Annotated in this window: 47 protein-coding genes and 1 pseudogene (1 of these 48 running past the window's edge); 36 read left to right on the top strand and 12 right to left on the bottom strand. The window is 69.1% G+C overall.

Features of this window, described 5'->3' with window-relative positions; translation table 11 throughout:
• Positions 1 to 353, bottom strand: partial view of an ABC transporter substrate-binding protein gene (locus G448_RS0105465; protein WP_026407183.1) — the 5' portion only. The gene continues 835 nt to the left of window position 1, outside the view; 353 of the gene's 1188 nt are visible here — the first part of the coding sequence; the start codon lies at positions 351 to 353; the stop codon falls past the left edge of the window.
• Positions 354 to 1226: 873 nt separating this feature from the next.
• Here G448_RS0105465 and G448_RS18695 point away from each other — a divergent pair.
• The 3 genes from G448_RS18695 (at position 1227) to aspS (ending at position 5826) form a co-directional block, all read left to right on the top strand.
• Entirely contained in the window at positions 1227 to 2966 is a 1740-nt protein-coding gene (locus tag G448_RS18695; RefSeq protein WP_245572196.1) for a hypothetical protein, read from the top strand.
• A gap of 24 nt (positions 2967 to 2990) precedes the next feature.
• On the top strand, positions 2991 to 3878 hold the full coding sequence (locus tag G448_RS0105455) for a hypothetical protein (protein WP_245572195.1): 888 nt from the start codon (positions 2991 to 2993) through the stop codon (positions 3876 to 3878).
• A 169-nt stretch (positions 3879 to 4047) separates the two neighbouring features.
• The gene (aspS, locus tag G448_RS0105450; RefSeq protein WP_026407180.1) at positions 4048 to 5826 is read left to right on the top strand and encodes an aspartate--tRNA ligase; all 1779 of its coding nucleotides are present in this window, start codon (positions 4048 to 4050) and stop codon (positions 5824 to 5826) included.
• Positions 5827 to 6118: 292 nt separating this feature from the next.
• On the opposite strand, the gene G448_RS17365 is transcribed toward aspS, so the two are convergent.
• Positions 6119 to 6442: a hypothetical protein gene (locus G448_RS17365; protein ID WP_034494499.1), complete on the bottom strand. Its 324-nt coding sequence runs from the start codon at positions 6440 to 6442 to the stop codon at positions 6119 to 6121.
• Positions 6443 to 6756: 314 nt separating this feature from the next.
• Between G448_RS17365 and G448_RS0105440 the strand changes: the two genes are divergently transcribed.
• On the top strand, positions 6757 to 7374 hold the full coding sequence (locus tag G448_RS0105440) for an L-threonylcarbamoyladenylate synthase (RefSeq protein ID WP_026407179.1): 618 nt from the start codon (positions 6757 to 6759) through the stop codon (positions 7372 to 7374).
• Positions 7375 to 7536: 162 nt separating this feature from the next.
• Here the strand turns inward: G448_RS0105440 and G448_RS0105435 are convergent, their stop codons facing one another.
• The gene (locus tag G448_RS0105435; RefSeq protein WP_026407178.1) at positions 7537 to 9849 is read right to left on the bottom strand and encodes an MMPL family transporter; all 2313 of its coding nucleotides are present in this window, start codon (positions 9847 to 9849) and stop codon (positions 7537 to 7539) included.
• A gap of 122 nt (positions 9850 to 9971) precedes the next feature.
• Between G448_RS0105435 and G448_RS0105430 the strand changes: the two genes are divergently transcribed.
• The 31 genes from G448_RS0105430 (at position 9972) to G448_RS0105280 (ending at position 47821) form a co-directional block, all read left to right on the top strand.
• Positions 9972 to 11390 (top strand): replication-associated recombination protein A, encoded by a 1419-nt coding sequence (locus tag G448_RS0105430; RefSeq protein ID WP_026407177.1) that lies wholly within the window; start codon positions 9972 to 9974, stop codon positions 11388 to 11390.
• Positions 11387 to 12229 carry a sulfite exporter TauE/SafE family protein gene (locus G448_RS0105425; RefSeq protein WP_026407176.1) on the top strand — a complete coding sequence of 281 codons (843 nt, stop codon included), beginning with the start codon at positions 11387 to 11389 and terminating at the stop codon, positions 12227 to 12229. Before G448_RS0105430 ends, G448_RS0105425 begins: the two co-directional genes overlap by 4 nt.
• A gap of 310 nt (positions 12230 to 12539) precedes the next feature.
• Positions 12540 to 13163: a 30S ribosomal protein S4 gene (gene rpsD, locus G448_RS0105420; RefSeq protein ID WP_026407175.1), complete on the top strand. Its 624-nt coding sequence runs from the start codon at positions 12540 to 12542 to the stop codon at positions 13161 to 13163.
• A gap of 171 nt (positions 13164 to 13334) precedes the next feature.
• Positions 13335 to 16034, top strand: coding sequence for an alanine--tRNA ligase (gene alaS / locus G448_RS0105415; protein ID WP_026407174.1), 2700 nt, complete (start codon positions 13335 to 13337; stop codon positions 16032 to 16034).
• 9 nt (positions 16035 to 16043) lie between these two features.
• Positions 16044 to 16517: a Holliday junction resolvase RuvX gene (ruvX, locus tag G448_RS0105410; RefSeq protein ID WP_026407173.1), complete on the top strand. Its 474-nt coding sequence runs from the start codon at positions 16044 to 16046 to the stop codon at positions 16515 to 16517.
• A complete protein-coding gene (gene mltG, locus G448_RS0105405; protein ID WP_034494496.1) occupies positions 16517 to 17758 on the top strand; it encodes an endolytic transglycosylase MltG in 1242 nt (413 codons plus the stop codon). Before ruvX ends, mltG begins: the two co-directional genes overlap by 1 nt.
• 5 nt (positions 17759 to 17763) lie before the next feature.
• A complete protein-coding gene (locus G448_RS0105400) occupies positions 17764 to 18711 on the top strand; it encodes a shikimate dehydrogenase (RefSeq protein ID WP_026407171.1) in 948 nt (315 codons plus the stop codon).
• A 99-nt stretch (positions 18712 to 18810) separates the two neighbouring features.
• Positions 18811 to 20046 carry a chorismate synthase gene (aroC, locus tag G448_RS0105395; RefSeq protein WP_026407170.1) on the top strand — a complete coding sequence of 412 codons (1236 nt, stop codon included), beginning with the start codon at positions 18811 to 18813 and terminating at the stop codon, positions 20044 to 20046.
• Positions 20043 to 21932 carry a 3-dehydroquinate synthase gene (gene aroB, locus G448_RS0105390; protein WP_026407169.1) on the top strand — a complete coding sequence of 630 codons (1890 nt, stop codon included), beginning with the start codon at positions 20043 to 20045 and terminating at the stop codon, positions 21930 to 21932. Before aroC ends, aroB begins: the two co-directional genes overlap by 4 nt.
• 7 nt (positions 21933 to 21939) lie before the next feature.
• Positions 21940 to 22524, top strand: a complete 585-nt coding sequence (locus G448_RS0105385; protein WP_026407168.1) for a shikimate kinase — start codon at positions 21940 to 21942, stop codon at positions 22522 to 22524.
• 256 nt (positions 22525 to 22780) lie between these two features.
• Positions 22781 to 23776: an ornithine carbamoyltransferase gene (gene argF, locus G448_RS0105380; RefSeq protein ID WP_026407167.1), complete on the top strand. Its 996-nt coding sequence runs from the start codon at positions 22781 to 22783 to the stop codon at positions 23774 to 23776.
• 11 nt (positions 23777 to 23787) lie between these two features.
• Positions 23788 to 24735, top strand: a complete 948-nt coding sequence (gene arcC, locus G448_RS0105375; RefSeq protein ID WP_026407166.1) for a carbamate kinase — start codon at positions 23788 to 23790, stop codon at positions 24733 to 24735.
• A 96-nt stretch (positions 24736 to 24831) separates the two neighbouring features.
• A complete protein-coding gene (locus tag G448_RS0105370) occupies positions 24832 to 26532 on the top strand; it encodes a YfcC family protein (protein ID WP_211227964.1) in 1701 nt (566 codons plus the stop codon).
• Positions 26533 to 26691: 159 nt separating this feature from the next.
• Entirely contained in the window at positions 26692 to 27627 is a 936-nt protein-coding gene (locus tag G448_RS0105365) for a helix-turn-helix transcriptional regulator (RefSeq protein WP_026407164.1), read from the top strand.
• A 55-nt stretch (positions 27628 to 27682) separates the two neighbouring features.
• Complete coding sequence (locus G448_RS0105360; RefSeq protein ID WP_026407163.1) at positions 27683 to 28360, top strand: FMN-binding negative transcriptional regulator; 678 nt, start codon at positions 27683 to 27685, stop codon at positions 28358 to 28360.
• Between the two features lie 167 nt (positions 28361 to 28527).
• Complete coding sequence (gene efp / locus G448_RS0105355) at positions 28528 to 29091, top strand: elongation factor P (RefSeq protein ID WP_026407162.1); 564 nt, start codon at positions 28528 to 28530, stop codon at positions 29089 to 29091.
• A gap of 18 nt (positions 29092 to 29109) precedes the next feature.
• Positions 29110 to 29751, top strand: coding sequence for a transcription antitermination factor NusB (gene nusB, locus G448_RS0105350; RefSeq protein WP_245572194.1), 642 nt, complete (start codon positions 29110 to 29112; stop codon positions 29749 to 29751).
• Between the two features lie 69 nt (positions 29752 to 29820).
• Positions 29821 to 30684, top strand: coding sequence for an SDR family oxidoreductase (locus G448_RS0105345; protein ID WP_026407160.1), 864 nt, complete (start codon positions 29821 to 29823; stop codon positions 30682 to 30684).
• 305 nt (positions 30685 to 30989) lie between these two features.
• Positions 30990 to 31790, top strand: a complete 801-nt coding sequence (locus G448_RS0105340; protein WP_156910926.1) for a hypothetical protein — start codon at positions 30990 to 30992, stop codon at positions 31788 to 31790.
• A gap of 159 nt (positions 31791 to 31949) precedes the next feature.
• On the top strand, positions 31950 to 32561 hold the full coding sequence (gene pyrR, locus G448_RS0105335) for a bifunctional pyr operon transcriptional regulator/uracil phosphoribosyltransferase PyrR (RefSeq protein WP_026407158.1): 612 nt from the start codon (positions 31950 to 31952) through the stop codon (positions 32559 to 32561).
• Positions 32558 to 33565 (top strand): aspartate carbamoyltransferase catalytic subunit, encoded by a 1008-nt coding sequence (locus tag G448_RS0105330; RefSeq protein WP_026407157.1) that lies wholly within the window; start codon positions 32558 to 32560, stop codon positions 33563 to 33565. Before pyrR ends, G448_RS0105330 begins: the two co-directional genes overlap by 4 nt.
• The gene (locus G448_RS0105325) at positions 33562 to 34872 is read left to right on the top strand and encodes a dihydroorotase (RefSeq protein ID WP_026407156.1); all 1311 of its coding nucleotides are present in this window, start codon (positions 33562 to 33564) and stop codon (positions 34870 to 34872) included. The genes G448_RS0105330 and G448_RS0105325 overlap by 4 nt, the downstream gene beginning before the upstream one ends.
• A gap of 1 nt (position 34873) precedes the next feature.
• On the top strand, positions 34874 to 36136 hold the full coding sequence (carA, locus tag G448_RS0105320) for a glutamine-hydrolyzing carbamoyl-phosphate synthase small subunit (RefSeq protein ID WP_026407155.1): 1263 nt from the start codon (positions 34874 to 34876) through the stop codon (positions 36134 to 36136).
• Position 36137: 1 nt separating this feature from the next.
• Positions 36138 to 39473, top strand: coding sequence for a carbamoyl-phosphate synthase large subunit (gene carB, locus G448_RS0105315; protein ID WP_026407154.1), 3336 nt, complete (start codon positions 36138 to 36140; stop codon positions 39471 to 39473).
• Complete coding sequence (gene pyrF / locus G448_RS0105310) at positions 39470 to 40387, top strand: orotidine-5'-phosphate decarboxylase (protein WP_051268648.1); 918 nt, start codon at positions 39470 to 39472, stop codon at positions 40385 to 40387. The genes carB and pyrF overlap by 4 nt, the downstream gene beginning before the upstream one ends.
• 42 nt (positions 40388 to 40429) lie before the next feature.
• Positions 40430 to 41020: a guanylate kinase gene (gene gmk / locus G448_RS0105305; RefSeq protein ID WP_026407152.1), complete on the top strand. Its 591-nt coding sequence runs from the start codon at positions 40430 to 40432 to the stop codon at positions 41018 to 41020.
• Between the two features lie 65 nt (positions 41021 to 41085).
• The gene (gene rpoZ / locus G448_RS0105300; RefSeq protein ID WP_026407151.1) at positions 41086 to 41496 is read left to right on the top strand and encodes a DNA-directed RNA polymerase subunit omega; all 411 of its coding nucleotides are present in this window, start codon (positions 41086 to 41088) and stop codon (positions 41494 to 41496) included.
• A 100-nt stretch (positions 41497 to 41596) separates the two neighbouring features.
• Positions 41597 to 43000, top strand: coding sequence for a bifunctional phosphopantothenoylcysteine decarboxylase/phosphopantothenate--cysteine ligase CoaBC (coaBC, locus tag G448_RS15190; RefSeq protein ID WP_084436351.1), 1404 nt, complete (start codon positions 41597 to 41599; stop codon positions 42998 to 43000).
• A gap of 162 nt (positions 43001 to 43162) precedes the next feature.
• Positions 43163 to 44422, top strand: a complete 1260-nt coding sequence (locus tag G448_RS0105290; protein WP_026407150.1) for an SAM-dependent methyltransferase — start codon at positions 43163 to 43165, stop codon at positions 44420 to 44422.
• A gap of 62 nt (positions 44423 to 44484) precedes the next feature.
• Positions 44485 to 45690: a methionine adenosyltransferase gene (gene metK / locus G448_RS0105285; RefSeq protein ID WP_026407149.1), complete on the top strand. Its 1206-nt coding sequence runs from the start codon at positions 44485 to 44487 to the stop codon at positions 45688 to 45690.
• Positions 45691 to 45802: 112 nt separating this feature from the next.
• Positions 45803 to 47821, top strand: a complete 2019-nt coding sequence (locus tag G448_RS0105280; RefSeq protein WP_026407148.1) for a primosomal protein N' family DNA-binding protein — start codon at positions 45803 to 45805, stop codon at positions 47819 to 47821.
• 69 nt (positions 47822 to 47890) lie between these two features.
• Here the strand turns inward: G448_RS0105280 and G448_RS15185 are convergent, their stop codons facing one another.
• Together G448_RS15185 and G448_RS0105270 are read right to left on the bottom strand one after the other, a co-directional pair.
• Positions 47891 to 48535, bottom strand: coding sequence for a TetR/AcrR family transcriptional regulator (locus tag G448_RS15185; protein WP_390882938.1), 645 nt, complete (start codon positions 48533 to 48535; stop codon positions 47891 to 47893).
• 154 nt (positions 48536 to 48689) lie between these two features.
• Entirely contained in the window at positions 48690 to 50054 is a 1365-nt protein-coding gene (locus tag G448_RS0105270) for an MFS transporter (RefSeq protein ID WP_026407147.1), read from the bottom strand.
• Between G448_RS0105270 and G448_RS18020 the strand changes: the two genes are divergently transcribed.
• Positions 50034 to 50246, top strand: coding sequence for a hypothetical protein (locus G448_RS18020; RefSeq protein WP_156910925.1), 213 nt, complete (start codon positions 50034 to 50036; stop codon positions 50244 to 50246). The two genes, G448_RS0105270 and G448_RS18020, sit on opposite strands and share 21 nt — an antisense overlap.
• Here the strand turns inward: G448_RS18020 and G448_RS15180 are convergent.
• The 7 genes and pseudogenes from G448_RS15180 to G448_RS15170 form a co-directional block, all read right to left on the bottom strand.
• Positions 50243 to 51871: a BCCT family transporter gene (locus G448_RS15180; RefSeq protein WP_084436347.1), complete on the bottom strand. Its 1629-nt coding sequence runs from the start codon at positions 51869 to 51871 to the stop codon at positions 50243 to 50245. The two genes, G448_RS18020 and G448_RS15180, sit on opposite strands and share 4 nt — an antisense overlap.
• A complete protein-coding gene (locus tag G448_RS0105260) occupies positions 51861 to 52619 on the bottom strand; it encodes a creatininase (RefSeq protein WP_026407146.1) in 759 nt (252 codons plus the stop codon). Before G448_RS0105260 ends, G448_RS15180 begins: the two co-directional genes overlap by 11 nt.
• 40 nt (positions 52620 to 52659) lie before the next feature.
• Positions 52660 to 53697, bottom strand: coding sequence for a DMT family transporter (locus G448_RS15175; RefSeq protein WP_084436345.1), 1038 nt, complete (start codon positions 53695 to 53697; stop codon positions 52660 to 52662).
• A 148-nt stretch (positions 53698 to 53845) separates the two neighbouring features.
• Positions 53846 to 54859 (bottom strand): DMT family transporter, encoded by a 1014-nt coding sequence (locus G448_RS0105250; RefSeq protein ID WP_026407145.1) that lies wholly within the window; start codon positions 54857 to 54859, stop codon positions 53846 to 53848.
• Between the two features lie 194 nt (positions 54860 to 55053).
• Positions 55054 to 56181 carry a serine/threonine protein kinase gene (locus tag G448_RS0105245; RefSeq protein WP_026407144.1) on the bottom strand — a complete coding sequence of 376 codons (1128 nt, stop codon included), beginning with the start codon at positions 56179 to 56181 and terminating at the stop codon, positions 55054 to 55056.
• 248 nt (positions 56182 to 56429) lie between these two features.
• Positions 56430 to 57383, bottom strand: a complete 954-nt coding sequence (arcC, locus tag G448_RS0105240; RefSeq protein ID WP_026407143.1) for a carbamate kinase — start codon at positions 57381 to 57383, stop codon at positions 56430 to 56432.
• Positions 57380 to 57671, bottom strand: a pseudogene (locus G448_RS15170) (hypothetical protein); the annotation flags it as partial. The gene arcC (G448_RS0105240) and the pseudogene G448_RS15170, both read right to left, overlap by 4 nt.

Below are 57671 nucleotides of genomic sequence, written 5' to 3'. Positions count from 1 at the left end.
TAGGCGGCGTACAGCGGGGCCGCGCAGATGTCGCCGCCGATGACCAGCGGAAGCTCCTCCGCGGTGTCGCCGATGCCATGATCGGTTCGGCGGACGGTCAGCCACGCGCCTCCGGCGACGATCGCGGCTGCGGCGATACCGCCGCCGATGAGCAGGCGACGACGCGATGTGCGAGCGGTGGGCGGAGGGGAGTCGTCCTCGGCTGCGAGGATCTCGGCGGCGTTCTCGACGGTCACGTCGATGTCGTCGGGGGGCGCGGCGTTCTCGGCGGTCTCGGGGACCCCGGGAGCTCCGGGGGAGGGGGTGCCGGGCGAGCCGGCGGATGGCGTGTCGGAAGAGGCGGAGGAGGGCATGGGTTCTCCTGGACGGGGCGGTGGATGCAGGGATGTCGTCCGGCGAAGAGCGAGGAGAGGCTGCCAGGCGCGTGGGCGGGAACGATCGAGACGGACCGGTTTCACGGGCTATGAGCTCGCACTGGTCATGATTCGCGACTCGGACCGGGCGGGGAGCTGAGCCCGTCCATGAGAGGCGCGCACCGGCAGAGGAAGAAGCGATTCGGTGCTCCTCGTTCCTCCGGGAGGCGCTGACTCCCATGGGCCCGGCGATCGCCCGCACCGTGCGGACGAGAGGTCAGAGCGCCTGACAGTGGCAACACATGCGAGGACCGCGCATGACGGCAGTCGTCCGAGCGCCGCGAGTGGAGCGAGTCGTCGAGACGGAGCGTGCCATGGCCCGGACGATACGCCCTCGGGCGCGCGTCGCACGAGTCGCCGGGACGTGGTGCGGGTCATGGCGCGGGCATCGTGCGGGCATCGTGCGGACCGCGGCACTGGCCGTGGCCCCGGGCCATGACGCGGCGACGCGGACGGGGCCGACAGTCCTCTCGACGCCCCGGCGCGGCTCTCGCTACACAGTTGTTACCAAGATGAGACCTTTGCGGCGACGGGCTCGGCAGCTGTCCGACCGGATCGTCAGGGAAAGGTATATCGTTGAAATGACGGGCGAAGGTTCGTGTGCGCAGTTGCAGCGGCGGGAGCGGCGCGGTCGGTCGGCTTCGGTCTCGGCCGGCTTTAATGCCGCCTGCGGTGACGATACGATTTCTTTTGCCGGTTACTGGTCGGTCACGGCACCCGTGCTCGGCGGGATCGGTCTCCCACCGCCGCAGCGGCCCCTGAGCTCTCGCGACACGACCCGTACCCATCGAGCCCATCGACGAGAGTCACTGCATGACACGCTCAGAGTGCTACGCCGCGTTGCGCCGCGGGGTCAGGTCCCCCGTGCGCGCCGCGCTCGTGCTTCCCGTGGTGGCGGGAGCAGTACTGACGACGAGCGCAGGTGCGGGAGGAGGTGCCGCGGTGGCCGAGCCCGGCGCGCGTGCCGGGGGCGTCCGCACGACCCTCGCGGTTGCCGGCAACGGGATCCTTCGCAGCGATGGTGCGAGCAGCACTGCGATCGGGCCCGGGGCCGGAGGGGATCCCTCCGCGGCTCCGGAACCCACGGCGGGCGCGTGCGAGGAGGACGGCGCGCGCGTGGTCATCGGGGACGGTGATGACGCCGAGCCCGTCTTCGACCCGGGGGCCTCACCTCGCATCGCGGGCAGTGCCTGGTGCGTTGACGGCCGGCTCGCTCAGGGGGAGCGGACTCTTCGCCTTCGCCTGGTCGCGGTGGGCGGCTACGCGTTCCGCGAGGAGGCCCTGCTCCCCGTCACGTTCAGCGATGGCGTCTTCGACGCCTCCATCCGGATCGATGATCTCCTGTCGGGACGCGAACCCGGCGCCTATTACGTGTCCGCCACCGTCGACTCGCGGTTCTACGCCGGCACCAACCAGTTCCGGATCGCCGAGCCCGCCGCGGCCCCGGTCGATGGCTCCGCGTCGGCGCCGGCCGACGAGCCCCCGGCGGAGGCGACCGGCGATGCCCCCGCGCCGCCGACCGATCCCTCTGCGCAACCGAGCGCTGAGCCTGTTCCGGAGCCTCCGCCCTCGACGGCGCCTGATCCCGTCGACGCCCCAGAACCCACCACACCCACCACGGCGCCGCTGGCGGAGGCCGATTCGGAACCGACCGGCGGACCCGTGCCGACGCCGAGTCCGGGGCCGACCGACGCCCCTGCCACCCCTGCTCCGGATTCGACGGCGTCGACGGCGGCGTCCGAGCCCGCCACCCCCACCACCACGGCATCTCCTACGGAGCCCGTTCCGGAGCCGACGCCGGAGGCCTCGGCGCCCGAGACCGGTTCGGGCGAGGAATCCCCGGCACCTCCCGACGGACCGGGCTCGGAGACGACGCCCGCCGCAAGCCCGATCGCGACGTCGCGTCCCGATGAGGGGAATCCGCGCGGGGGCCGGCTCCCATCGCCGGGCTCGGACGGAGTCGCGGACGATCCGGGGGAGCGGAGCGCTGCTCCCACCATGGCACCCCCATCCGAGCCTTCCGAGCCCGGGAGCGCCTCCGCGTCGGACGCCGAGGCGGGTCGGGGACGACCATCCGAGAGGCCCACGGCCCCTGTGAAGGACGCCAGTGAGCTCGACGCCTCCAACGCCGGCTCCCTGTCGGGGACTCGTCGCGGCAATGTCGTGACGCTGATACTCCCGTCGGACAAAGCCGAGAAGGACGACTGGGTCGCGGTCTTCCTCTTCCCCGAGGAAACGACTCCGGGATGGACGCAGGTCGACGCCGACAACTCCGTGTCGATCGACGTCTCCGACCTCGCGGCCGGCACCTATCAACTCGCCGTCTGCGACAGGGAGTCCCGTCTGCTCGGGTGGGCGCAGCTCGAGATCACCACCGCGGCCGGCAGCACCTCCGAGCCGGCGAGGATGACGGTGGGGACGGCGACCGCGCACGGCTCGAGCGCCCTGGGTCGGGACGACTGGATGCTCGTCTCCGCGGGCGGGCTCCTCCTCGTGGGTGCGGCATCCTTCCTGGTCCTCGCGCGCCCAGCACTGGCAGGCCGTAGGCGGTAGAAGCGCGCGGGGCGACACGAGCCAGTGAAGAGGACGCACGCAGAACTGCGACCGGCGCGCAGGGCCCTCCCGGCACGGGCCCTGAGGCACGTGGCGCCCCGCGCTCTCTCGGCCCTCCTGCGACGTGGTGCGGCGCTGGCGGTCTTCGCACTGGTGGTGGTGTCCGCACTGGCGCCCGATACGGCGCGTCCACCGGCGTCCGGCGCGGAGACCGGCGAGTCGACCACCGGTACGGCCTCGACCGTCAGTCCCTCGACAGTGGCGGTCGGCGGGACTCTGACGTATACACTGTCCGGCTTCCCGCCCGGGGCGGCCATCCGGATCTCGGTCGACGATGGCGTGTTCGGCAACCAGGCCCGCGGCCAGGACGTCGTCGGAATCGCCACAGTCAATGAGAACGGGGCCACCTCCGGGGCCGTCGAGTTGCCCGGTCATGTCGCCAAGGGCGTTCATTGGCTTCGATTCGAGGTCTCGGCCGGTCGGGACGTGCCGACCAATGAGGTGAGCACTCTGGACTACACGAACAAGAGCCCCTACTTTACCGTCGGAGACGTGACGATCATCGGCGGTTCCGGTGCGGCCACCGCGACGGCGCCCGCCCCCGCACCGACCTCCTCACCGATCATCGGGACCCCGGAGCCGGCGGAACCCGCGGGGTCTGAGGCGTCCGGCACCGCGGTGCCGGACGTCCCCGACGCCCCGGATGGCTCTCGTACGACGCAGGTCGACATCACAACCGGCGAGGAGGACGCGCAGGCCTCCGCCGTTGAGGTCGGGGCGAGGACCTTCCCGACCGTCGGCGCGTCCGCCCTCCTGCTCGTGAGCCTGCTGGTGCTGCTGGTCGTCATCGGCCTGATGAACAGTCGTCGGTTCGCGGCGGACAAGGCGACCTCCTCGCGGGCCGCCGGTTGAGGGACGCCGGTCGACCCGATCGCGGTCCCGCCCGATGCCCGGTCGCACCGGCATGGGCTTCGACGCGCGGAGACGGGCCCGGCATAGGATCGTGGACGGCGCCCGCTCGTCTCGCGGCGCGCCCCGACGAGCACCGGCTCAGTGCTCCCAGTGGAAGGAACACAGCACCATGCTGCGAACTCGCACCGCGGGCTCCCTGCGCGCCGCCGACATCGGCCAGGTCGTCACTCTCACCGGCTGGGTCGATCGCCGTCGCGATCATGGCGGCGTGGCCTTCGTCGACCTGCGCGACGCGTCCGGCATCGCCCAGGTGGTGATCCGCGAGGAGATCGCCCACGACCTGCGCGCCGAGTACGTCCTCAGGATCACCGGCGAGGTGGCGAAGCGCCCCGAGGGCAACGCGAACCCGAGTCTGCCCACCGGCGAGATCGAAGTGGTCGTCACCGATGTCGAGATCCTCAATCCCGCGGCTCCGCTGCCCTTCCAGATCTCCGATCACGCCGAGGACGTGGGCCGGGTCGGAGAGGAGGCGCGGCTGAAGCACCGCTACCTCGACCTGCGCCGCTCCTCCATGCAGCACGCCATGCGCCTGCGCGCCAAGGTCAACCAGGTCGCTCGTCGAGTGCTGGACTCCCACGGCTTCGTTGAGATCGAGACCCCCACCCTCACCCGCTCCACCCCCGAGGGCGCGCGCGACTTCCTCGTCCCCGCCCGCCTGGCGCCGGGCTCCTGGTACGCCCTGCCGCAGAGCCCGCAGCTGTTCAAGCAGTTGCTCATGGTCGCCGGCATGGAGCGCTACTACCAGATCGCCCGCTGCTACCGCGACGAGGACTTCCGGGCCGACCGCCAGCCGGAGTTCACCCAGCTCGACGTGGAGATGAGCTTCGTCGACCAGGAGGACGTCATCATGGTGGCCGAGGACGTTCTGAGGGAGATCTGGACCCTTATCGGCCACGACCTGCCCACGCCGATTCCGCGCATGACCTACGAGGAGGCGATGACGAGGTTCGGCTCCGACAAGCCGGACCTGCGCTTCGGCTGCGAGTTGGTCGAGCTCACCGACTACTTCAGGAGCACCACGTTCCGCGTCTTCCAGAACCCCTACGTGGGCGCCGTCGTCATGCCCGGTGGCGCCTCCCAGTCCCGTCGCACCTTCGACGCCTGGCAGGACTGGGCCAGGCAGCGCGGTGCCAGGGGTCTGGCCTACGTCACCGTCGCCGAGGACGGGACCCTCGGCGGGCCGGTCGCCAAGAACATCACCGATGCCGAGCGGGCCGGCCTGGCCCAGGCGGCCGGTGCCGAGCCCGGCGACTGCATCTTCTTCGCCGCGGGGATCGCGGATGCGTCCCGCGCCCTGCTGGGCGCGGCGCGTCTGGAGATCGCCAGGCGCTGCGGGCTCATCGACAACGACGAGTGGTCCTTCGTGTGGGTCGTGGACGCGCCCCTGTTCAAGCCCTCGGCCGAGGCCCGGGCGGAGGGCGACGTCGCGCTGGGGGGATCCGCCTGGACGGCGGTGCACCACGCCTTCACCTCGCCCAAGCCCGAGTGCCTGGACACCTTCGACACGGATCCCGGCAGTGCACTGGCCTACGCCTACGACATCGTGTGCAACGGCAACGAGCTCGGCGGGGGCTCGATCCGCATCCACCGCCGTGATATCCAGGAGCGGGTTTTCAAGGTGATGGGCGTGGACGAGGCGGAGGCGCAGGAGAAATTCGGCTTCCTCCTGGACGCCTTCGCCTTCGGGGCCCCGCCGCACGGCGGCATCGCCTTCGGCTGGGATCGTATCGTCGCCCTGCTGACCGGGGCGGACTCGATTCGCGACGTCATCGCCTTCCCGAAGATCGGCGCGGGCTGGGACCCGCTCACCGACGCGCCCGCCCCGATCACCTCGGCTCAGCGCAGGGAGGCCGGCGTCGACGCCGCCCCGGAGTCCGCGGGGGGCTGATGCAGCGCCGTGCGTCCTCGGCGTTGAAGGCCCCGGATCCCTCAGAGGGGCTCCGGGGCCTTCCCGGGCCTGCGGGGCGGGGAATCGGCGGCGCTCCCGGATTCCTCCGCGCCCCGGGCCATGAGGAGACGATGCGCGAGGCCGGCCTCGCCCCTCAGGTCGTCCCCTACGGGGTACGTGGCCGACGAAGCGGTTCAAGCGGCTCGCAGCCCTCCACGGTCACCACCGCGGCGAGGACGGCGCCGATCGGGCGCACGGCGGCCATGCCGATACCTGACGAGTGACGGAGCTCTCAGGCCGCGTGGGCGCAGGTGGGGCAGGAGCAGTCCTCGCATGTGCACGAGGAGCAGGAGTCGTCGCAGTGCTCGCAGGAGCAGACGTTGTGGTTGCAGGTGGGGCAGGTGCAGTCGGAGCACTCGCACATGGCGCAGGAGTCCGAGCAGTGCGGGCAGTCGCAGGTATCGCACTCGTCGTAGTGACCATTGTCCTCGTGGTGGAGGTGCCCGTTGTGAAGGTAGTCGACGTGGTCCTCGTGAATGATGGCCAGATGGCCGCAGTTCGGGCCGTGCGTGTGGTGGTGGGTCTCAGCGGGACGGTGCTCGAGTGTGGCGGGCATGTGAATCTCCTGATCCTGATGATGGCGCAGCGTCGTGCGGCTGCATTATTAATTCGTGAGAACCATAAGAGGGAGCAGGTCGGAATGCCAAACATGAAAACGTCTCTCATCTGCTTGCGGCGGCGGAGTGAATCGTGCCGACTAATGCGGTCCTGGAATGCAAATCATTTTCACGAGATTGCGGGGCGCGGATTCGCTTCGGAATCGATTACGGAATCGCATGGGGTCGCTATGGGATCGTGCGGCTCGCGTCCGGCGAGGGCCGCTCCGCCTGTCGGCTACCGCGTCGCGCGGATCTGGAGCACAATGAGGCTATGTCGCGATACATCGAGCTCCATCCCGTCAACCCGCAGGCCCGCCTCGTCGACAAGGTCGTCGCCGTGCTGCGCGACGGCGGTCTGATAGCCTACCCCACTGATTCGGGCTACGCCCTCGCCTGCGCTCCCGGGAACAAGGAGGGGCTGGATCGCATCCGCGCCATCCGCCGGCTCGACAGCAAGCACAACTTCACCTTCGTGTGCGCGAGCTTCGCCCAGGTCGGTCCGGTGGCGATCGTCGGCAACAACGCCTTTCGTCTCATCAAGCGTCTGACTCCCGGACCGTGGACCTTCATCCTCAAGGGCACCAAGGACGTGCCCCGGATGACGCTCAATCCGAAGAAGCACACCCTGGGAGTGCGTATTCCGGACCACGCGATCACCCAGGCTCTCGTCGCCGGCTTCGACGCCCCCATCCTGTCGTCGACCTTCATCCGCCCCGGGAGGAACGAGCCGGAGAGCTCGGGATGGGAGATCGAGGACGCCCTGGGCCACCTCGTGGACGTCGTCATCGAGGGTCCCGTCGGCTCCACCGAGCCCACCACCGTCGTCGATCTGACCGACGACGCTCCCGAGGTCGTGCGTGAGGGATCGGGGGACATCGCTCTGCTGTGAGTGCGGGGCCGGCTGGATTGTCGGCTCCGCAGGTCGCGCTCGTCTCCGTCTCTCATTCATTGTCTCTTGCACGGGCTCGTGGTGCTCTTCGGGGCGCCGCGGGCCCGTGCGCGTGAGCGCCTCCTCGGTGGCGGTCGCGGTTGCCGCAGTCGCCGCGGGCCGTCAGGCCGGCTCGATCGCGGAGTACGAGCCGGTGTACCGGCTCCGAATCCGCTGCAGGAAAACCGGCGCCCACCAGTTCCAGCGCCCGAGCAGGCCCATGGTCGCGGGTACGAAGAGCATGCGCACCACCGTGGCGTCCAGCCCCACCGTGACCGCCAGGGCCAGGCCGATCTCCTTGACGATGAGCAGCTCGCCGGACACGAAGCCGAGGAACACGATCACCATGATGAGGGCCGCCGAGGTCACGATGCGTCCCGACCGCTGCAGCCCTCTCTCGACTGCGGTGTCGTTGTCGTCCCCGCTGTCCCAGTACTCCTTGATCCTGGCCAGGATGAAGACCTCGTAGTCCATCGCCAGGCCGAAGCCCACGCCGACCGCCGTCACGATGACGTACGCCTCGACGCCGCCGATCGGGGTGAAGCCGAGCAGTCCGCTGAGATGACCGTCCTGGAACACCCACACCAGCACGCCCAGCGAGGCCGCCAGTGAGACGGCATTGACCAGTAGCGCCTTGATCGGCACGAGCACGGAGCCGGTCATGGAGAACAGGAGCACGAAGGTCGCCAGCACCAGCGCTCCGGTCACCCAGGGCAGTCCGTGGATGAGGATCTGCCGGAAGTCGAACTGGCTGGCGGCCTGGCCCGTGATCCAGGCGTCCGCAGGGGCGTCCAGGGCGCGGATCGAGGCGACGGCGCGCTCCGCGGTGGTCGAGGACGCCTCGCCCTCGAGGTCGAGATAGACCACCGTGTAGTCGCCCGCGGTCGCCGATCGCAGCACGTGCACGACGCCGCCCGCGGAGGCGACCTGATCATTGATGTAGGACGTGACCCGATCACCGGTCGCGGCGATGATGAGCGTTGCATCCTCCTCCGTGGCCGCCGGATAGTCCTCCTGCAGGGTCGTCAGGTACGTGCGCTGGTCGGATTGGGGCGGCAGGAGCTCGGTGGTGGAGGTCAGCATGTGCAGTCCGCGCAGGGGCGAGGCGAGAACCACCAGAAGTGCGATGCAGGCGACGAAGACGACCCAGGGCATCCGATGGACCTGATGGGCGATCCAGGCGAAGGCTCCGGAGTCGGAGGAGTCGCGGCCCGACGGCCGCCGGCGCGCGGCCGGCCTCAGGAGCCGCTGCAGCGCGGCGGGACGCAGAAGCCGTCGTCCCAGGAGCACCAGCAGCGCGGGGACCAGGGTCAGAGCCGCGGCGACGGCGATCAGGGCGACCGCCATGCCCGCCACCCCGATGGACCAGAGGATGCCGGTGCCCATGAGCACCAGGCCCATGAGAGCCGCAACCACCGTCAGTCCGGAGAACAGCACGGTGCGTCCCGCCGTTGTCAACGTCGTCGCCATGCACTGGGCGATGAGCGGGTCCCGCCGACCGGTGCGTGGTCGGCGCAGGCGCCCGTCGCCCGTGGACTCGATCTCATCCCGGCTGCGGGCGAGCTCCTCGCGATAGCGGGATGTCAGAAGCAGTCCGTAGTCGATGGACAGACCCAGACCGATGATCGAAATGATATTGACGACGAAGGACTGCAAGTCGGTGAAGAAGCTGAGCGCGTAGAGCACTCCCAGCGAGCCGGCGATCGATGCCAGGGCTCCGAGCAGGGGCATGCCGGCGACGAGGAAGCCTCCGAAGACCAGGACCATGACCAGCAGCGCCAGGGGCAGGGAGATGAGCTCTCCTCTGATCAGGTCCTCGGCGACCTGATCATTGACGGCCCGGGACATGAGCGCCTTGTCGGAGACGACCCCCGTGACCCGGGGACTGATGGCGCGCAGCTCCTCGGGGACCGCGCTCAGCCGGTCCTCCACCCTGCGCGTCAGGCTCGCGACCTCCTCCTGGTAGGCCTCGTCGTCGGCGGGGGCGACCTTGTCCCCGTTGGGGTTGACGGTCACGATCATGAGGAAGCCATCCAGGTCGGTGGACGCCAGGGCCTGCGCCGCGGGCTCGGAGAGCATGCCGGGGACGACGAAGGGGTCGAGCACATTCTGCTCGCCCACCAGGGCCCGCAGATCGGCATGCGCCTCGGCCAGCGCGGAGGCGATCCGCTGCTGCATCTCGGTATCGGAAATGTCGACACCGGTGACCAGCAGGCTCACGGTCTGCGAGTCGCCGGCCAGGGTGCGCAGGATCTGCTCGCCCTGGGCGCTCTGGGTGCCCGAGACCTCCGGGTCGCCGGCCTCGAGCCGATCGAAGAGGGCGGTGCCCCCCAGGCCGCCGAAGGAGACGACGAGGAGCGTGACGGCGAGCACTGCCCACGTACCGACGACGTACCAGGCGTTCTTGACGACGCGACGGGAGAGCCAGACGAGCATGCTTGCATTGTCGCAGACAGGCGCCCCTGGTCGTCGCAGGGGCGCTCCGCGGTCCGCGTCCCGATCGCCGGCGCCGCATCGTCGGGACCTGCGGGGCCCGTGGAGGGTCTAGGGTCTCGGGCATGGACCTGTTCGAGAGCGCCGGAACGGACGATACCGGTCTGCCGTCGGACGCCCATGCCCCGTTGGCCGTGCGCATGCGCCCGCGCGAGCTGGACGAGGTCGTCGGCCAGGATCATCTCCTCGCGCCGGGCTCCCCGTTGCGGCGCCTGGTGGAGTCCTCCGGCGGCGACGCGCGCGGCGCCGGCGTCTCCAGCGTCGTCCTGTGGGGGCCGCCGGGCACCGGCAAGACGACCCTGGCCTACCTCGTCGCCAGGGGGAGCGGGCGCCGGTTCGTCGAGCTGTCCGCGGTGAGCGCGGGTGTCAAGGACATCCGTCGGGTCGTGGCGGACGCGCGCCGCCGGCTCGTCGCCGGCGGTGAGGAGACCGTCCTCTTCGTCGATGAGGTCCACCGCTTCTCCCGCTCCCAGCAGGACGCCCTGCTGCCCGGCGTCGAGAACCGCTGGGTCGCGCTCGTCGCCGCCACCACCGAGAACCCGAGCTTCTCCGTGGTCTCGCCCCTCCTGTCCCGATCCCTGCTGCTCACCCTCCAGCCCCTGGATGCCGAGGCGATCCGAGCTCTGGTCGATCGCGCGATCGCGGATGAGCGCGGGTTGGGCGGTGCCGTCGCCGTCGATGACGAGGCCCGCGAGCAGATCGTGCGCATGGCGGGCTCGGATGCGCGCAAGTCCCTGACCATCCTCGAGGCCGCGGCCGGCGCGGCCCTGGCGGAGGGCGCTCCGGTGCCGGAGCGGGCGCGGGGCGGGTCGGATCCGGCCGACCCGGCCGATGGGGAGCGGGTCCGCCCGCTCGTCACGCTGGCGGATGTCGAGCGCGCCGCCGATATCGCCGCCGTGCGCTACGACCGGGCGGGGGATCAGCACTACGACGTCGTCAGCGCCTTCATCAAGTCCATGCGCGGCTCCGATCCGGACGCCACCCTCCACTACCTGGCGCGAATGGTCGCCGCCGGGGAGGACCCCCGCTACATCGCGCGGCGCATCACGATCCACGCGGCCGAGGACGTGGGCCTGGCCGACCCCGCCGTGCTCACCACCGCGGTCGCCGCCCAGCAGGCCGTCGCGCTCATCGGCATGCCCGAGGCCCAGCTGGTCCTGGCCCAGGCCGCCCTGGCGGTGGCCACGGCGCCGAAGTCCAACGCCGTCACGCTCGGCATCGGCCGGGCCCTGACGGATGTGCGTGCCGGCCGGGGCGGCCGGGTTCCACCGCACCTCCGCGATGCCCACTACGCGGGCGCCGAGCGCCTGGGGCACGGTCGGGAGTACCTGTACCCGCACGACTTCCCGCACGGCGTCGTCGCCCAGCACTACCTGCCCGACGACCTGGCCGGACAGCGCTACTACGAGCCGACCGGCAACGGCTTCGAGAGACAGCTGGCCTCCCGCCTGGAGGCCGTGCGCCGCATCCTGGACCGACGATGAGCGCGACGACCGTTCCGGGGAATCCCGCGGGGGGCTCAGGCGGCGCGCGCAGGACGGGCCTGGTCCTGCTCACGGGAGCGGGCGCCGGCTTCCTGTCCGGTCTGTTCGGCGTCGGTGGCGGACTGGTCATCGTCCCCGCGCTCATGACCGTGCTCGGCATGAGTCAGCGTCGGGCGGCGGCCACCTCCCTGGCCGCCATCGTGCTCACCGCCGCCGTCGGCTCGGTCTCCTACGGGGCGCGCGGCGAGGTCTCGCTCCTCGCGGCGGGACTCCTGGTCGTCGGCGCGCTCGTCGGCGCGCAGGCGGGAGTCCTGGCGCTGCGGCGCCTGCCCGAGTGGACGCTGCCCTGGATCTTCATCGGCTTCGCCGTCCTCGTCGTCGTCTCCATGCGATTGCGCGCGCCCGTTCGCGAGGCGGCGCTCGTGCTCGACGGACCGCGCGCCGCCGCCCTGATCGTGGTCGGGGTGGTCGCAGGCATCCTGTCCGGGCTCGTCGGCGTGGGCGGGGGCGCCGTCATCGTGCCCGGCCTCGAGCTTCTCGTCGGCGTGGGCGACCTCCTGGCCCGGGGCACCTCGCTGCTCGTCATGATCCCGACCGCCGTCACCGGGACATGGGCCAATCTCAGGCACGGCGTCGTGGACCTGAGGCCCGGCCTGGTCGTCGGGCTCGGCGCCGTCCTCGCGGCCCCGGGCGGAGCCGCTGCGGCCGCTCGTATCAGTCCGGCGACCGGCACTCTCCTGTTCGACCTGTTCCTCCTGGGCGTCGTCGTCAGCACGCTGCGCAGGGAGCGCGCGCGTCGGCGCGCACGGGTTCGGGCGATCGGGCCCGGGCTCGAATGACACCGAACGGCTCCGGAGAACGCTGGACGGCGCTGGACGGCGCCGAACGAGGCTGAACGACGCTGGCTGAGGATCGGCTCACAATCGGGCTCCGTAAGGTGCGTGTGGGACTCGTCGAACGGTAAAGTGCCCGAGTTGTCGTTGCGCGCGGTGCTTCTGAGTGCCGACGAGTCTCGGGGTCTCCTCCAGCGCCGGGTGACGTGCGCGGCGGCAGTCCTGGGGTCTCAGCCCGCGCAGGCCGGCCCCGCGTCCCGGGCCTTTGCCAGTGACGTGCGATTGTCCATTCCGACAGGAAGAAGAACGAAGAACCATGAGCTCCTCCCGCTCCCGCCGTCAGGTGCGCCTGTCCCGCGCCCTCGGCATCCCGCTGACGCCCAAGGCCGTGCGCTACTTCGAGAAGCGCCCCTACGGCCCCGGCGAGCACGGCCGCGCCCGCCGTCGTGCCGAGTCCGACTACGCCGTCCGCTTGAAGGAGAAGCAGCGTCTGCGCGCCCAGTACGGCATTCGCGAGGCTCAGCTCCAGCGCGTCTTCAAGGAGGCCCGCCGTGAGAAGGGCCTGACCGGTGAGTCCCTGGTCGAGCTGCTGGAGATGCGCCTGGACGCCCTCGTTCTGCGCTCGGGCTTCGCCCGCACCATCGCCCAGGCCCGCCAGGTCGTCGTCCACCGCCACATCCTCGTCGACGGCAGGGTCGTGGACCGCCCCTCCTTCCGCGTCAAGCCCGGGCAGACCATTCAGGTCCGCCCGCGCTCCCAGGTGATGACCCCCTTCCAGATCGCCGCCGCCGGCACCCACCGGGATGTCCTGCCGCCCGTGCCGGACTACCTCAGGGTCGAGCTGGAGAAGCTCTCCGCCACGCTCGTGCGTCGGCCCAAGCGCGATGAGGTCCCGGTGACCTGCGACGTTCAGATGGTCGTCGAGTACTACTCGCGCTGAGAGCCGTGAGTTCGCGACGCGATGCCCCGGACCGCCCGCCGGTACGGGGCATCATCGCTCCCCGGGGTTATCCTCGCACCGGGGCCCCTCCCGCTCCGCCTCCACGTCATCGGGTGCGACCTCCGCACGACACATCACGCACGACACACTGAACACACTACGAGGAACTCCATGCGCACCTCCGAGATCCGTACTCGCTGGCTCGACTACTTCGCCGCGAACGGTCACGAGATCCGTCCTTCCGTGCCCCTGGTCTCCCCGGAGCCCTCGATCCTGTTCACGGTGGCGGGCATGGTCCCGTTCATCCCCTACATCCTGGGCACCGAACCGCCTCCGTGGCCCCGGGCCGCCTCGGTGCAGAAGTGCATCCGCACCAACGACATCGACAACGTCGGCAAGACCACCCGCCACGGCACGTTCTTCCAGATGAACGGCAACTTCTCCTTCGGCGACTACTTCAAGGAGGGGGCGATCGACTACGCCTGGAACCTGCTCACCGGCTCCGAGGGGGACGGCGGCTACGGCCTGGACGGCGACCGGCTGTGGATGACGATCTGGGAGGAGGACCGGGTCTCCCTCGACCACTGGACCCGCGTCATCGGCGTTCCGGCCGAGCGCGTCCAGAAGCTCCCTTTCGAGGAGATCTCCTGGTCCACGGGCCAGCCGGGTCCGGCCGGCTCCTGCTGCGAGATCCACTACGACCGCGGCCCCGCCTACGGTCCCGACGGCGGTCCGGAGGCCGACGCGCGGGGGGATCGCTTCCTGGAGATCTGGAACCTCGTCTTCGACGAGTTCGTCCGCGGCGAGGGCAAGGGTCACGACTTCGAGCTGGTGGGCGAGCTCGACCGGACGGCGATCGACACCGGCGCCGGCCTGGAGCGCCTCGCCTTCATCATGCAGGACAAGCCCAATATGTATGAGATCGACGAGGTCTACCCCGTTATCGCGGCCGCCCAGGAGATGTCCGGACGTACCTACGGGCTCGGCGCGGCCGGTCCGGAGGCCGGCGAGGCCCATCTCGACGACGTGCGCATGCGGGTCGTGGCCGATCACGTCCGCTCGTCGCTCATGCTCATCGGCGATGGCGTGCGCCCGGGCAATGACGGGCGCGGCTACGTGCTGCGCCGTCTCATTCGTCGCGCGGTGCGCTCCATGCGCCTGCTGGGCGTGGACTCCGCCTCGTTGCCGACCCTGCTGACGGTCTCGAAGGAGGCCATGAAGGCCTCCTACCCCGAACTCGAGACCAACTGGTCCACCATCTCCGAGGTCGCCTATGCGGAGGAGGACTCGTTCCGGCGCACCCTGAACGCCGGCACCACCATCCTGGACACGGCGGTGGCCGACGCCAAGAGCCGACCGGGACGGCCGGTACTGGCCGGCGATCGCGCCTTCGCCCTGCACGACACATACGGATTCCCCATCGACCTGACCCTGGAGATGGCCGCCGAGCAGGGGGTCGAGGTCGACGAGGACGGCTTCCGGGCCCTCATGGAGGAGCAGCGGGAGCGCGCTCGCGCCGACGCCCGCGCCAAGAAGATCGGGCTGACCGACGTGCGCGCCTTCCACGAGATCCAGAAGGCCATGGGAGGCCCCTCGGTCTTCCTCGGCTACACCGAGTCGGCGGCCGACGCCTCTGTCGCCGGCCTGCTCGTGGACGGTCGGCCCGAGCCCGTGGCGACCGCTCCCGCGGAGGTCGAGGTCGTCCTGGACCGCACCCCGTTCTACGCCGAGATGGGCGGTCAGCTCGCCGATCACGGTACCATTCGCCTGGCCGACGGCGGTGTTGTCGAAGTCCATGACGTCCAGGCGCCCGTCAGGGGAGTGCCGGTCCACCGCGGTACCCTCGCCGAGGGTACGGTGGCCGTGGGCGAGCGCGCCTACGCCGAGATCGACGTCGTGCGCCGGTTGGCCATCGCCCGAGCCCATACCTCCACTCACATGGTCTACGCCGGGCTGCGACGAGTGGTCTCACCCGACGCCCCGCAGGCCGGGTCCGAGAACTCGCCCGCCCGACTGCGGTTCGACTTCCGGCACTCCTCGGCGGTCAGCGCCCCTCAGATGGACGACATCGAGTCACTGGTCAACGACAAGGTCGCGGAGGACCTCGTGGTGACCGCCGAGGTGATGCCGTTGGAGGAGGCACGGCGCAGCGGCGCCATCGCCCTGTTCGGCGAGAAGTACGGCAAGGACGTTCGCGTCGTCACCATCGGGGAGAATTTCGACAAGGAGCTGTGCGGCGGCACGCACGTGCCCTCTACTGGTCACATCGGCCGGATCGCGCTACTCGGCGAAGGCTCCATCGGATCGGGCGTGCGGCGCATCGACGCCCTCGTGGCCGACTCGGCCTACCACTTCCAGCGAAAGGAGCATGCACTGGTCTCCCAGCTGTCCACCTTGATGGGGGGGCGGCCCGAGGAGCTTCCGGATCGCGTGGAGTCGCTCATGAGCCGGCTGAAGGAGGCGGAGAAGAGACTCGCCGCGGCTCAGCAGGCAGCACTGGCCTCGCGCGCTGCGGAGCTCGCCGCCTCGGCAACCCGCACGGGAGGCTTCCTCCTCGTGACCGCCGGCGTCGGCGCCGTCGGCTCGTCCGACGCCCTGCGCGGCCTCGTTCTGGATGTGCGCGGGCGCCTGCCGGGCTCCGAGCCCGTCGTGGTCGCGCTGGCGGGGGTGGCGGGAGAGCGTCCTCTCGTGGTGGTCGCCACCAATGCCGCTGCTCGTGAGGCCGGGGCCGGGGCGGGTGCGCTCGTGCGCGCAGCAGCAGCCGTTCTCGGCGGCGGCGGCGGCGGGAAGGACGATCTCGCGCAGGGCGGCGGGCAGGACGCCCGCAAGATCGATGCCGCTCTGGCGGTGATCCCGGGCGAGCTCGCCTGAGCTCGAGACGTGCGCCCCGGAGTTCGGCTGGCCTTCGATGTCGGCAAGGTGCGGATCGGCGTCGCCCGATGCGATGCGGAGGCCATCCTCTCGGTACCGGTGACGACGCTGAAGCGTAATCGTTTCGGCGCCGACATCGAGGAGGCCGCCGAACTGATCGAGGAGTACGATGCCATGGAGGCGGTCGTCGGTCTGCCGCGTCGCATGGATGGTGGTTCGTCGGCCTCGACCAGGGACGCCCGCCGCTGGGCACGCGAGTTGGCGCGGCTCGTCGCATCGGCGAGCGTGCGTCTGGTGGACGAGCGGTTGTCCACGGTGACGGCCCATCGGGAGCTTCATGAGACCGGACGAACGGAGGCGAGTTTTCGGCAGGTCGTTGATCAGGCGGCTGCTGTGATTATCCTCGATCAGGCCCTCGAGACAGAGCGAACGACGAACGCCCCGGCGGGCGAGATCGTCCCCCCGACCCGGAGAGACAGATAGTGAGCCAGGACGACGACGACTTCTTCACCCAGCTGGGTATTGAGCCGCGCGAGCCCGCCCGGATCACCGGGCGTCGTCTGGACGCGGCGCGGGCCCGGCGTCGGGAGGAGCGCGCTCGGCGCCGCAGGAAGCGCAGGCGCCGGCTGATCACCGCCCTTGTCCTGGTGCTCGTCCTCGCGTCCGTGGCCGGAGTCGGCTACGCGGCCTACAAGCACGCCGGCATCGAGGGCTTCATGAGCAGCCCGAAGGACTATTCCGGTGCCGGCGAGGGCGAGGTCGTCGTCAACATCCCCGACGGCTCCTCGGGCAAGGACATCGCCCGGATCCTCGCGGACGCCGGCGTCGTCGCGTCCGCCAAGGCCTTCGCGGACGCCTACGCGGACAACGCCAACGCGGCCAATATCCAGCCGGGCACCTACACATTGCGATCCGGCATGTCGGCGGCCAACGCGGTGGCCATGCTGCTGGATCCGGCGTCGAAGACCGACCACACCCTGACGGTCGCCGAAGGAGCCACGAAGACTCAGGTGAAGGACCGCCTCAAGAGTGTGGGGCACTTCACCGATGCCCAGGTCGAGGAGGCCTTCGGCGCCACGGAGGCCATCGGACTGCCCGCTGAGGCGGGAGGCAACGTCGAGGGGTGGCTCGCGCCCGGCACCTACGACGTCGCGGACGACGCCTCCGCGACCGATATCGTCGCCTCGATGGTCTCCACCACGCGCGACCGACTGGCCGATCTGGGCGTGGCGAAGGCGGACTACCAGTCCGTCCTGACCAAGGCCTCGATCGTGGAGCGCGAGGCCACCCCGACCTACTACGGACAGGTCGCCCGCGTCATCAACAATCGTCTGAAGGACACTGATGGGCCGACCGGCGGTCTTCTGCAGATGGACTCCACCGTCCTGTACGGGGTGGGGCGCTCGGGCGGCATCCCGACGGCGGATCAGCTCGCCGACGCCTCCAACCCGTACAACACCTACGTCCACGCCGGCCTGCCCCCCAGTCCGATCGGCAGTCCGGGGGACAAGACGATCAAGGCCGTGATCAGTCCTCCGGAAGGAGCGTGGCTCTACTTCGTGACCGTGGACCTCGATACCGGGGAGACGCTCTTCGCGAACACCAATGAGGAGCAGGAGGAGAACAAGAAGAAGTTCGACGCCTATTGCGAGGCGCACAGCGACAAGTGCTACGGCAGTGGCGCCACCGCCACCCCGGCCGCGACACCCTCGGCGGGGGGCTGAGCACCGTGCGCACGCCCGGCGGCGTCGCCGCGGGGCACCGGGCGGCCGTCATCGGCCTGCCCGTCGCCCATTCCCTGTCCCCGGTGCTGCACCGCACCGCTTACGACAGTCTCGGACTGGATGACTGGACGTACGATCGCAAGGAGGTCGCCCCGTCCGATCTGCCCGGGGTACTGGCCGAGGTCGCCGCTCCGACCGGCACGGGACCGGTCTGGGCCGGGCTGAGCGTGACCATGCCGCACAAGCAGGCGATCCTCCCCATGCTGGACGCCATCGACCCGCTGGCTGTCGTGGTCGGAGCGGTCAACACCGTCGTCGCCCAGCGCGCGGGAACGGGTCGGGCGCTGCTGGCGGGCTTCAACACCGATGTGGCCGGGATCGTCGGCGCTCTGCGGGAGGCGGCGTGGACGACTGCTCGCACCACCGGTGCTCCCGACCGGTCGCGGGCCGTCGTGCTCGGCTCGGGGGCCACGGCCTGCTCGGCGCTCGCCGCCCTGGCCGAGATCGGTGCCACCGACATCGTCGTGGCGGCTCGACGGCACGCGGGCCCTGGACGCGCCGCGACCGCGGCGCATCGCATGGATCTGGATGTCTCCCTTCTGACCTGGCGACCCGGTGAGGCCGCATCCGATGGGGCCGTGGTCGAGGCTCTCACTCAGGCCGACCTGATCGTCTCGACGCTGCCGGCGGGCGCCGCCGACGCACTCGGCCCATCGCTCGCGTCGGCCCTTGAGCGCGGGGAGGGGAGGGCGCGAGGCGTCATGCTCGACGTCGTGTACGCACCGTGGCCCACGCCACTGGCGTCCACGTGGACGGCCGCCGGAGGCCGGTCGGTGCCGGGCCGGCTCATGCTGCTGCACCAGGCCGTCCCGCAGGTCGCTCTCATGACCGGCAGGACCCCGCCGGTCGCAGCGATGCGAGAGGCCCTCGAAGCCGCTTCGGCGTCCCGTTGAGGCCATCGGCTCGGAACGCCGTTGCCCTCGCCGCGCGTCCTCCCGCCGTCCTGCGCGGCGTCGGCCGTGCGAGTGAAGCGATGTGGGATGATCAGCCCCATGCTTCGATGGATGACCGCCGGCGAGTCCCACGGCGAGGCCCTCACCGCGCTGATGGACGGCGTCCCCGCTGGTGTCGAGATCACGGGCGAGCGGATAGCGAGGGCTCTCGCGCGTCGCCGACTCGGCCACGGGAGGGGCGCACGCCAGGCCTTCGAGCAGGATCGTCTCGCGGTCCTCGGCGGCATCCGACACGGGCGCACCATCGGCAGCCCCATCGCTCTGCGGATCGGCAACTCCGAGTGGCCCAAGTGGTCCACCGTCATGAGCGCCGATCCTGTCGACCCGGCGGATCTTCTTCGCGATGCCGGCACCGGGGATGAGCGCGAGATCGCCCGCAACCGGCCCTTGACCCGGCCGCGTCCCGGGCACGCGGATCTGCCCGGAGCGCTCAAGTACGACCTCGCCGATGCCCGGCCGGTCCTGGAGCGCGCCTCCGCGCGTGAGACGGCCGCCAGGGTCGCCCTCGGCGCGGTGGCGGCCGCGGTCCTCGATCAGGTGGCGGGCGTTCGGCTGATCAGTCACGTCGTACGGGTCGGCTCGGTGGCGCTGCCCGACGACGCGCCCCGCCCCGCTCCGGAGGACGAGCAGCGACTGACCGACGACCCCGTGCGCTGCACCGACCCGGTGGTGTCGGCCGCCATGGTGGAGGAGATCGATACCGCTCGGAAGGACGGCGATACGCTCGGCGGCGTGGTCGAGGTCATCGCGACGGATGTGCCGATCGGGCTGGGGACGCACGTCGAGGCGGATCGGCGTCTCGATGCTCGCCTGGCCGCGGCGCTCATGGGCATTCAGGCGGTCAAGGGAGTCGAGATCGGCGACGGCTTCGCGGAGGCCGCACGACGCGGCAGCCGGGCCCACGACGAGATCCTGAGCGTCGAGGCGGGGAGAGTCGTCCGCGGATCGAACCGGGCCGGTGGTATCGAGGGGGGGATGTCCAACGGTGCTCGGATACGCGTGCGCGCGGCCTACAAGCCGATCTCCACCGTCCCCAGGGCACTGCACACCGTGGATCTCGCCACGGGACAGGCGGCCCGCGGGCTGCACCAGCGCTCCGACACCATCGCCGTCGTGCCCGGTGCCGTCATCGCGGAGGCCATGGTGGCGCTCGTCCTGGCGGACGCGCTGCTGACCAAGACCGGCGGGGACAGCGTGACCGAGGCCAGACGCAACCTCGAGGGCTACCTCGCCCGTATCGCCGAACGTACCCAATGGCGGGGAGGAGATCGATGAGCCGCCGTCCCGTTCCCCATGTCGCGCTCGATCCGGAGCACCTTCCTCTGGTTCTGGTGGGCCTGCCCGGTGCGGGCAAGACCACCGTGGCACGGCTGCTCGCCACGGCCCTCGGGCTGCAGGTCACCGACACCGACGCGGAGATTCGTCGACGCGCCCGCATGACCGTGCCCGAGATCTTCGCCAAGGAGGGGGAGGAGGCCTTCCGGGTGCGGGAGACGCGCGCGCTGCGCGCCGTTCTCGACTCCCCGGCGCCGGCCCAGGGCGTGGTGGCGCTGGGTGGAGGCGCCATCCTGCGCGACGAGAACCGCGCCCTGCTCCGCGGTCGCACGGTGGTGCATCTGGCCGCGTCCCCCGAGACCGCCGCCGCGCACGTCGGCGACGGCACGGGCCGGCCGCTGGTGGCTCCCGAGGCGGACTCCGATACGACCGAGGATGCGCTGCGCGCTGAGCGAGGGGCAGCGCGCGCGGATCGTGGGGGACCGGGCAGAGGCGATGCGGTCCTGGCGCGCATGGAGGCCCTCCACGCCCGGCGTGCGCCCCTGTACGCCGAGGTCGCCACCCTGACCGTGCCCACCGATGGCCTGACTCCCCAACAGGTGGCGGCGCTCATCCTGGTGGGCCTGGGGGCCCAGGCGCCGCACACCGCCCGGGCGCTGGCGGGGCTGACCGCCTCGGCCCCCCGCGCCGGTCGGAGCCCCCGTACGCCGCGGCCGAGCGCGACCGACGACGACGCCCCCATGTCCCCGCCGAGTCCTTTGCCCCCCGGGCGCATCGGAGCCGACGGGCGACTGCGCCTGACGGTGACGACCGCGCCGCCCTACGAGGTCGTGGTCGGCCAGGATCTGATCGACGAGGTCGTGCGCGGCGTCGCCGGGGCCGTTGGCGGGGGCGCCGGGGGCGTAGCGCTCGTCCACGCCCCCGAGCTGGACTCCCGTGCCGGACTGTACGAGAACGGGTTGCGCGGCACGGGGCTGACGGTCGAGCGGATCACCGTCCCCGGTGGGGAGGACTCCAAGACCAGTACCGCCCTGGACGCGCTCTGGGAGCGGTTCGGGCAGATGCGCATGGGGCGCGACGGCTGCGTCGTCGCCGTGGGCGGGGGCGCGACGACCGACCTCGTCGGCTTCGCCGCCGCCACCTGGTTACGGGGCGTACCGGTCGTCCATGTCCCCACCACCCTCCTGGCCATGGTCGACGCGGCCGTGGGGGGGAAGACCGGCATCGACACCGCCGCGGGCAAGAATCTGGTGGGCGCCTTCCACTCGCCCTCCGCGGTCGTGTGCGACCTGGCGGCCCTGGGGACGCTCGCGCCCCAGGAGCTGCGGGCGGGGCTGGGGGAGGTCGTCAAGTGCGGGTTCATCGCCGATCCCGTCATCCTCGACCGTGTCATGGCCGATCCCGCCGATCTCGCCCGGTGGGAGTCGCCCGCGCTCGCCGAGCTGGTCGCCCGCTCCGTGGCCGTCAAGGCCTCCGTGGTGGGGGAGGATCTCGTCGAGACGGGCCCGCGGGAGATCCTGAACTACGGGCACACCTACGCCCACGCCGTGGAGACGGCGACCGCCCACCGGTGGCGCCACGGTGAGGCGGTCGCGCTCGGATGCGTGTTCGCCGCCGAGGTCGCCCACCGCATGGGACGCCTGAGCGGCGACCTCCTGGCCCTGCACCGCCAGGCGTTCGCCATGGTCGGGCTGCCGGTGACCTTCCCCGAGGGGGCCGGGCGCTTCGAGGAGCTCCTGGAGATCATGCGCTCGGACAAGAAGGTCCGCGGCGGGGCGATCCGCATGGTTCTCCTCGACGACGTCGCCCGCCCCGTTCGTGGCGTCGTCCCCGACTCCGCGGTGCTGCACGGGGCCCACGAGGCGGTGACCGGGGCGGAGGGGTGACCGGGGCATGATCGACGCGGGCGGGGCGATCGATGCAGCCTCCGTGCCTCGGCCCACCGGATCCGTCGTCCTCGTCGGCCCGCCGGGCGCCGGCTGCACGACCGTCGGGCGCGCTCTGGCGGCCTCGTGGGGCGCGCCGGTCTCGGACCTCGCCGAGACCGTTGCGCAGGAGCTGGACGCGCCCGAGGACCTGGCACTCGTGATGGTGCCCGAGACCCGCTACCGCCGGGCGGAGGCGGAGACGGCGCTCGGGCTTCTCGCCGAGGCCGGGCGCCGTCGACGCGTCGTGGCGCTCGGCTCGGGCTGCCTGGAGGACGAGCGGGTCCGGGAGGCCCTGCACGTCCTGGTCGAGGAGGGCGGCCGCGTCATCGCCCTGACGGCGACCATCCGACGGCTGGCCTCCCGCAACGGCCTGGACGCGCCGCGCTCGGTGGCGCTGGGCCATGTTCATCATGAGTTCGTCCAGATGCTGCGCACCCGTGAGACCGCGTGCCGCGAGCTCGCGTCCGTGCAGATCGACACCACGGAGACGACACCGCAGGAGGTCGTCGTCGCGATCGACGCGAGTCGGGCGGCCCCGACCTCGGGATGAGGATCGGGGCCGAGGACTGGCACCGGGCTCGCTGCACGGCGCCCGTCCGGGTCTCGAGCACCTGAATCTCCGGCGACGTTCGGATTTATACCGGTACTAGTGACTGCTATCACATATAAACCCGATTAGTACCCGAGTAATCCTTGCGCATCCGCTGGCCGTCTTCGGAAGGTTCCGTCCTGCGGGTCACGATGATGTGACCGCTTCCGGGCGTCGCCGTGCGTCCGGGATCGTGCACTGCAAGAAAGGTGCGACCATGCCCATCAGCCTCTCGGGCCGCAACTTCCTCAAACTCCTTGACTACACCTCTGATGAGATCCGGTACCTCATCGACCTGTCGGCGCAGTTCAAGCGCCTCAAGCTGACCGGGACCCCGCACCGCTATCTCGAGGGCAAGAACATCGTCCTGCTGTTCGAGAAGACCTCGACGCGGACCCGCTGCTCGTTCGAGGTGGCCGGCAGGGATCTGGGGATGGGGGTGACCTACCTCGATCCGGGCTCGTCCCAGATGGGGAAGAAGGAGTCCATCGAGGACACGGCCCGTGTTCTCGGTCGAATGTACGACGGGATCGAGTACCGGGGCTTCGCCCAGAGCATCGTCGAGGACCTGGCCGCCAACGCGGGCGTGCCCGTCTGGAACGGCCTGACCACCGAGTTCCACCCGACTCAGATGATCGCCGACATGCTCACGGTCAAGGAGAACTTCCCCTCCGGCCTCAAGGGCCTGAAGTTCGTCTTCATGGGCGATGCGCGGAACAATGTGGCCAACTCGCTCATGGTCGTGTGCGCCAAGCTCGGACTCCACTTCGTCGCCTGCGGGCCGGTCGGGCAGATGCCCGAGGAGTCTCTCATCGCCACGTGCCGCGAGATCGCCGAGGCCACGGGAGGATCGGTCGTTCTGACGGACGACGCGGAGGCCGCTGCGCAGGGCGCCCACGTGATCTACACCGACATCTGGGTGTCCATGGGCGAGCCCGCCGAGCTGTGGGCCCAGCGCATCGAGGCGCTCAGCCCCTACCGCGTCACCCAGGGGCTCATGGACAAGGCGGATGCGGATGCCATCTTCATGCACTGCCTGCCCTCGTTCCACGACACCCGGACCACGATCGGCGCCGATATCGCGGAGAGGTTCGGGGTCACCGAGATGGAGGTCGAGGACCGGGTGTTCGAGTCCAGCCGGTCGAAGGTCTTCGATGAGGCCGAGAACAGGATGCACACCATCAAGGCCGTCATGTACGCCACGCTCTCATGAGGCCCGGGACGATGACGGACAACAAGCGCGACAGGATCGTGGTCGCCCTGGGAGGCAATGCCCTGGGGAGGACGCCCGAGGAGCAGCTCTCCCTGATCAGGATCACGGCGTCCACGATCGTGGACCTTCTGCATACCGGTCAGGACGTCGTCGTGACGCACGGCAACGGGCCGCAGGTCGGTATGATCAAGGTGGCGACCGATACCTCTCATGCTGTCAAGGGCACTCCGCCCATCCCCTTCCCCGAGTGCGGTGCCATGTCCCAGGGATACATCGGCTACCATCTCCAGGAGGCGATCGGGAACGAGATGCGTCGTCGGGGAATCGAGAGGGACTGCCTGTCCCTCATCACCCAGACCCTCGTCGATGAGGACGATCCGGCTTTCGCGCACCCGACGAAGCCCGTCGGCGCCTTCTTCGGCGAGGAGGAGGCTCGCAGGGAGATGGCGGCGACGGGGAAGGTCTTCGTCGAGGACTCCGGCCGTGGATGGCGATGGGTCGTGGCCTCCCCCGCCCCCGTGAGAATCATCGAGTCCGGGGTCATCAAGAGCCTCGTCGATGGGGGGAGCGTCGTCGTGGCCTCGGGAGGCGGCGGCATTCCGGTCGTCAGCCGTGACGGCGAGCTCGTCGGCGTGCCCGCGGTGATCGACAAGGACCGGTCCGCCGCTCTTCTGGCGCTGGAGACCGGGGCGAGGACCCTGCTGATCCTGACCGCCGCCGATGCGGCGTACCGCGACTACGGCCGGCCGACGCAGAGGCCGATCGACCATATGAATGCCGAGGAGTGCCGTCGGGCCATCGCCGACGGCTGCTTCGCGGAGGGCTCCATGCTCCCGAAGGTCGAGGCGTGCCTGGAGTTCGCCGCACGGTCCGCCGGTGGCACCGCCATCATCTCCTCGCTCGAGCGCGCATGCGAGGCGCTCGAAGGAAGGGTCGGTACGAGGATCACCGCTCAGTGAGCCCATTCCCGCCGTGCGGGCGGAGCTCCCCGCAGTCCGCCCGCACGGCTCTCCACCGTCCCTTCCATTGATCTACTGACTTTCAACGGAGAAAGCATGTCACATTCGACGAATTCGACGACGTCCACCGATCCCACCGATCCCACTGATCCCACCGATTCACCTGGTTCCGCGGAGTCCTCGGATCCCGCCGGGCCCGGTGCATCCACCGACCCGACGACGACCGCGGCATCCACCACGACCGATGCCCGTGGGACCGAGGCCCCCCGTACCCGGACCTTCCGGATCCGCGTCCCCTCGGCGTTCACCATCCTCTTCTTCCTCACCGTCATCGCGGTCGGGGCGACCTGGCTGGTGCCGGCAGGCTCCTACTCCAAGCTCGCGTACGAGTCCTCATCGGGCGAGTTCCAGGTCACCTCGCCGACCGGTGAGGTGACGACGATGCCCGCCACCCAGGAGTCCCTCGACGACCTGGGCGTCAAGATCGAGGCCGAGAAGCTCACATCCGGCTCCATCAACAAGCCCGTGTCCATTCCGGGCACCTATGAGCGCATGCCGCAGAAGCCGCAGGGAATCGGCGACATCACGGGGTCGATGGTCAAGGGCACCATCGAGGCCATCGACATCATCGTGTTCATCCTCGTGCTGGGGGGCCTGATCGGCGTGGTCAGGGCCACGGGCGCCTTCGAGTCGGGGCTGATCGCTCTGACGAAGAAGACGAAGGGGCACGAGTTCCTGCTCGTCCTGGCGGTCTCCGTCCTCATGATCCTGGGAGGGACGGCGTGCGGCCTGGAGGAGGAGGCCGTGGCCTTCTATCCGATCCTCGTGCCGATATTCCTGGCGATGGGGTACGACTCGATCATCTGCGTCGGAGCGATCTTCCTCGCGGGCTCCATGGGGACGACGATGTCGACCATCAACCCCTTCTCCGTCGTCATCGCGTCGAACGCTGCCGGCATCGTGTTCACCGATGGGCTGTGGTGGCGCGTCGCGGGGTGCGTCGTGGGCGGAGTCGTCGTGTGCGCCTATCTGTACCGTTACGCCAGGATGCTCAAGCGCGACCCGGCGAGCTCCTACACCTGGGAGGACCGGGAGTCGTTCAACGAGCGTTGGGCCATGGGATCCGAGGGCGGGGGGACGTCCTTCTCCTGGCAGAAGAGGGTCATCCTCGTCCTGTTCGTGGCGGCCTTCGTCATCATGGTCTGGGGGGTGATGACGCAGGGCTGGTGGTTCCCGACCATGGCCTCCTCGTTCCTCGCGATCTCCATCATCATCATGCTCCTGGCGATGACCGGCAAGGACCGCCTGGGCGAGAAGCAGCTCGTGGACGCCTTCTCCGAGGGCTCGTCGTCGCTCGTCGCGGTGTCGCTCATCATCGGCCTCGCCCGGGGGATCAATCTGGTGATGAACGAGGGGCTGATCTCGGACACGCTGCTCAACGCCTCCTCGCACCTGGTCGAGGGGACCAACGGCCCTCTGTTCATCCTGGTGATGCTGCTGATCTTCTTCGTCTTGGGGTTCGTGGTCCCCTCATCGTCGGGACTCGCCGTCCTGGCGATGCCGATCTTCGCCCCGCTGGCCGACACGGTGGGCATCCCGCGCTTCATCATCGTGTGCGCCTACCAGTGGGGGCAGTACGCGATGCTCTTCCTCGCTCCGACCGGACTCGTGATGGCGACCCTGCAGATGCTTGATATGAAGTATCAGCACTGGCTGAGATTCGTGTGGCCGATGGTAGTGTTCGTCCTGGGCTTCGGGGGCGCGATGCTCGTCGCGCAGGTGCTCGTTCACGCGTGAGCGCGAGCCGGGTGGTTCACGGGGCGTGCCGGGGGACGGCCGTCCGCGAACCGCCCGGCGGCGCGTTCGTCGGGCCTGTCGTACCTGCCGACCGACAATCAGATTGTTCATCTGTTTTCAGACAAGGATGTCCGAGAGGAGACGGGAGTTCACGTGCCGATGGCTCTCTTCCAGTACACTCTTATCGTCCTGTTCTTCGTGATGGTGGTCGCCTCCACCTGCATATCAACGTTCACGGTGACCCACCACCGCATCTATCTGTGGTCGGCGGGCCTTTTCACGACATATTTCTTCGACGTGGCGCTCGTATTCCGGAGAATAATGGTCCCGCCGCTGACGGGAACGGCGGTCTATGAGATCACGAGCGCGCCGGAGTCCATCCTGCTGGGGGCCGGACTCCTTCTCTTCTCGTGGCTCGTCGTGCTCGAGTTCCTTCACAGGCGCACCCCGATGATGCTGATCGGCATCACGGTCTTCGTGGTCGGCTCGGCGGTGAGTCTCGTGATCATGCCGTTCGGGGGGATTCGCGAGTTCGTGTTCTACTCGATGAGGGGAGTCGGGGCGGTAACGCTGATCGGCTACATCGTACGGAACTACGTCGCTTCGCAGGATCCGGCCGAACGCGCGCGTATGCGCGTGCACAGGCCGATCATCGTGGCCTGCGCGGTCTGCGTCATCCTCGTCGTGCTCGAGAACGTCCTCGGTCAGATTCTGACGCTGATCCCGGCGAGCACGGGTATTCTTCCCGAGCGGAACTTCTGCGAGAACATCCTGTTCGTCGGCATGGGCGCATGGGCGCTGAACCGCTGCGTGCGGACCCTGCGGATAAGGGCCCAGGAGCTGCCGACGATCTCCAACCCGTTGGCCGCGGAGTTCGTCGCGAGCAGCGCGCAGTGCTTCGCGCAGAAGCACGGCCTGTCGGCTCGCGAGGTCGAGGTCCTCCTGCTGGTCCTCAGGGGTGAGGGCAACAAGGAGATCGCCGATTCCCTCTTCCTGTCGGTGAATACTGTCAAGGTGCACGTCCACCACATCCTGAGGAAGTGCGGGACGGGGGACCGCGAGCAGCTGATCAGGTCGTTCTGGGAGGCTGCGTAGCCGGCGGTGACGTCGGGGGGTGCCCGCGATCGACGTGCGGGACTAGGCTCGTCTCATGTATGTCCCACGACACTTCCAGCTGCCTGAGGACTACGCGCGCGCCCTCCTGAGCCGTCCCGGCGCCGGTAATCTCGTGACCGTCCACGATACCGGTCCCGAGGCCACCATGGTTCCCTTCTACTTCGACGAGGAGAGGAACGCCCTGGTCACTCATCTGGTCAAGAACAATCCCCAGGTCGTCGAGCCCGTCCGCGGACCGGGGCTCGTCATCCTGGACGACGTCGACGCCTATATCTCTCCGCACTGGTACGTCACCAATGAGGTGAAGGCCAATGTCCCCACATGGGACTACATCACGATCCACGTGCGCGGCGAGGTGCGCATCGATCCCGGTCCCGAGGCGGCCTTGATCGCGGCCACTCGACTCACCGACATGATGGAGGCCGACGACGTGCTGACCCCGGTCGGTCAGGACAAGCTCCGCCGTATGGCACGGGCCATCGTCGCCGTCGAGGTGAGCGCGGCCGAGGTGAGGGGGAAGGCCAAGATGAGTCAGAACCGCCACCCCGACGACATCCGCGGCCTTGCCGACGAGCTCGAGAAACGGGGGGAGACCCGGATGGCCGAGTTCCTCCGAACGGTCTCCCTTCCCTACGCGGAGGAGCGCTTCGCCGTACTGGCCCGTCTGCGCGGAGCGAGAGCCCTTCACGAGGAGGTGCGCGACTTCCACTGACTCCGCTGCTCCCACCCGCTGATGCCCACCAGCGCCGGCCGGTCACGACGCACGGAGCGTCGTGACCGGCCTCGCAGGGGAGCGCCGGAGGAGCGGGGCGCGACCGCGGTAGACTCGCGGCGTTCCAATGCGCTTCATGCACGTCCCCGACAGTGAGGAATCCACTCGTGGCAACGACGAACGACCTGAAGAACGGCCTGGTGCTCAATCTCGAGGGCCAGCTGTGGCAGGTGGTCGAGTTCCAGCACGTCAAGCCGGGCAAGGGCCCCGCCTTCGTGCGCACCAAGATCAAGAACGTCCTGTCCGGTAAGACCGTCGACAAGACCTTCAACGCCGGTCTCAAGGTCGAGACCGCGACCGTCGACCGCCGCGACATGCAGTACTCCTACCGGGACGGCGACGGCTTCGTCTTCATGGACGTCAAGAGCTACGAGCAGACCTACGTGACGGCCGAGACGGTCGGCGATGCCGCCGACCTCATGCTCGAGGGCCAGGACGTCATCGTCGCCTTCCACGACAACGACGTCCTGTTCGTGGAGCTGCCCCCCGCCGTCGTCCTGACGATCTCCCACACCGAGCCGGGCCTGCAGGGCGACCGCTCCTCGGCCGGGACCAAGCCGGCCACGCTGGAGACCGGCGCCGAGATCCAGGTCCCGCTGTTCCTCAACACCGGAGACAGGGTGAAGGTGGACACTCGAGCCCGCTCCTACATCAATCGCGTCACCGACTGACCGCCGATGGTCCACACGATGCCCGATGATACCGGCGACGTCGAGCGGGATGACGCCGGTGGGACGGGTGATGAGGGCCCCGCCTCGAAGAGCACGAGCAGGCACGCCGTCACCGCTCGGACCAAGGCGCGCCGTCGCGCCGTCGAGATCCTCTTCGAGGGCGACCAACGCGGCCTGCTGCGGGCCACCGGTGGGGATGACGAGGGTGACGGCGAGGCGGACGACGCGAGTCGTGATCGCGAGCGTGGTGACGAACACGGTCACGATCGGGGGCATGGGTGGGACGGGGCCCCGGGCTCGGGCGGGGCCGCGGAGCGTCTGCGCGAGTTCGCCTCCGAGCGCGCCGTGCACTCCGCCAACCACACCGAGGCCCCCGCCTACACCCGCGAGATTCTCTCCGGAGTGGCGGATCACCTGGCGGAGGTCGACGAGATCATCGAGACCTACTCCCAGGGATGGACGCTCGCTCGCATGCCGGCGGTCGATCGTGCGATTGCGCGGATCGCGACATGGGAGATCGTGTGGAACGACGACGTCGACGCCCCCATCGCCGTCGATGAGGCCGTGACGCTCAGCCGCATGCTCTCCACCGACGACTCCCCGCGCTTCTTGAATGGTCTGCTCGGTCGCATCGGCGACCTCGCCGACACCCTGCGCTGAGCCGTCGCGCCGACCGCACCGTCCGATGAGGCCCTACCCCTGGCGGGCCGAGTCGTGTATGCAAGGGCCATGACCACTGCGAGCACCCCCACCACCGTCGCCGTCACCGGTGCCACCGGCAGGATCGGGGGAGCAGTCGCCCGCCTCCTCCATGGCGACGGCGTTCGTCCCCGCCTGCTCGTGCGCGATCCCACCCGCGCGTCCCATTGGGCCGATGACGTCGCCGTCGCCGGCTACGGGGACCGCAGGGCCGCCACCGCCGCTCTGGCGGGCATCGATGTCCTTCTCATGGTCTCCGCTTCCGAGTCCGCCGACCGGCTCGCTCAGCACAGGACCTTCATCGACGCCGCCGCGGCGGCCGGGGTGCGTCACGTCGTCTACACGAGCTTCCTCGGCGCGGCGGAGGACGCCGCCTTCACCCTGGCGCGAACCCACTGGGCCACCGAGGAGCATCTGCGCGCCTCGGGAATGGGCTTCACCTTCCTGCGCGACTCCTTCTACGCCGACTTCCTCCCCGATCTGGCCGTCGAGGGCGTCATCGCGGGTCCCGCCGGGACGGGGCGCGTCGGTGCAGTCGCTCGGGCCGATGTCGCCCGCAGCGCCGCCGCTGTCATCCGAGACCTCCTCACCGGCCGTCGCGAGCACGCCGCCGCCGTCTACGAGCTCACCGGTCCGGAGGCCCTCACACTCGCCGAGGCCGCTGCCATCATCACCGAGACCACCGGCCGATCCACCGTCTACCGCGACCAGACCCTCGAGGAGGCCTACGCCTCCCGCTCGGTCTACGACGCCCCCGAATGGGAGATCGATGCCTGGGTGTCCACCTACACCGCCATCGCCTCGGGCTCCCTCGACCGAGTGACGGATGACGTCGAACGACTCACCGGACGCCGCCCGCTCGGCCTCGCGGAGCTTCTCGCCGGTGAGCGCTGATGCCCTCCGATGACCGTTCGACGACCTGAGCCGGGTCGTGACCGGTCATGTCGGTCACCGACTCGGCCGGTGCCGATGAGCGCTCCCCATCGACACTCCTGGATCAGCGTCTAGGCTGTGTCTATGCTCCCGCTGCTCCCGTGCCGTCGCCTCCGAGGCGGTCGTTCTCAGGCGTCGCAACCGCCGGCGGTCACCACGGGCGCGGCCCCTCCCTGAATTCTCCCACGGCGCCGAATCACTCGGCGCGAGGACGCGAGAGCACCCACTAGTTCGCAGGCGGATGTCCACAGTGAGGCTGTGCCGCCATGAAGCACTCGAAGGATTCGATCATGGGGCAGTACCCATCGCCGTACGATGCCGGCCCTTATCCGTCCGCACCCGGAGGCTCCTATGAGGCGCCGCACGGTGCTGGAGGCCCGACCTACGGTCCTGGCGGAGCGCCATACGCGGGGGGACAGGCCTACGCCCCCAACGGGGCGCCGAGCAACCAGGCCGTGCCCATGGCCATGCCCGCTCCCATGCCGATGCCCATGCCCGCGCCCGTGTTCGTCGTCCCGCCGCCTAACCCCGAGGAGGTTGCGGAGAAGAGCCGGCGGACCACCCGCGGGCTGGGCCTGGGCGCCGTGATCACCGGGGCGGTGTCCGTCGCGATCCAGGTTCTCTACTCGGTGATCCTCGTCGTCATGGTCGGTACCGCGGACTCCTGGACGACCGGAGCCGCCGTCACCGGCGGATTGATAGTCGTTCTTGGCATTTTCGTCATGCCCGTACTGGTCGGAGCGGCCTGGGCCACGTCTTTCGGACTGTCTCTGGCCGCATGCGTGAGGGCGAGCGGCGGCGGGGCGCGGCCGCAACCGGTGCGATGGGCCGGTGCCGGGGGCATCATGGGCGGTGCTCTCGGCGTCTCCGTTCTGCAGGGCCTGCCTTTCGTCATCCTCTTCTTCGCCTTCGCGTACTATGTGGACAACGCCAGCTCCTCCGACGGGGACGTCCTGCTGGTCGTGGCGGCCGTCATCGGGATCGCGCTCCTCATCGCGCACATCGCTCTTATCATCAAGATTCGCGGTCTGGGGACCTCGATCGAGGAGCAGGTTCCCTACGCCTGAGCGCGGCACGGAGGGTGCGCGCGGGGCGTGTGAGGTTCGTCCCGGTTCGTCTCGAGGGTCCGGGTGCATGAAGCGCGGTGGGGCCGGGAGCGCTACCATCGGCCGCGCCAGGCATCCTTGAAGCCCGTCCAGTGAGGCGGAGAAGGAGGTCCACTTACTGTGGCCGAAAAGAAATCCATGGGGAAGCAGATTCTCGGCGCGGCCGAGATCAAGCGCTCCCTCGTCCGCATCGCCCACGAGATCGTCGAGCGCAACCGCGGTGTCGATGACGTCATCCTCCTCGGCATCCCCTCCGGGGGAGCGCCACTGGCCCACCGCCTCGGCGAGGCGCTGAGCGTTGCCCTGACGGAGGACGCCGCCCTGACCGGGGCACAGCCGATCACAACCTCCGTACCGGTCGGGACTCTGGACATCACCATGTTCCGCGACGACCTGGGCCGCCATCCGATTCGTGTCCCGCAGCCCACTCGCATCCCCGGCGGCGCACTGGAGGGGCGCACGGTCGTCCTGGTCGATGACGTCCTGTACTCCGGGCGCACCATTCGCGCGGCCCTCGATGCCCTGGGCTCCATCGGACGCGCGCGGGCCGTCCAACTCGCCGTGCTGGTCGATCGTGGCCACCGCGAGCTGCCGATCCGCGCCGACTACGTCGGCAAGAACCTGCCGACCTCCCGCACCGAGAAGGTCGTCGTCTCGCTCACCGAGCTCGGCGCGGCCGAGGACGCCGTCACCATCCAGGACCTCGCCTCGTCCGAGGAGGTCGCCCGGTGAAGCATCTGCTGAGCGCCAAGGACCTGACCCACGACGAGGCCGTCATGATCCTCGACACCGCCGAGGCGATGGCCGCGACCCAGCGCCACGCCGTCAAGAAACTGCCCACCCTGCGCGGCAAGACCGTGGTCAACCTCTTCTTCGAGGACTCCACCCGCACCCGCCTGTCCTTCGAGGCCGCCGCCAAGCGCCTGAGCGCCGACGTCATCAACTTCTCGGCCAAGGGGTCGAGCGTGTCCAAGGGCGAGTCCCTCAAGGACACCGCTCAGACCATCATGGCCATGGGCGCCGACGCCGTCGTCGTCCGCCACTCCGCCTGCGGAGCGGCGCACCTGCTCGCCCACGCCGGCTGGATCGACGTCCCCGTCCTCAACGCGGGCGACGGCACCCACCAGCACCCCACTCAGGCCCTCCTCGACGCCATGACGCTGCGCCGCTGGTACGCGCCCGACGGCGCTGGTGGCGCTGACGGCACTGATAATGCCGACGGCTCTCCGGCGCCGCGGGGGAGGGACCTCGCCGGGGCGAAGGTCATCATCGTCGGTGACATCCTCCATTCCCGGGTGGCCCGATCCAATGTCGACCTGCTGACCGCTCTGGGGGCCCGCGTCACCCTCGTCGCCCCGCCGACCCTGGTGCCCGTCGGCATGGATGACTGGACCTGCGACGTGTCCTTCGACCTGGACGAGTCCCTGGACTCCGTTCAGCCCGACGCCGTCATGATGCTGCGCATCCAGCGCGAGCGCATGAGCGCCGCCGGCGGCGGCTTCTTCCCCAGTCCCGCCGAGTACTCGCAGGCCTACGGGCTGAATCTCGCGCGGCGCGCGGCGATGCCGGAGCACGCCATCGTCATGCACCCCGGCCCGATGAACCGCGGCCTCGAGATCACCGCGGAGGCCGCCGACGACCCCCGCTCGCGCGTCATCGAGCAGGTCGGCAACGGCGTGTCCGTGCGCATGGCCGCCCTCTACCTCCTCCTCGCCGACGAAGGGAACCAGCTGTGACCCCCCATCTTCTGACCGGTGTCCGCCCCTACGGTGAGGACTCCACCGACATCCTCCTGGTCGACGGCCTCATCGCCGCCATCGGGCCCGACGCGGTCGCGCAGGCCCCTTCCGATGCCGTGCGCCACGATTTCGACGGACTCGTGGTCCTGCCCGGTCTGGTGGACATCCACACCCATCTGCGCGAGCCCGGCGGAGAGTCCGCCGAGACCGTTTTCACCGGGACCCGCGCCGCGGCCGTGGGCGGGTACACCTCCGTCTTCGCCATGGCCAACACCACTCCCGTTCAGGACAACGCCGGCGTCGTCGAGCAGGTGCTGCGCCTGGGCCGTGAGGCCGGCTGGGTCGACGTCCACCCGGTCGGAGCCGTGAGCGCTGGCCTGGAGGGCGAGCACCTGTCCGAGATGAGCGCCATGGCGCACTCGGCCGCCCGCGTCCGGGTCTTCTCCGATGACGGCAGGTGCGTGGCCGACCCCGTTCTCATGCGACGCGCATTGGAGTACGTCAAGTCCTTCGACGGCGTCGTGGCCCAGCACGCTCAGGACCCCCGTCTGACCGAGGGCTCCCAGATGCACGAGGGCGCGCTCTCCGCCGAGCTGGGCCTGCGCGGTTGGCCCGCGGTGGCCGAGGAGTCGATCATCGCCCGCGACGTCCTGCTCGCTCAGCACGTGGGCAGTCGGCTTCACGTGTGCCACCTCTCCACCGCCGGGAGCGTCGACATCATTCGCTGGGCCAAGGGCCGCGGCATCGACGTCACAGCCGAGGTCACCCCGCACCACCTGCTGCTGACCGACCAGATGGCGCGCACCTACTCGCCCCTGTACAAGGTCAATCCGCCGCTGCGCACGGCCGAGGACGTCGAGGCGGTGCGAGAGGCCCTGGCGGACGGCACCATCGACGTGGTCGGCACGGATCACGCCCCCCACCCCCTGGAGGACAAGGACTGCGAGTGGCAGGCCGGCGCCTTCGGCATGACGGGACTGGAGACGGCGCTGCCGGTCCTCATCGAGACCATGGTGGCCACGGGGCGCATGAGCTGGCGCGACCTGGCCCGTGTCATGTCCACCGCACCGGCCGCGATCGGGCGGCTGACGGACCAGGGGCAGGAGCTTCGGGTCGGTGCGCCCGCGAACGTCGCGGTGGTCGATCCCGAGGCGCGGCGCACCATCGACGGCAGGACGCAGTGGACGCATTCGGTCAACACCCCGTACGCGGGCATGGAGTTGCCCGGTCGGGTTCTGGCCACCTTCCTGCACGGGCGTGCGACCGTGCTCGACGGAGCCCCGGTCCGGGCGCGGGAGTCCTGAGGTGCCCATCACCACGTCCGCGTCGTCGTGCCCCGGCGCTCGCGAGACCGCCCTGCTGGTCCTGGAGGACGGGTACGTCCTGCGTGGCGGGTCCTACGGGGCCGCAGGGCGCACGATCGGGGAGATCGTCTTCAACACCGGCATGACCGGCTATCAGGAGACGCTCACCGATCCCTCCTATCACCGTCAGATCGTCGTCATGACGGCGCCGCACGTCGGCAACACGGGCATCAACGATGAGGACTCCGAGTCAGGGCGCATCTGGGTCGCCGGTTATGTCGTGCGCGACCCCGCGCGCCGAGCCTCGAGCTGGCGTTCTCGCCGTGAGCTGGAGGATGAGCTGGCGCGTGCGAACGTGGTGGGCATCTGCGAGGTCGATACCCGGGCGCTGACCCGGCACCTGCGTGAGCGCGGCGCCATGCGGGCGGGCATCTTCTCCGGGGACGCCCTGCCCGCGGGCGCCGCTGACGCCGCGGGGCCCTCACGGGCCGCCATCGACGTCTGCCTGGATGCCGTGCGCGCCTCGCCTCCCATGGCCGGTCGAGCCCTGGCCGCCGAGGTCAGCACCCGGGAGCACTACGTCGTCGAGCCCTCCGGGGCCTTCGCCGGCGCCGAGCCCGTCGCCGTGGTGGCGGCCATCGACCTTGGGATCAAGGCGCGCAGCCCGTGGCAACTGGCCGAGCGGGGAGCGCTCGTTCACGTCCTGCCGCAGACGACCACGTTCGAGGAGGTGCTCGCCCTCCATCCGGACGGCGTGTTCTTCTCCAACGGACCGGGGGATCCCGGTACCGCGCGCAGCGAGGTCGAGCTGTTGCGCGGCGTCCTAGATGCCCGCATCCCCTTCTTCGGAATCTGCCTGGGCAACCAGATCCTCGGCCGGGCGCTGGGCTACGGCACGTACAAGCTCGGCTACGGCCACCGCGGCGTCAACCAGCCCGTCCTCGACCGCGCCACCGGGCATGTCGAGATCACCGCGCACAACCACGGTTTCGCGGTCGATGCCCCGATCGGACGGCCGAGTCCGGCGCCTTACGGCAACGGCCGCTACGGACGCATCGAGGTCTCCCACGTCGGCCTCAACGACAACGTCGTCGAGGGGCTGCGAGCCCTCGACCTTCCGGCTTTCTCCGTGCAGTTCCACCCCGAGGCGGCAGCGGGCCCCCATGACGGGGAGCACCTGTTCGACCGCTTCGTGCGGCTCATGACGGACCATCATGACCACGACGACGGCGCCGCTCCCCGGACGACCAGGGAGGGGCGCTGACATGCCGCTTCGCTCCGATATCACATCCGTCCTGGTCATCGGCTCCGGGCCGATCGTCATCGGCCAGGCGTGCGAGTTCGACTACTCCGGTACGCAGGCCTGCCGCGTGCTGCGAGGCGAGGGCATCCGGGTCATCCTGGTCAACTCCAATCCGGCGACGATCATGACCGACCCGGACATCGCCGACGCCACCTACGTCGAGCCCATGAGCGCCGAGGTCCTCGAGTCCATCATCGCCGAGGAGCGCCCCGACGCCCTCCTGCCCACCCTTGGCGGGCAGACGGCGCTCAACGCCGCCATGAGCCTGGTCGAGGACGGCGTCCTGGACGCCTATGGCGTCGAGCTCATCGGCGCTGATGCCGCGGCCATCAGGGCCGGTGAGGACCGTGAGGAGTTCAAGAGGGTTGTTGAGCGCTGCGGCGCCGAGGTGGCCAGATCGACCATCGCCCGCACCATGGCCGAGTGCCACGAGGCCGTCGAGGCCCTGGGCGGCTACCCCGTGGTGGTGCGCCCCTCCTTCACCATGGGGGGCCTGGGCTCCGGCATCGCCCATGACGCAGAGGATCTGAAGCGCATCTGCGGGCAGGGCCTGGCGGCCTCCAGGACCACCGAGGTGCTCCTGGAGGAGTCCATCCTGGGCTGGAAGGAGTACGAGCTCGAGCTCATGCGCGACAAGGCGGACAACGTCGTCGTCGTGTGCTCCATCGAGAACGTCGACCCCGTCGGCGTCCATACCGGCGACTCGATCACCGTCGCGCCCGCTCTGACGCTGACCGACCGGGAGATGCAGCGCCTGCGCGACATCGGTATCGCCGTGATCCGCGAGGTGGGCGTGGACACCGGCGGCTGCAACATCCAGTTCGCCGTCGACCCGGCCACCGGACGCGTCATCGTCATCGAGATGAACCCGCGCGTCTCGCGCTCGTCGGCGCTGGCGTCCAAGGCGACCGGCTTCCCGATCGCCAAGATCGCGGCTCGCCTGGCCGTGGGATACACCCTCGACGAGATCCCCAACGACATCACCGGCTCGACGCCCGCGTCCTTCGAGCCGACTCTCGACTACGTGGTGGTCAAGGTGCCGCGCTTCGCCTTCGAGAAGTTCCGCGGGGCGGACCCGGCACTGACCACCACCATGAAATCGGTCGGTGAGGCCATGGCGATCGGCCGTTCCTTCACCGAGGCTCTGCAGAAGGCCATGCGTTCCATCGACAAGAAGGGGGCGGTCCTCCACTGGGATGGTCCGGCGCCCGACGCCGAGGCCACCGCGGCTCTGCTCGAATCGATCCGAGTGCCCTCCGAGCACCGTCTCCTGGACCTCCAGCAGGCGGTGCGCGGCGGCGCCACCGTGGAGCAGCTCTTCGCCGCCACGAGGATCGACCCCTGGTTCCTGGATCAGATGCGGCTCCTGCAGGAGGTCGCCGAGGAGGTGGCCGGCGCCCCGGCACTGACCGCGCAGCTTCTCTCGAGGGCCAAGCGCCACGGCTTCTCGGACCGTCAGGTGGGCGCCCTGCGGGGCGTCGGCGAGGACACGGTCCGCGAGATCCGCCACGCCTACGGTCTGCGCCCCGTTTACAAGACGGTCGACACGTGCGCGGCCGAGTTCGCCGCCCGCACGCCCTACCACTACTCCTCCTACGACCTGGAGACCGAGGTCGCACCGCGCGAGCGCCAGGCCGTCATCATCCTGGGAAGCGGTCCCAACCGCATCGGTCAGGGCATCGAGTTCGACTACTCCTGCGTGCACGCCACCATGGCGCTGGCCGAGCGCTATGAGACCATCATGGTCAACTGCAACCCCGAGACCGTCTCCACCGACTACGACATCTCCGATCGCCTCTACTTCGAGCCGCTCACCTTCGAGGACGTGATCGAGGTCTACGAGGCGGAGAGGGCCGTCGGGCCCGTGGCCGGCATGATCGTGCAGCTCGGCGGGCAGACCCCGCTGTCCCTGGCCGCTCGGCTCGAGGACGCGGGCGTGCCCATCCTGGGAACGAGTCCGCGGGCCATCGACGCCGCGGAGGACCGGCGGGTCTTCGGCGTCGTGCTGGAGAGGGCCGGTCTGCCCGCGCCCGCCCACGGCACCGCGCACTCCGATGAGCAGGCCGTGGCCGTGGCCCGGGAGATCGGCTTCCCCGTGCTGGTCCGCCCCAGCTACGTGCTGGGAGGACGCGGTATGGAGATCGTCTACGAGGCGGGCGGCCTGACCGACTACCTGCGCCGTGCGGGCGCCGAGCCGGGCGGCGCCTACGCGAATGGGCCGCTGCTGATCGACCGGTTCCTCGATGACGCGATCGAGATCGACGTCGATGCCCTCTACGACGGCGACGAGCTGTTCCTGGGCGGCGTCATGGAGCACATCGAGGAGGCCGGCATCCACTCCGGCGACTCCGCCTGCGTCCTGCCCCCCATGACGCTGTCGGACGCGGAGATCGCGCGCATCCGCCGTTCCACGCTGGCCATCGCCGACGGCGTGGGCGTGCGGGGCCTGATCAACATCCAGTTCGCCCTCATGAGCGACACGCTCTACGTCATCGAGGCCAATCCCCGGGCGAGTCGCACCGTTCCCTTCGTCTCCAAGGCCACGGGCGTGCAGCTCGCCAAGGCCGCGGCTCTGATCATGGCGGGCCGATCCATCGCCTCCCTCAGGGCCTCGGGCCACCTGCCGGTCGAGGACGCGAGTGTCACCGATCTCCACGACCCGATCGCGGTCAAGGAGGCGGTCCTGCCCTTCAAGCGCTTCCGCACGTCGACCGGTCGCGTCGTCGATACCGTCCTGGGCCCGGAGATGCGCTCGACCGGCGAGGTCATGGGCTACGACGTCGACTTCCCGCGCGCCTTCGCCAAGTCGCAGGCCAGCGCGTACGGCGGTCTGCCCGGCGAGGGGACGCTGTTCGTCTCGGTGACGGATCGGGACAAGCGCGCCATCATCCTGCCGGTGGCCCGACTGGCCGAGCTGGGGTTCACCATCCTCGCCACCACCGGCACGGCCCAGGTGCTGCGTCGCAACGGCATCCCCGCCACGCCGGTGCGCAAGATAAGCGAGGGGCGGGGCGCGCACGGCGAGCAGACGATCGTCGGTCTTATCGAGTCCGGCGCGATCGATATGGTCGTCAACACGCCCAGGGGGCAGGGAGCGCGCGCGGACGGATACTCGATCCGGGCGGCCACGACGAGCGCTGGCCGTCCCATCATCACCACCGTCCAGGAGCTCCAGGCCGCCGTACAGGCCTTGGAGGCCCAGCTGCACGGTCCCTTCCGCGTCCGCAGCCTTCAGGAGCACGGCGCCGACCGGCTCTCCCGGCGCGAGGGCGCCATCGAGCGGACGGGCCGGGCATGAGCGCCGTGGATTCCCCCGCCGGAGGGCCGGACGTGGAGGACGTTCCGGGCGCTGCGCCCTTCGGGGTCTCTCTGGCCGAGGCCATGGACGCCCATGGCCCGCTGTGCGTGGGCATCGACCCGCACCGGACGCTGCTGGAGTCCTGGGGCCTGCCCGACACCCCGCAGGGCCTGAGGGAGTTCGCCCTGCGCACCGTGGACGCGCTCGGGGGGCGGGTCGCCGCGGTCAAGCCGCAGTCGGCCTTCTTCGAACGCCATGGCGGCGCCGGCGTCACCGTCCTGGAGGAGGTCCTCGCCGCACTGCGCGATATCGGCACCATGTCCATCCTGGACGTCAAGCGCGGCGATATCGGCTCGACGATGGGCGGCTACGCCCAGGCCTACCTTCTCGACGAAGCCCCTCTGGCGGCGGATGCCATCACGGTCTCGCCCTATCTCGGATACGGTTCGCTGAAGCCGGCTCTGGACCTGGCGGATGCCGCCGGACGCGGCGTGTTCGTCCTGGCGCTCACCTCGAACCCGGAGGGGGCGGGCATTCAGCGCGCGCGGATGGGGGAGGGTCTCCGGTCGCGGTCCGTGGCGGCCGACATCGTGGAGGGAGCGACCCGCTCGAATGCCGCCGCCCGCGCCGCCGGAGCGCTCGGCAACGTCGGCCTGGTCGTCGGAGCGACGATCGGCGGGGCCGTGACCGAGCTCGATATCGATCTGCTCGGGGCCAACGCACCGCTGCTGGCGCCGGGCGTGGGCGCTCAGGGCGCCGGTGCGACTGAGCTGAGGGCCGTGTTCGGAGCGGCGCGACGCCACGTGCTGGCCTCGACCTCTCGCGGTGTGCTCAACGCCGGGCCCGATCCGGCCGCCCTGCGCGCAGCGGCGCGGACGGCGGCCGCGCAGGCGTCCCTGGCCCTGCGGGGTTGAGGAGGGACGCGGGCGATGGCCCCGGTGCGGCATCATACGGGCATGACAGTCTCACCGGTCTCCCCGGTCCTGCGCCCCCTGTCCCGCCTGACCGTCCTCGCCGGTCCCACCGCGGTGGGCAAGGGGACCATCGTCACCGAGCTGCGCCGGCGTCATCCCGATCTGTTCGTCTCGGTCTCCGCCACCACCCGAGCGCCCCGCCCGGGCGAGATCGACGGAGTGCACTATCACTTCGTGTCCGACGCCGAGTTCGACAGGCTCATCAGCACCGGGCAGATGCTGGAGTGGGCACTGGTTCACGGCACGCACCGCTATGGCACTCCCCGCGGGCCCGTCCAGGCCCAGCTCGACGCCGGCCGCCCCGCCCTGCTCGAGATCGACCTGGCCGGCGCCCGGCAGGTCCGGGAGTCCATGCCGTCCGCACAACTGGTTTTCGTCATGCCGCCGAGCTGGAACGAGCTCGTCGCGCGACTGACCGGGCGCAGGACCGAGGACATCCGCGAACAGGAGCGCCGACTGGCCACCGCGCGCACGGAGATGGACGCTGCGGGAGAGTTCGACCACGTCATTGTCAACGACACCGTGTCGCGTGCCACGAGTGAGCTTGAAGAACTACTGGGGCTCAGAGGGTAGTCAGGGGCTAGACTGAGCCGGTTACCGATAGGTGCATCAGACGTCCATCACACGGGGAGAAGCTCATGCTCGGAACCTCCGCACAGCCCGAGGGCATCACCAACCCGCCGATCGACGACCTGCTTGAGAAGGTCGACTCCAAGTACGGGCTCGTCGTGGAGGCTGCTAAGCGTGCTCGCCAGATCAACACCTACACTCGGCAGCTCGAGGACAACCAGTTCGACTACTTCGGCCCCCTGATCGAGGCCGATCCCGACGAGAAGCCTTTGAGCATCGCTCTGCGCGAGGTGGCCGAGGACAAGCTTCAGGTCATTCCGGGCGATGAGGCCCGTGCTCGGCGGGTCGAGGCCGATAAGGCCCGGCGCGCGGCTGAGGAGGACATGTTCTCCGATATTCCTCTCGACGCCTCGTCGACCACGTCCGCGCAGGGCGAGGACGTTCCGGCCACCACGAACCTCGACGAGATCCAGTTCTGAGCGCGTTCCAGCAGCGCAGCCCGGACGCTCCGGGCGCTGCGCCTCCGGGACCGGTGCGCCCGGACCCCGTCCGCACGAGCCCGCCCGCGGGGGTCCGCGCATGACGGCTTCCGATGCGGTCCCGGCCGGGCCGCAGCGCATCGTCGTCGGCGTATCCGGTTCCATCGCCGCCTACAAAGCCCCCTTCGTCATCCGTCTCCTGCGCCGGGCGGGGCACGAGGTCCGTGCGCTCGCGACCCAGGCCGCGCTCCGCTTCATCGGCGAGCCGGCACTCGCCGCGGTCACCGGGAGACCGGTGGGCAGCGGTATCTTCGACGACCCCGCGGGTGTCGAGCACGTCGCGGTGGGGGAGTGGGCCGATCTCGTCGTGGTCGTCCCCGCCTCGGCCGATCTGCTGGCCCGGGTCGCGGCCGGACGCGCCGACGATCTGCTGACCGCCACGATCCTGACGACGACGGCCCCCGTGGTCCTGGCCCCCGCCATGCACACTCAGATGTGGGCCAATCCCGCGACTCGGGACAATGTGGACACGCTGCGCCGCCGCGGTCTGCGTGTCATCGACCCGGACTCCGGGCCCCTGACCGGCGCCGACTCGGGGCGGGGACGACTGCCCGAGCCGGAGCGCGTCGTCGCCGAGGCGCTGACCGCGCTCGCCGATCGGCGGGCACGGGAACAGGCGCAGGAGGGCGAGAACATCTCCGAACTCCACTCGCCGCTGGATGGTCACGTCGTCGTGTCCGCCGGCGGTACCCGCGAGCCGATCGATCCGGTGCGCTACCTGGGCAATCGATCCTCGGGGCGGCAAGGCGCCGCCGTCGCCCGTGCCGCCGCCGAGCGCGGCGCGCGCACGACTCTGGTGGCCGCCAATGTGGCGGACGACGTTCTCGCGGTTCTGCCGAGCCGGGTGGAGGTCGTGCCCGTCGGCACGGCTGTGGAGTTGGGCGATGCCGTCAGACGGGCCGCCCGAGACGCCGACGTCGTCGTGATGGCGGCGGCCGTCGCCGACTACCGCCCTGCCGAGACGTCCACGCACAAGATCAAGAAGCGCGGCCTGCATGATGACGGGGCGGGCGGGGGCGCCCTTCGGCCGAGCATCGAGCTGGTTGAGAATCCGGATGTCCTGGCGGGCCTCGTCGCGGATCCGCCGCGTCGCGACGGCGGGCGCACGCTCGTCGTCGGTTTCGCCGCGGAGACCGGCGACGCCGAGGGCGACGTGCTCGCCCATGGCGCCGCCAAGGCGCGTCGCAAGGGCGCGGATCTCCTGGTCGTCAACGCGGTGGGGGAGCACGCCGGCTTCGGCGACGTGCCCAATGCCGTCGTCGTCCTCGACGATCGGGGGCGCGAGGTCGCCCGGGGCGCGGGCTCCAAGGCCGATGTCGCGGACCTCCTCGTGGATCTGGTCGCCCGCAGGCTCCGCGCTCGCGCTCGGGACGAGCGCGGAGCAGGGGCGGCCGACGCTCGGCCGGGCAGGATACGTCCGACGCTCCTGCCGCCGGACGTCTGAATAATCACGGGAAACGTGCGACACTCATTCTTCAGACACCGCATTATTCGTGTCTACGATAGACGGTGACACAGCGCGGCGGTTCTTCTTCCTGTCGTGAGGCCGCGCATGGAAGTGATCTGCATGAAGAGGATCGGAGCGAGTCCCAGTACCGTAGCGGACATGGTCAAGGCGGTGACGGTTCCGCCGTTGCCCGTGCGCATCACGGCCTACGACGGTTCCGTCGTCGGTCCGGCGAGCAGCGGTCTCGAACTGCATGTCGTCTCCCCCCGGGCTTTCAGCTACATGGCGTCGGCTCCCGGAGAGCTCGGCCTGGCACGCGCATACATTATGGGCAAAATCACCATGCGCGGTGTTGAGCCCGGAGATCCCTACAACGCTTTCGACCGCCTCGAACAACTCAGGACACGCCTCCGACGCCCCTCGGTCGGCGACGCGCGCCGCATTCTCCTGGCACTCGGCCGGGACGGCCTTCGCCGGCCCGAGGTCCCCGCGGTCGAGGCCCCGCCGGCGTGGAGGCGCGCTCTGTCGGGCGTACGTCGTCACACGGAGCGTAGCGACAGGGAATCCGTCTCCTCCCACTACGATCGCTCGAACCGCTTCTACTCGATGGTGCTCGGGCCGCTGATGACCTATACCTGCGCCCTGTTCACCGATCCGGGGGAGTCCCTCGAGGACGCCCAGGCCAACAAGATCCGGCTCGTTCTCGACAAGCTCGATCTCAAGCCCGGCCAGCGTCTGCTCGACATCGGCTGCGGCTGGGGCTCCGTGCTCGTCGCCGCTGCACGGCGGGGCATCCGAGCCATCGGCGTCACGCTCTCCGAGCCGCAGGCGCACTGGGCCAATGAATGGATCGCTCGCGAGGGGCTGTCGGACCTGGCCGAGGCGCGTGTCATGGACTATCGGCGGGTGCCCGAGCGCGACTTCGACGGCATCTGCTCGCTGGGGATGATGGAGCACGTCGGAGTCCGCCACTACGACGAGTACTTCTCGACCATGTTCTCCCTCCTGCGCCCTGGTGGCAGGCTCCTGAACCATCAGATCACGCGCCGCGACTCCACCCAGAGGAGCCGTGCGGGAGCCTTCATCGGGCGCTACGTCTTCCCCGACGGCGAGCTCGCCGCACCGGGCGTCGTCATGACCCACCTGCACGACGCCGGCTTCGAGGTGATCCACGGGGAGAACCTCCGTCAGCACTACGCCCTGACTCTCGAGCACTGGTGCCGCAATCTGCAGGAGCACTGGAGCGACGCCGTCGAGAGCGGCGGCTCGCAGACCTCGCTTCTATGGGGACTGTACATGGCGGGCGCGCGCTGGAACTTCGAGCGCAACAGCATCCAGATCCACCAGCTCCTCGCCGTGCGTCCGGGACCCGACCGGGAGGGTCACTGGTACCCCCTGCGTCCTTGGTGGGAGGCCTGAGCCGACCCGCCGCCCTCGCCCCCCTGAACACGCCTCCAACCGACCTCGCAAGGACGACCCACATGTCATCGAGCTCCCTCCGCCAGTTCACCTCCGAGTCCGTCACCGAGGGACACCCCGACAAGGTCTGCGACCGCATCTCGGACTCCATCCTCGATGCCATCCTGGCTCAGGATCCCGTCGCCCACGTCGCCGTCGAGACCATGGCGACCACCGGACTCGTCCACGTCGCCGGTGAGGTCACCACCGACGCCTACGTCGAGATCCCCGAGATCGTGCGTTCCGAGATCGTGTCGATCGGCTACACCTCCTCCGAGGTCTGCTTCGACGGCGCCTCCTGCGGGGTGTCGGTCTCGATCGGCCAGCAGTCCCCGGACATCGCCGCCGGTGTGGACAAGGCGCTGGAGGTGCGCGACGACGCCGGTGGCCTCGATCCCCTCGACTTCCAGGGCGCGGGGGACCAGGGGCTCATGTTCGGCTACGCCTGCACGGACACGGCAGAGCTCATGCCGCTGCCGATCCACCTGGCCCATCGTCTCGCCGAGCGGTTGACGGCCGTGCGCAAGCAGGGCATTGTGGTTGGCCTGCGGCCCGACGGCAAGACCCAGGTGACCGTCGGTTACGACGGGGACCGGGCGGTGAGCCTGACGAGCGTGGTGGTCTCCACCCAGCACGATCCCGATCGCACTCGCGCCTGGCTGTCCGACGCCATCACCACCGAGGTGATCCGACCCGTGCTCGATGCCGAGGAGGCGAAGGGCCTTGAGCTGGCCACTGCCGACGCCGAGATCCTGGTCAACCCCTCGGGGCAGTTCGTCATCGGCGGTCCCGCCGGGGACGCGGGACTGACCGGTCGCAAGATCATCGTGGACACCTACGGCGGCATGTCCCGCCACGGCGGGGGCGCCTTCTCCGGGAAGGACCCCTCCAAGGTCGATCGCTCCGCCTCCTACGCCATGCGCTGGGTCGCCAAGAACGTCGTGGCGGCCGGGCTCGCGCAGCGCTGCGAGATCCAGGTCGCCTACGCCATCGGCTCGGCGCGCCCTGTGGGCCTGTACATCGAGACTTTCGGCACCGAGACGGTCCCCGTCGCGCGGATCGCCGCCGTCATCGAGGAGGTCTTCGACCTGCGCCCGGCCGCGATCTTGCGCGATTTGGACCTGCTCCGCCCGATCTACCGCGCCACCAGCGCCTACGGGCACTTCGGGCGGCCCGGCTTCTCCTGGGAGGAGACCAGCCGCACCAGCGCTCTGCGGGCCGCGCTCTAGGCCCCGGCCCTTGACGGAGGTGTCGGGCATCGATGTGAATCGGGCCGATCGTGCGGGACGCCGCCCCGCCCAGGGCGCGCTCCTGGCCGCCCCGGCACCGGCGGAGCACATCGTGGACGGCGAGGGCGTCGCCTCGCCCGTGGCGAGGGTGCTGCTCGACTCCCCCTTGCCGCACTTGGACCGCCTCTTCGACTACCTGGTTCCTCCGGATCTCGACGGCGCCGCCGCTGTGGGAACGAGCGTGGCGGTCCGATTCGGCGGGCAGGACATGCGCGGATGGGTCTGGGAACGAGGCACGACGACGACCCATCCCGGACGACTGGCTCCCCTTCGCGGGGTCGTATCGGACCTGCCCCTGCTCACCGGGGCGACGATGGCGCTGACCGAGGCGGTTGCGACGCGGAGCGCCGGGGTGCGTTCGGACGTTGTCAGGCTCGCGGTGCCGCCTCGGCACGCCTCCACGGAGAGCGCGGAGCGGGATCGCCTCGCCTCGCCACCGCGTCAATGGCGGCCGCCGTCGGCCGGGGGCTGGGACGCCTATCACGGAGCCGGCTTCCTGGACGCCCTCGCCGGGGGAGGGACGCCGCGCGCCGTGTGGACCGCCCTACCCGGGCGGGCGGGCCTGGTGAGCGAGTGGACATCGCTGCTCGCCGATGCCGTCAGAGCCGCACTGGCGTCGGGGCGCGGGGCTCTCGTCGTGGTGGCGACGGCGACGCACGCGGAGACGGTGGCGACGGCGCTGAAGAACGAGCTGAACCGGGCGTCGGCCCGGGAGCCGGAGGACGTGCGCGACGAACCGGTCGTCGTCCTGACCGCGGAAGGCGGTCCCGCGCGCCGCTACCAGGCGTTCCTGCAGGTGCTCCTCGGATTCGCGCGCGTTGTCGTGGGCACTCGCGCAGCCGCCTTCGCGCCCGTGCGCGACCTGGGACTGGCGGTCGTCTGGGATGACGGCGACAACCGTCTCGACGAGCGCCACGCCCCTTACACGCATGCCCGCACCGTCCTGGCGCTGCGCTCCGGCCTGGAGGGGACGGGACTGCTCGTGGCCGGCCACTCGCGCAGCGTCGAGGCGCAGGGCTATGTGGAGCGGGGATGGGCCGAGGAGCTCACCGCCGTCCGGTCGCTCCGTCGCGCCGCCGTCGCCCGTGTACAGGCTCCCGGCGCACCGGAGATGGGGGCCGAGGGCGCCTCCGGGATGGCTCGCATACCCTCGCTCGCGCACCGAGCGGTGCGCGACGCCCTGGTTCACGGTCCCGTCCTGGTCCAGGTCACACGCGCGGGCTACGCCCCTGTGGTGGCCTGCCGACGCTGCGGGCGGGTCCCCCGCTGCCCCCACTGCGGGGGGCCGCTGTCCATGGAGAGGGCCCGGGAGATCACCTGCCGGTGGTGCGCGCGAGAGCCTGCGGGCTGGACCTGCCCCGCGTGCGGCGGCGACCAGGTGCGCATGCGAGGCTCGGGCAGCACCCGTACAGGCGAGGAGCTCGGGCGCGCCTTTCCGGGCACGCCGGTGGTCGTCTCCGGCGCCCGGGAGTCCCACGGCGTCATCGAGTCCGTGGATGCCTCCCCCCGCCTGGTGGTCGCCACACCCGGCGCCGAGCCGGTTGCCGACGGCGGATACCGCGCTGTTCTGCTTCTCGACGGCGCCCTCCTGTCGGCCCGCCCCGAGCTCGGGGCGGGCGCGGAGGCTCTGCGCCGGTGGACCAACGCGGTGGTTCTGGCGCGCGCGGACGCACGGGTGATCCTTCTGGGCGATCCGGATCCGTCGGTCGTCCAGGCGCTGGTGCGATGGGACCACGCCGGGTACGCCCGTGAGGATCTGCATGAGCGGGCGGACCTGCATCTTCCTCCCGCCTGGCGCACGGCGCGGTTGGACGGGCGGCGAAGCGGCGTGGAGGCATTGCTCGCCCAGGCGGAGTCCGAGGGCTTCGAGACCCTGGGGCCGGCGCCGGTCGAGGTCGGGCGGGCGGCGCCGTCGGCGCCGGGCGATGGAGCCATCGTCCGGGCCCTGATCAGGGCACCGGTCGACCGCGGCCGTGAGCTGGCCGCCGTGCTGCGGGTGGGTCAGCGCGAGCGCTCGGCCCACCGGGAGGAGCCGGTCCGAGTCGAGCTCGATCCCACTGTGCTGTGGTGACGCTCCCGAGTCGGGCGGACGGCCCTCAACCGGCTTGAGGGAGCGCCGGAGAGCGAGGCGGGGCCACTCCTACCGGCCTCGCTCGTGCTCCTGATCCGGTTGCGTTCCGAATGCGGCGATCTTGCTGAGGAGGTCGGCGGCCGTGGCGTGCACGTCGCGGCCCTCGCTCAGAGCGGTGACCGCCGCTCCGTCGACGACGGCGATCACCAGATCCGGATCGATGGCAGCCTCGAGCCTGTCCAGCAACCTGCCGACGGCCGCGTTGAGACGTTGACGGCCCCGGCGGTAGGCCTGCCCGACGGGGGCGACGGCGCACGCGGAGATGAGTTGAACGTAGTGGCCGAGATACGGGCCCTCCGGTGGGAGCGTCGCCTGAAGCACCAGATCCAGACGTCCGGACAGGGATGGGAGCTGATCCAGGGCCTCGACCCTGTCGGCCACGCTCTCGGCGCGCGAGGCCCACATCGCGATGTTGACCAGACCGGCCTGGTAGAGCAGATCATCCAGGCCCTTGAAGTAGTAGGTCGTCGCCGATAACGAGCAACCGGCTCGCTTGGCGACGCCGCGATGGCTCACCGCGGCTGGCCCCTCCTCGCGGATGATCTCGGCGGCCGCCTCGATGATCGCCTGCCGTCGGTCTTTTCCGCGTGCGGTCGGGCGAACAGTGCCCCGGATCCTACGTGACGACCGGGAAGCGGCAGGGAGAGCAGGCAAAGGTGCAGCCATGACAACGCAGAATAGCAACAAAGTGCAGAATGATGCGCATCGGCGCAGGCACGTGCATTTGCGTCCCACGCGTTGACGCCCCACCTCCCGCCCCTCCATGTGCCGCGGGGCGGGAGGAGCGGAGACGTGGAGACGGCCCGCCTCAGGACGCCTCGGCCCCGGGCCGGTCGGTCTCGATCAGCTCCGATCCGTGGATGACCCGGGACATGAGGATGGCGACCATGGCGATCAGGGAGATCGCAGTGAGATAGCCGGCCGGGGCCAGCGGCGACCCGGTGACCTTGATGAGCCACGTCACGATGAAGGGGGTGGTCCCGCCGAGGAGCGCGTTGGCCCCGTTGAAGGACAGGGCGAATCCGGAGTAACGGACGTTGGTGGGGAACGACTCGGCCAGGAAGGTGGCCAGGGTGCCGTCGTTGGCGGTGAGGACCACGGCGAACACGATCTGGCACAGGATCACGATCACGAGACTCCCGGTGGCCGTGGTCATGACCGTGAACAGCGGGATGGACAGCACGATGAACGCGATGCACGCGGCGATGAGCATTCGTCGTCGTCCGAGGGAGTCGGACAGGCGCCCCATGAGGAAGATCGAGGCGATGTAGACCACGAGCATGATGGAGGTGGCCAGGGTCGCGGTGTCCTGGGAGAAGCCGAGCTCCTCGTGAACGTAGGTGGGCATGTAGCTCAGCAGCATGTAGAAGGCGACCGCGTTCAGGCAGGAGACGCCGAAGGTGATGAGTGTCTCGCGCCAGTGGCGCCGCAGCAGGAGAACCAACGGCTCCCACCAATTCGCCGCCCGGGGCTCCCGGGGCAACTCCGCGCGCATCGCCTGGTAGGCGGGGGAGTCCTCCAGGTGCACTCGGATGTAGCGGCCGATCAGGCCCAGGGGGCCGGCCAGGAGGAAGGGGATGCGCCAGCCCCAGTGACTCATCGCGGCATCGCTCAGAACGGAGAGCATGCCCGAGACCATGAGAGAGCCGACGAGCAGCCCGCAGGCGGTCGATGCCGGGACGAGGCAGGTGTAGATGCCGCGACGCGCCGGCGGTGCGTACTCGGCCAGGAATGTGCCGGCCCCGGCGTACTCGCCGGAGGCGGAGAAGCCCTGGACCATGCGCAGGACGAGAAGGCCCAGGGCGCCCCAGATCCCGATCGTGGCGTAGGTGGGCAGGAGACCGATGAGGCAGGTCGAGCCCGACATGATGAGAATCGACCAGGAGAGCGCCCAACGGCGTCCGCGGCGGTCGCCCCACGCTCCCCAGACCACGGCTCCGACGGGGCGCAGGATGAAGGACATGGCGAATACGGCGAAGGCCAGCATCAATTGCACTGACTTGTCGGAGTCGGGAAAGAAGGTGTCACCGATGACCGCGGCCAGGTACCCGTACGATGCGTAATCGAACCACTCGATGAAGTTCCCGATGAAGCTGGCCGTCGCGGCGCGCCTCAGCGCAAAGTACCGCTCGGGACCGCTGTGGAAAACGCTATGCTGATTGTCATCGCTCATAATGGTCCTTCTGGTAGTGTGATCGGCCGGGTGCTTCAGGTCGTACTGGAGGGGCTATTACTGGAAAGGTTTCGTCGTGCTGCCGTCGGCCTCGCCGCGCAGTCGACGATCAGTGTGTCGTCAGGCGCGCTGAGCGTGGAGCAGAATGCCGCCCGCCGGGTTCCGAGCCGTGCGGGCGGCGTTCAGCGCTAGCGTCCGGGGCCTCCGTCCTCCCGGGTATCGTTTCGTATTCGGCGGACGAAGTTGCCCATCATCATCAGAATGATGAAGCTGAAGGGCAATGCCCCGATGATGGTTCCCGTTTGAATCGTATCGAGAGTTCGCCCTCCACCGAGAACGAGCAGGAGCAATGACATGACGACGATCATCGTGACGAGCACGACGCGGAACAGCCCCGAGGGGCGCGCGGACATCGACACGAACGTCGAGAGCGCGTGAACCCCGGAGTCCAATGAGGTGACGAAATACGTTGAGACCAGCACCGTCGCCACGCAAGTGAGCAGCCAGCCCGCCGAGGGCACCAGCTTCAGGGAGGCGAATAGGCCCGAGGAGACATCCTCGCCGACAGCGGCGGTGATGCGGCCGCGGCTCTCCTCATCGTAATGAAGGGCCATGCCCCCCAGGATGCCGACCCACACCATGACGATCACCGTCGGGATGCCGATGACGCCGATGACGAACTCGCGGAGCGTTCGCCCCCTGGAAATGGTTGCGATGAAGGACGCCACGAAGGGGGAGAAGGCGATGCACCAGCACCAGATGAAGACCGTCCAGTTCCCGTTCCAGGAATCCGACCACGTGGAGATCCCGCTGGCGGCGACCGAAGGATCAGTGTAGGCCGACATGGCGACGAATCTCGAGATGAACGCCCCGAACGACTGGGGGAGGAGGTGCAGCAGGTACAGAGTCGGGCCGAAAAGCGCTACCCCGACGACCAGCAGAACCGATAGGATGGAGTTCAGCTCCGAGACGATCTTCATGCCGCGATTGATGCCGAAGTACACGGATGCGGCCGCCACCGCTCCCATCACCATGATCACGGCGACCTTGACCCCGAGCGTCCCATCGAGCCCGAAAAGTGATCCGAGTCCCGCAGTGAACTGCAGGGACGCGAAACCGAAGGACGTGGATATTCCCAGGACGGTGGCGATAATGGCCAGGAACTCTATGACGATTCCAGCGGGTCGCCGGCTCCTGATCCCGAAGAGGTCCTCGCACGCTCCCCTGAAGGTGGCCGCCTGCTTGCGGTTATGGACCGAGTAGGCGATGCAGAGCGCGACGACGCAATAAATCGCCCAGGCCGTCAGACCCCAGTGGAAATAGGTCCACGCGAGGGGCCCGTCGCCCCCGGTGGTCGGCTGCAGCGCCTCCAGGGGGTCGTCATTCTCCAGCAGGATCGGCTCGGCCACCGACCAGAAGATCAGGCCGATTCCCTGGCCGCAGGCGAAGAGCATGGAGTACCAGGCGAAACGCGAGTAGTCCGGACGCGCATCCTTTCCTCCCAGGCGGATATCGCCATGACGGCCGAGGCCGACCGCCAGGACGAAGATGAGGACGGATGTGGCGAAAAGGACGAAGTACCAGGTGAAGTATCTCGTCACGAAAGTGCGAAGATTCTGTATGACTCCTGTCGCCTGGTCCTGGAAGGTCAACGCGAGGAATGACAGGAGCGCGACGACGACGACCGCCCCAATGCGGATGCCGAGATCATCCTTGCCACGAGCCTCGTCATGCGGGAGTGAAGCGTGACGGGCGTCGCCGTCCGTCACGACCCCGTTCTCCGGATGCAGATCGCCGCTCCTATTCTCAGAACTCATTCACGATCGCCTCCGCCATCCCGGAGCCGGCGACGTCGAGCAGGATCTCGCCCTTCTCCCGGGTGGCGTTCTTCGCGGAGGAGAGGCATCCCGAGGGCGGAGTGAGCTCCGGCCGGATCGGAAGCACGTCGTAGTTCGGCATGACGGCGGGCGCATCGTCGGAGACCCTGTCCATGTGAACCAGGTCCGGGTGCAGGAGGAGCATCAGGGAGGTCTCCAGGACCCCGCCGTGCTCCAGGTCCCAGCCGGTGAACCCCTCCGGGTACAAGCGCTCGATCGTGGCGTCATCGACGAAGTCCCAGTAGGACATCAGCTGGCACTTGATGGAGATGTTCTGCAGCTGAAGGTCGCGAATGGCGAGGTCGACCCCCTCGAACAGGAACTGGTAATTCTCATAGTGCCCGTTGCAGAACACGAACTTCCTGATCCCGTGCTGCGCCAGCTCGATCACGATCTCGCGCGCCAGGCTTATGAAGGTGGCCCCGGTGAGACTGATCGTCCCCGCCAGATGATACCCGCCGCCTGACCGTTGCTGCGACTTGTATCCGAAGCCGATGGTCGGGCCCACGAGGCCGTCGACGCGCGAGGCGACCTCTTCCGCCACGGCCGTCGCGAGCAACTCATCGACGCAAAGAGGCATGTGCGGGCCGTGCTGCTCGAAGGATCCGACCGGGACTATGACGATGGGGTCGCTCTCGACGCGCGCCCGGTACTCGAACGCGTCCATGAGCCTGATTTGCCTGGACATTGATCTCCCTCCTGCGTGGATGGATCGTGTGATGCATATGTTATGCTATCTTGGCGGGTATCGGCATCTCTTTCTGCGAGTCCTTCTGCGAGGCGGCCCCCCTCGTCGAGAAGTAGACCTGCGACAGGCCTCCCGCGATGATGAGCACGCCTCCGATCAGCTGCATCGACGTGAGGTGCTCGTGGAAGAGGATGAACCCCAGGATCGAGGCCATGATTGTTTCCTGGTAGGAGATTGTCGCGAGCTCGCCCGCAAGGAGGATCTTCGAGGCCAGGGTGAGGAAGTAGAACGCACCGAAGCCCGTGATCAGGGCCGCGGCGACCAGGACGATCCACGAGCGGGCGCCCATGCCGGTCATGCTCCAGGGGAGGCTCACCGGATTCCCGTCGCCGTCGACGGTCGTCGTGGGGACTCCGTTGACGAACTCGCGGACGGGGTACATCAGACTGCTCCAACGGAAGGCGACCATGATCGCGATGGTCGATGCGGCGAAGAGGAAATTGTACCACGCGCGGACATTCGAGTCGCAGTCGGTCCGGTATCGGGAGACGAAGAGATAAAGGCCGTAGGCGACTCCGGACGCGAGTGCGATGGCGTTTCCGAACATGTACTGCGGATCGAGGTCGAGGCCGAATCCTTCCTCCGAGACGATCTGCACGATGAGCAGGGTCCCCAGGACGACGGCGGCCAGGGAGCACAGCATCATCGGCTTGAAGGGCTCCTTGAGGAAGATCGTGGCGAGGATCGTCGAGTAGATGGGGCCCGTGTAGATGAGAAACGATGCGTTCGCGAGAGTCGTGTACTGGGTGCCGATGACGTAGAGGGCCGATAGCAGGCCGAGGAAGATCCCGGAGAAAAGGAGCGACGGTGAGAACCGAGTCGTCCTGACCTTTTTGAATCCTCCGATGATGAGGAATATCAGGGTCATCCCGATGAATCCGGAGAATGAGCGCCAGAATGCAATGAAGTCTCCGGGCGCGTCAATGTATCTCGCGAAAGCCCCGATTCCTCCCATAAGGGATGAAGAGAGGAACATGAAGGCAAACCCCTTGAGCTTCTGGCGGGATTCGTTGTTCAAGGTGCTACTCCTTTGTAGTACCAGAGTGGTTGTCGGTGATCTGGTCGCTTACGGTAACTCTGGATATGGGTGTCGAGGTTCTGCGAATGCGTCGACCTGCGCGTTCGCAGATGGTGCCCGCTCGTAGGCGGACGGGAATGCAGCGCGCTCAGGCGTCAGAGGTGCGGGACCTCCGAGTGATGGCGTCCAGGAAGATGGGCGCCAGCCCACCTCCGACGATGAGCAGTCCTCCGACCATCCCCACGGGAGTGAGCCGTTCTCCCCATACGAGGAGGCCGCACAGAATGGCGACCGGACACTCCCAGTAGGAGATCGTCGAGTACTCCACAGCGGGGAGATTGCGTCCGGCAACGACCAGGAATCCCAGTGCGAAGAGTCCACAGATGAGGAAGAGGGCCATTGCCCACAGCCAGTTTGTGATCGTGAAGGAGGAAACCCCGTGCCATGGGCGCAGGAAGATTGACATCACCAGTGTAGCAGCGGACGCCCAGAAAAAGTTCCAAACTCCACGCACGACTGAGTCAACATCCTTGCGGTAGCCATAGAAGAACATCGCTAGACCATAGAGGACTCCCGAAAGAAGGCCGAGAAGGTCTCCCAAGCTCTTGCGTGGGAACTCTTCAGAATGGGATGACAGGTCCAGCCCGAGGGTCAGGCTTCCGTTCTTGAAGTCAATGATACCGATAGTCAGCAGCATGCCGACGAACACCAAAGACAGGAAGATCCCCGATAGCACACTGATCTTCTCCTTACGGAAGATACGTGCAAGCAGCGCACAGAACAGAGGTCCTGTGTAAATGAGGAAGACGGCGTTGGCGATGGAGGTCATCAGCGTTGAGGAGATGTAGCAGCCCAAAGAGAGGCCGATGCTCACCCCTCCCAGGATCACGGTGGTGCTCAAGCGGGTGCGCCGGAACAGGCCGGCTTTCCCGGTCAGCAGGAGGATGATGATGAAACCGAGCAGGCCGACGGTCATGCGACCGAAGGCCAGGAATGATCCAATGACGGACTTATCTGCGTCAGCGAGACCAGCAGTCGTACCACGGCTGAAGGTGCCGACGAGCCCCATTCCGGTGGCGGCTAGAAGCATGGCGATGGCACCAAGCTTCTTGTTCATCACGTAGTCTGTGACAGAGGAATCGGTGGACGTTGTCTGTGACATGGCAGTTGTGGCTCCTGAGCTCTCTCCCGGCGCGCAGCGGCGAACAGCCTCTTTGCTGAGCTTCGCGCGGCTCGATCAACTCTCACCGCCTCCATAGGGAGCATGGCAACCGCATCGCGAGAATCGAGTGGGGAACGGTACGGGGCGGCAGCCCGATTTATGAGCCGCCGCCCCGCGCCCGCTTGAAAATCAGATCAGACCAGAGTGGGGTCGTCGACCTGGTTGGGGAAGTAGTCCTCGCAGGTGCCCTCGCGGTAGACGTCCGCGGTCGCGCAGTGCAGGCCTCCGCCGAACGCGTAGGCGTCGCGGAAGGGCACGGGGATGACGTTCATTCCCAGTTTGTCCATCTGCTCCATCTGGTGCACCTCGCTGGCCTCGACGCACACGGTCTTGTGGTCGATCACCAGGCAGTTCATGGACAGCCACACCGAGGAGTAGCACAGCGGCGGCGGTGTGGTGTGAGCCGGCGGCGCGGCATCGACGATCTGCCAGTCATTGGCCTCGAAGATCTTGCGCTGCTCCTCGGGCAGACGGCGGTGCGGGTTGTTGATGATCAGGCCCGGCCGCAGCGGCACGAAGGTCGCGTCGATGTGGATCGGGTAGGGGTCGCCCGGGAAGTTGACGGCGTGGACGCGGAAGTCGGGGTAGTACCGCTTGAACCACTCCATGGCCTTCCGGTTGGTCGTCAGGCCGTGCTGGATGAACAGGTCCTTGCCGACGCGCATGACGTCGGCGGCGTCCCACATGGGCTCGACCTCGGTGGTCACGAAGTCCTTGGCCGCCGTGCGCTCGAGCCTCTCCTCGATGCTGATCTTCTCGTCGTAGTAGTTGTGCTTGTACGACTTGTCGGTCAGTCGCGGGCGAGGGGCCTGCGTCCACTTGAACTCCGGGTCGTCCTCGAAGTACTGGTTCATGAGCGGCCAGTAGGCGAGGTACTCGAAGTAGCGGCAGCGGAAGGAGTTCGCAGCGGACATGATCTCCTCGCCCATGGTGAGCAGGATGTCGCGCGGGGGCATCTGGGTGAATCCCGACTCCGTGCGGAAGTCGGGAGTCTGGATGGCCTGGTTCCACTGCAACGGCGTGGGACGGTCGACCGTGACACCCAGGTCCTCGAGGATCTTGACGTAGTTGTCGAGCTGCTCGTTCGCCGCCTCGACGGTGGCGGTGGGCCGGGGGCCCCACATGCCGCGCATCTCGGAGTCGATCGGCACCTTCTCCGATGTGGCCGGCTCCTCGGGCGGGATGACCGAGAAGTCCGCACGTCCGACGATGACGTGCTTGAGCGGGTCGAAGTCATTCCATGAGTTGACGATCTTCGCCATGAGTGAGTCACTCCTTTGTGCTGGTTGTGTGACGTGAGTTGAGGCAGTTGAATACGCCTGCGGTTCGACAGTCGCCTTCGCTCCTGAGGGAAACCCGGAAGATCCCTCGAAGGCTTTCACGAACATGTGCGTGACCGTTGCGATCATCGAACCCGGGTGTGTGGTCATGTGCGGTTGACGGCTCTCACCACCTCCTCGAAGGACGGATGCCGTCGCGATGGTCGGGCTCGGCGAATGCGAGTGTCAATCTACTCGGATGCCGGTGGTTGGAGGTCGTTGGGGTGGCCGTAGTTGCCGGCGGGGGTGATGATGGTGCCGGTGGTGCCGTTGAGGATGGTGTGGGCGTCTTGGAGTCGGCCGATGGCGGCGATGTCTCCGGTGAGTTCGACGAAGCGGCATGCGGCTTCGACTTTGGGTCCCATGGAGCCGGCGGGTGGGTTGAGGGCTCTGAGGGTGGCGGGTGTGGCGCGGGGGATGTGTTGTTGGTGGGGTGTGCCGTAGTGGGTGTAGACGCCGTCGACGTCGGTGAGGATGAGCAGGGCGTCGGCTTCGAGGTGCTCGGCGAGGGTGGCGGCGGTCAGGTCCTTGTCGATGACGGCTTCGATGCCCTGGAGTCGTCCGTGGGTGTTGCGGATGACGGGGACGCCGCCTCCGCCGGCGCAGATGACGATGGCGCCGGTGTGCAGCAGGGTGCGGATCAGGCGGGTCTCGATGACGCGTTGGGGTTGGGGGGAGCCCACGACGCGGCGCCAGTGGGGGCCGTCGGGTTTGAGGGTCCAGCCGCGTTGGTCGGTCAGGTCGTCGGCTTGTTGGCGGGTGTAGACCTCGCCGACGAATTTGGTGGGGTTGTCCAGGGCGGGGTCGTCGGCCAGGACGAGGGTCTGGTTGATCATGGAGGCGACCTGGCGGCCGGGCAGGGCGTTCTGCATGGCTTGGAGGAGCCAGTAGCCGATCATGCCCTGGGTCTGGGCGCCCAGGGTGTCGAAGGGGTAGGGGGCGCTCAGGCGCTGGTCGTTGGCGGACTGCAGGGCCAGGACGCCGACCTGGGGGCCGTTGCCGTGGGTGATGACCAGCTCGTGGTCGGCGGCCAGTGCGGCCAGCTGGGCGGCGGCGGTCTGGACGTTGCGGATCTGGGTGTCGGCGTCGGGCTTGTCGCCGCGGCGCAGCAGGGCGTTGCCGCCCAGGGCTGCCACGATTCTCATCGGGCGTCCTCCTCGCGGTTCTCCCGGTCGGCGCCGGTGGTGCCGGTGGTGGTGCCGGTGGTGGTGGGGTAGGGGGGATCGGCCAGGGTGGCGACCATGACGGCCTTGATGGTGTGCATGCGGTTCTCGGCCTGGTCGAAGGCGGCGTTGGTGCTGGTCTCGAAGACGTCGTCGGTGACCTCCAGGCCGTTCATGCCGGTCTTGTCGTAGATGTCCTGGCCCACGGTGGTGGCCCGGTCGTGGAAGGCGGGCAGGCAGTGGAGGAACTTCACGTCGGGGTTGGCGGTG

The organism is Actinomyces gerencseriae DSM 6844, assembly GCF_000429265.1.
Classification (GTDB): domain Bacteria; phylum Actinomycetota; class Actinomycetes; order Actinomycetales; family Actinomycetaceae; genus Actinomyces; species Actinomyces gerencseriae.
Note: the sequence above shows the minus strand (reverse complement) of the source record. Positions and strands in the feature narration are given on the sequence as shown.

Coding starts and splice junctions, on each gene's coding strand:
- G448_RS18695 (WP_245572196.1), top strand. CDS start 1,227: ATGACACGCTCAGAGTGCTACGCCGCGTTGCGCCGCGGGGTCAGGTCC.
- aspS (WP_026407180.1), top strand. CDS start 4,048: ATGCTGCGAACTCGCACCGCGGGCTCCCTGCGCGCCGCCGACATCGGC.
- G448_RS17365 (WP_034494499.1), bottom strand. CDS start 6,442: ATGCCCGCCACACTCGAGCACCGTCCCGCTGAGACCCACCACCACACG.
- G448_RS0105440 (WP_026407179.1), top strand. CDS start 6,757: ATGTCGCGATACATCGAGCTCCATCCCGTCAACCCGCAGGCCCGCCTC.
- G448_RS0105435 (WP_026407178.1), bottom strand. CDS start 9,849: ATGCTCGTCTGGCTCTCCCGTCGCGTCGTCAAGAACGCCTGGTACGTC.
- G448_RS0105430 (WP_026407177.1), top strand. CDS start 9,972: ATGGACCTGTTCGAGAGCGCCGGAACGGACGATACCGGTCTGCCGTCG.
- G448_RS0105425 (WP_026407176.1), top strand. CDS start 11,387: ATGAGCGCGACGACCGTTCCGGGGAATCCCGCGGGGGGCTCAGGCGGC.
- rpsD (WP_026407175.1), top strand. CDS start 12,540: ATGAGCTCCTCCCGCTCCCGCCGTCAGGTGCGCCTGTCCCGCGCCCTC.
- alaS (WP_026407174.1), top strand. CDS start 13,335: ATGCGCACCTCCGAGATCCGTACTCGCTGGCTCGACTACTTCGCCGCG.
- aroC (WP_026407170.1), top strand. CDS start 18,811: ATGCTTCGATGGATGACCGCCGGCGAGTCCCACGGCGAGGCCCTCACC.
- aroB (WP_026407169.1), top strand. CDS start 20,043: ATGAGCCGCCGTCCCGTTCCCCATGTCGCGCTCGATCCGGAGCACCTT.
- G448_RS0105385 (WP_026407168.1), top strand. CDS start 21,940: ATGATCGACGCGGGCGGGGCGATCGATGCAGCCTCCGTGCCTCGGCCC.
- argF (WP_026407167.1), top strand. CDS start 22,781: ATGCCCATCAGCCTCTCGGGCCGCAACTTCCTCAAACTCCTTGACTAC.
- arcC (WP_026407166.1), top strand. CDS start 23,788: ATGACGGACAACAAGCGCGACAGGATCGTGGTCGCCCTGGGAGGCAAT.
- G448_RS0105370 (WP_211227964.1), top strand. CDS start 24,832: ATGTCACATTCGACGAATTCGACGACGTCCACCGATCCCACCGATCCC.
- G448_RS0105365 (WP_026407164.1), top strand. CDS start 26,692: ATGGCTCTCTTCCAGTACACTCTTATCGTCCTGTTCTTCGTGATGGTG.
- G448_RS0105360 (WP_026407163.1), top strand. CDS start 27,683: ATGTATGTCCCACGACACTTCCAGCTGCCTGAGGACTACGCGCGCGCC.
- nusB (WP_245572194.1), top strand. CDS start 29,110: ATGCCCGATGATACCGGCGACGTCGAGCGGGATGACGCCGGTGGGACG.
- G448_RS0105345 (WP_026407160.1), top strand. CDS start 29,821: ATGACCACTGCGAGCACCCCCACCACCGTCGCCGTCACCGGTGCCACC.
- G448_RS0105340 (WP_156910926.1), top strand. CDS start 30,990: ATGAAGCACTCGAAGGATTCGATCATGGGGCAGTACCCATCGCCGTAC.
- carB (WP_026407154.1), top strand. CDS start 36,138: ATGCCGCTTCGCTCCGATATCACATCCGTCCTGGTCATCGGCTCCGGG.
- pyrF (WP_051268648.1), top strand. CDS start 39,470: ATGAGCGCCGTGGATTCCCCCGCCGGAGGGCCGGACGTGGAGGACGTT.
- gmk (WP_026407152.1), top strand. CDS start 40,430: ATGACAGTCTCACCGGTCTCCCCGGTCCTGCGCCCCCTGTCCCGCCTG.
- rpoZ (WP_026407151.1), top strand. CDS start 41,086: ATGCTCGGAACCTCCGCACAGCCCGAGGGCATCACCAACCCGCCGATC.
- coaBC (WP_084436351.1), top strand. CDS start 41,597: ATGACGGCTTCCGATGCGGTCCCGGCCGGGCCGCAGCGCATCGTCGTC.
- G448_RS0105290 (WP_026407150.1), top strand. CDS start 43,163: ATGGTCAAGGCGGTGACGGTTCCGCCGTTGCCCGTGCGCATCACGGCC.
- metK (WP_026407149.1), top strand. CDS start 44,485: ATGTCATCGAGCTCCCTCCGCCAGTTCACCTCCGAGTCCGTCACCGAG.
- G448_RS18020 (WP_156910925.1), top strand. CDS start 50,034: ATGCTGATTGTCATCGCTCATAATGGTCCTTCTGGTAGTGTGATCGGC.
- G448_RS0105270 (WP_026407147.1), bottom strand. CDS start 50,054: ATGAGCGATGACAATCAGCATAGCGTTTTCCACAGCGGTCCCGAGCGG.
- G448_RS15180 (WP_084436347.1), bottom strand. CDS start 51,871: ATGAGTTCTGAGAATAGGAGCGGCGATCTGCATCCGGAGAACGGGGTC.
- G448_RS0105260 (WP_026407146.1), bottom strand. CDS start 52,619: ATGTCCAGGCAAATCAGGCTCATGGACGCGTTCGAGTACCGGGCGCGC.
- G448_RS0105250 (WP_026407145.1), bottom strand. CDS start 54,859: ATGTCACAGACAACGTCCACCGATTCCTCTGTCACAGACTACGTGATG.
- G448_RS0105245 (WP_026407144.1), bottom strand. CDS start 56,181: ATGGCGAAGATCGTCAACTCATGGAATGACTTCGACCCGCTCAAGCAC.
- arcC (WP_026407143.1), bottom strand. CDS start 57,383: ATGAGAATCGTGGCAGCCCTGGGCGGCAACGCCCTGCTGCGCCGCGGC.